This is a genomic window from Spirosoma luteolum (genome assembly GCF_054778875.1).
Genome location: NZ_BAAGZE010000005.1, coordinates 286,519 through 344,189 on the forward strand (window position 1 = coordinate 286,519; position 57,671 = coordinate 344,189).

General features: G+C 58.7%; 41 protein-coding genes (2 of these 41 only partly in view). 18 read left to right on the forward strand and 23 right to left on the reverse strand.

From position 1 onward, the window contains the following. The 3 genes from ACYVAC_RS08880 to ACYVAC_RS08890 form a co-directional block, all read right to left on the reverse strand. A protein-coding gene (locus ACYVAC_RS08880; RefSeq protein WP_461097268.1) for a carboxylesterase family protein crosses the window boundary here: on the reverse strand, positions 1-1,046 show its start. 1,468 nt of this gene lie to the left of the window's left edge; only the first 1,046 of its 2,514 coding nucleotides appear in the window; its start codon is at positions 1,044-1,046; the stop codon falls past the left edge of the window. Between the two features lie 100 nt (positions 1,047-1,146). Then, positions 1,147-2,697: a SusD/RagB family nutrient-binding outer membrane lipoprotein gene (locus tag ACYVAC_RS08885; protein WP_461097269.1), complete on the reverse strand. Its 1,551-nt coding sequence runs from the start codon at positions 2,695-2,697 to the stop codon at positions 1,147-1,149. A 31-nt stretch (positions 2,698-2,728) separates the two neighbouring features. Beyond that, positions 2,729-6,055 carry a SusC/RagA family TonB-linked outer membrane protein gene (locus tag ACYVAC_RS08890; RefSeq protein WP_461097271.1) on the reverse strand — a complete coding sequence of 1,109 codons (3,327 nt, stop codon included), beginning with the start codon at positions 6,053-6,055 and terminating at the stop codon, positions 2,729-2,731. Positions 6,056-6,415: 360 nt separating this feature from the next. Between ACYVAC_RS08890 and ACYVAC_RS08895 the strand changes: the two genes are divergently transcribed. From ACYVAC_RS08895 to ACYVAC_RS08905, 3 genes are all read left to right on the forward strand, one after another. Then, positions 6,416-6,946, forward strand: a complete 531-nt coding sequence (locus ACYVAC_RS08895; RefSeq protein ID WP_461097272.1) for an RNA methyltransferase — start codon at positions 6,416-6,418, stop codon at positions 6,944-6,946. Positions 6,947-7,023: 77 nt separating this feature from the next. Then, positions 7,024-7,533 (forward strand): hypothetical protein, encoded by a 510-nt coding sequence (locus tag ACYVAC_RS08900; protein ID WP_461097273.1) that lies wholly within the window; start codon positions 7,024-7,026, stop codon positions 7,531-7,533. Between the two features lie 232 nt (positions 7,534-7,765). Beyond that, on the forward strand, positions 7,766-8,722 hold the full coding sequence (locus tag ACYVAC_RS08905; protein ID WP_461097274.1) for a sensor histidine kinase: 957 nt from the start codon (positions 7,766-7,768) through the stop codon (positions 8,720-8,722). A gap of 140 nt (positions 8,723-8,862) precedes the next feature. Here the strand turns inward: ACYVAC_RS08905 and ACYVAC_RS08910 are convergent, their stop codons facing one another. The 4 genes from ACYVAC_RS08910 to ACYVAC_RS08925 form a co-directional block, all read right to left on the reverse strand. Continuing rightward, the gene (locus tag ACYVAC_RS08910) at positions 8,863-12,639 is read right to left on the reverse strand and encodes a PVC-type heme-binding CxxCH protein (RefSeq protein ID WP_461097275.1); all 3,777 of its coding nucleotides are present in this window, start codon (positions 12,637-12,639) and stop codon (positions 8,863-8,865) included. An 84-nt stretch (positions 12,640-12,723) separates the two neighbouring features. Beyond that, positions 12,724-13,161 carry a GNAT family N-acetyltransferase gene (locus ACYVAC_RS08915; protein ID WP_461097276.1) on the reverse strand — a complete coding sequence of 146 codons (438 nt, stop codon included), beginning with the start codon at positions 13,159-13,161 and terminating at the stop codon, positions 12,724-12,726. A gap of 35 nt (positions 13,162-13,196) precedes the next feature. Beyond that, complete coding sequence (locus ACYVAC_RS08920; RefSeq protein WP_461097277.1) at positions 13,197-14,315, reverse strand: Gfo/Idh/MocA family protein; 1,119 nt, start codon at positions 14,313-14,315, stop codon at positions 13,197-13,199. Positions 14,316-14,349: 34 nt separating this feature from the next. Beyond that, positions 14,350-15,246, reverse strand: coding sequence for a sugar phosphate isomerase/epimerase family protein (locus ACYVAC_RS08925; protein WP_461097278.1), 897 nt, complete (start codon positions 15,244-15,246; stop codon positions 14,350-14,352). A gap of 138 nt (positions 15,247-15,384) precedes the next feature. Here ACYVAC_RS08925 and ACYVAC_RS08930 point away from each other — a divergent pair, with 138 nt between their 5' ends. Next, a complete protein-coding gene (locus ACYVAC_RS08930) occupies positions 15,385-16,272 on the forward strand; it encodes an AraC family transcriptional regulator (RefSeq protein ID WP_461097279.1) in 888 nt (295 codons plus the stop codon). An 85-nt stretch (positions 16,273-16,357) separates the two neighbouring features. Here ACYVAC_RS08930 and ACYVAC_RS08935 read toward each other — a convergent pair whose 3' ends face one another. The 4 genes from ACYVAC_RS08935 to ACYVAC_RS08950 all read right to left on the reverse strand — a co-directional run bounded on the left by ACYVAC_RS08935 (position 16,358) and on the right by ACYVAC_RS08950 (position 22,716). Further along, positions 16,358-17,236, reverse strand: coding sequence for an alpha/beta fold hydrolase (locus ACYVAC_RS08935; protein ID WP_461097280.1), 879 nt, complete (start codon positions 17,234-17,236; stop codon positions 16,358-16,360). A gap of 163 nt (positions 17,237-17,399) precedes the next feature. Continuing rightward, complete coding sequence (locus ACYVAC_RS08940; RefSeq protein WP_461097281.1) at positions 17,400-20,858, reverse strand: putative Ig domain-containing protein; 3,459 nt, start codon at positions 20,856-20,858, stop codon at positions 17,400-17,402. A 164-nt stretch (positions 20,859-21,022) separates the two neighbouring features. Next, positions 21,023-21,751 carry an NRDE family protein gene (locus tag ACYVAC_RS08945; protein ID WP_461097282.1) on the reverse strand — a complete coding sequence of 243 codons (729 nt, stop codon included), beginning with the start codon at positions 21,749-21,751 and terminating at the stop codon, positions 21,023-21,025. Between the two features lie 5 nt (positions 21,752-21,756). Next, on the reverse strand, positions 21,757-22,716 hold the full coding sequence (locus ACYVAC_RS08950; RefSeq protein WP_461097283.1) for a 2-hydroxyacid dehydrogenase: 960 nt from the start codon (positions 22,714-22,716) through the stop codon (positions 21,757-21,759). Between the two features lie 157 nt (positions 22,717-22,873). On the opposite strand from ACYVAC_RS08950, the gene pdxA reads away from it, so the two are divergent. The 3 genes from pdxA to ACYVAC_RS08965 all read left to right on the forward strand — a co-directional run bounded on the left by pdxA (position 22,874) and on the right by ACYVAC_RS08965 (position 26,382). Further along, entirely contained in the window at positions 22,874-24,580 is a 1,707-nt protein-coding gene (gene pdxA / locus ACYVAC_RS08955; RefSeq protein WP_461097284.1) for a 4-hydroxythreonine-4-phosphate dehydrogenase PdxA, read from the forward strand. A 276-nt stretch (positions 24,581-24,856) separates the two neighbouring features. Continuing rightward, positions 24,857-25,744, forward strand: a complete 888-nt coding sequence (locus ACYVAC_RS08960; protein ID WP_461097285.1) for a YicC/YloC family endoribonuclease — start codon at positions 24,857-24,859, stop codon at positions 25,742-25,744. A gap of 2 nt (positions 25,745-25,746) precedes the next feature. Continuing rightward, positions 25,747-26,382, forward strand: coding sequence for a DNA-3-methyladenine glycosylase (locus ACYVAC_RS08965; protein WP_461097286.1), 636 nt, complete (start codon positions 25,747-25,749; stop codon positions 26,380-26,382). A gap of 55 nt (positions 26,383-26,437) precedes the next feature. Here ACYVAC_RS08965 and ACYVAC_RS08970 read toward each other — a convergent pair whose 3' ends face one another. The 4 genes from ACYVAC_RS08970 to ACYVAC_RS08985 form a co-directional block, all read right to left on the reverse strand. Further along, positions 26,438-27,364 carry a DUF2167 domain-containing protein gene (locus ACYVAC_RS08970; RefSeq protein WP_461097287.1) on the reverse strand — a complete coding sequence of 309 codons (927 nt, stop codon included), beginning with the start codon at positions 27,362-27,364 and terminating at the stop codon, positions 26,438-26,440. A 108-nt stretch (positions 27,365-27,472) separates the two neighbouring features. Continuing rightward, entirely contained in the window at positions 27,473-29,035 is a 1,563-nt protein-coding gene (locus ACYVAC_RS08975; protein ID WP_461097288.1) for an ABC transporter permease/substrate-binding protein, read from the reverse strand. Further along, positions 29,032-29,766 carry an ATP-binding cassette domain-containing protein gene (locus ACYVAC_RS08980; RefSeq protein WP_461097289.1) on the reverse strand — a complete coding sequence of 245 codons (735 nt, stop codon included), beginning with the start codon at positions 29,764-29,766 and terminating at the stop codon, positions 29,032-29,034. The genes ACYVAC_RS08975 and ACYVAC_RS08980 overlap by 4 nt, the downstream gene beginning before the upstream one ends. Further along, on the reverse strand, positions 29,763-30,047 hold the full coding sequence (locus ACYVAC_RS08985; RefSeq protein WP_461097290.1) for a DUF427 domain-containing protein: 285 nt from the start codon (positions 30,045-30,047) through the stop codon (positions 29,763-29,765). Before ACYVAC_RS08985 ends, ACYVAC_RS08980 begins: the two co-directional genes overlap by 4 nt. A gap of 623 nt (positions 30,048-30,670) precedes the next feature. On the opposite strand from ACYVAC_RS08985, the gene ACYVAC_RS08990 reads away from it, so the two are divergent. The 6 genes from ACYVAC_RS08990 (at position 30,671) to ACYVAC_RS09015 (ending at position 37,309) form a co-directional block, all read left to right on the forward strand. Continuing rightward, the gene (locus ACYVAC_RS08990) at positions 30,671-31,186 is read left to right on the forward strand and encodes a response regulator transcription factor (RefSeq protein ID WP_461097291.1); all 516 of its coding nucleotides are present in this window, start codon (positions 30,671-30,673) and stop codon (positions 31,184-31,186) included. A 124-nt stretch (positions 31,187-31,310) separates the two neighbouring features. Further along, entirely contained in the window at positions 31,311-32,495 is a 1,185-nt protein-coding gene (locus ACYVAC_RS08995) for a sugar transferase (protein WP_461097292.1), read from the forward strand. After that, positions 32,474-33,397 carry a glycosyltransferase family 2 protein gene (locus ACYVAC_RS09000; RefSeq protein WP_461097293.1) on the forward strand — a complete coding sequence of 308 codons (924 nt, stop codon included), beginning with the start codon at positions 32,474-32,476 and terminating at the stop codon, positions 33,395-33,397. Before ACYVAC_RS08995 ends, ACYVAC_RS09000 begins: the two co-directional genes overlap by 22 nt. Positions 33,398-33,417: 20 nt before the next feature. Continuing rightward, positions 33,418-34,611 (forward strand): glycosyltransferase family 2 protein, encoded by a 1,194-nt coding sequence (locus tag ACYVAC_RS09005; RefSeq protein ID WP_461097294.1) that lies wholly within the window; start codon positions 33,418-33,420, stop codon positions 34,609-34,611. 24 nt (positions 34,612-34,635) lie between these two features. After that, the gene (locus tag ACYVAC_RS09010) at positions 34,636-36,096 is read left to right on the forward strand and encodes an O-antigen ligase family protein (RefSeq protein ID WP_461097295.1); all 1,461 of its coding nucleotides are present in this window, start codon (positions 34,636-34,638) and stop codon (positions 36,094-36,096) included. Between the two features lie 34 nt (positions 36,097-36,130). Continuing rightward, positions 36,131-37,309: a glycosyltransferase gene (locus tag ACYVAC_RS09015; protein ID WP_461097296.1), complete on the forward strand. Its 1,179-nt coding sequence runs from the start codon at positions 36,131-36,133 to the stop codon at positions 37,307-37,309. Here ACYVAC_RS09015 and ACYVAC_RS09020 read toward each other — a convergent pair. From ACYVAC_RS09020 to ACYVAC_RS09035, 4 genes are all read right to left on the reverse strand, one after another. Further along, positions 37,296-37,946 carry an acyltransferase gene (locus ACYVAC_RS09020; RefSeq protein ID WP_461097297.1) on the reverse strand — a complete coding sequence of 217 codons (651 nt, stop codon included), beginning with the start codon at positions 37,944-37,946 and terminating at the stop codon, positions 37,296-37,298. The two genes, ACYVAC_RS09015 and ACYVAC_RS09020, sit on opposite strands and share 14 nt — an antisense overlap. Before the next feature lie 36 nt (positions 37,947-37,982). Further along, positions 37,983-38,855: an alpha-1,2-fucosyltransferase gene (locus ACYVAC_RS09025; protein ID WP_461097298.1), complete on the reverse strand. Its 873-nt coding sequence runs from the start codon at positions 38,853-38,855 to the stop codon at positions 37,983-37,985. Between the two features lie 75 nt (positions 38,856-38,930). Then, a complete protein-coding gene (locus ACYVAC_RS09030) occupies positions 38,931-39,887 on the reverse strand; it encodes a hypothetical protein (RefSeq protein ID WP_461097299.1) in 957 nt (318 codons plus the stop codon). Between the two features lie 88 nt (positions 39,888-39,975). Next, on the reverse strand, positions 39,976-40,749 hold the full coding sequence (locus ACYVAC_RS09035) for a 4'-phosphopantetheinyl transferase family protein (RefSeq protein WP_461097300.1): 774 nt from the start codon (positions 40,747-40,749) through the stop codon (positions 39,976-39,978). Positions 40,750-40,870: 121 nt separating this feature from the next. On the opposite strand from ACYVAC_RS09035, the gene ACYVAC_RS09040 reads away from it, so the two are divergent. The 4 genes from ACYVAC_RS09040 (at position 40,871) to ACYVAC_RS09055 (ending at position 46,414) form a co-directional block, all read left to right on the forward strand. Beyond that, positions 40,871-41,878, forward strand: a complete 1,008-nt coding sequence (locus ACYVAC_RS09040; protein WP_461097301.1) for a T9SS type B sorting domain-containing protein — start codon at positions 40,871-40,873, stop codon at positions 41,876-41,878. Between the two features lie 39 nt (positions 41,879-41,917). After that, entirely contained in the window at positions 41,918-44,290 is a 2,373-nt protein-coding gene (locus ACYVAC_RS09045; RefSeq protein WP_461097302.1) for a T9SS type A sorting domain-containing protein, read from the forward strand. 102 nt (positions 44,291-44,392) lie between these two features. After that, positions 44,393-45,835, forward strand: a complete 1,443-nt coding sequence (locus tag ACYVAC_RS09050) for an MOP flippase family protein (protein ID WP_461097303.1) — start codon at positions 44,393-44,395, stop codon at positions 45,833-45,835. 12 nt (positions 45,836-45,847) lie between these two features. Then, positions 45,848-46,414, forward strand: a complete 567-nt coding sequence (locus ACYVAC_RS09055) for a pentapeptide repeat-containing protein (protein ID WP_461097304.1) — start codon at positions 45,848-45,850, stop codon at positions 46,412-46,414. 17 nt (positions 46,415-46,431) lie between these two features. Here ACYVAC_RS09055 and ACYVAC_RS09060 read toward each other — a convergent pair whose 3' ends face one another. Then, positions 46,432-46,692: a hypothetical protein gene (locus ACYVAC_RS09060; protein WP_461097305.1), complete on the reverse strand. Its 261-nt coding sequence runs from the start codon at positions 46,690-46,692 to the stop codon at positions 46,432-46,434. A gap of 92 nt (positions 46,693-46,784) precedes the next feature. Then, a complete protein-coding gene (locus tag ACYVAC_RS09065; protein ID WP_461097306.1) occupies positions 46,785-48,101 on the reverse strand; it encodes a glycoside hydrolase family 2 TIM barrel-domain containing protein in 1,317 nt (438 codons plus the stop codon). A 215-nt stretch (positions 48,102-48,316) separates the two neighbouring features. Between ACYVAC_RS09065 and ACYVAC_RS09070 the strand changes: the two genes are divergently transcribed. Then, complete coding sequence (locus ACYVAC_RS09070) at positions 48,317-50,842, forward strand: glycosyltransferase family 2 protein (RefSeq protein WP_461097307.1); 2,526 nt, start codon at positions 48,317-48,319, stop codon at positions 50,840-50,842. A gap of 62 nt (positions 50,843-50,904) precedes the next feature. On the opposite strand, the gene ACYVAC_RS09075 is transcribed toward ACYVAC_RS09070, so the two are convergent. Continuing rightward, positions 50,905-54,945 (reverse strand): non-ribosomal peptide synthetase, encoded by a 4,041-nt coding sequence (locus ACYVAC_RS09075; RefSeq protein WP_461097308.1) that lies wholly within the window; start codon positions 54,943-54,945, stop codon positions 50,905-50,907. 3 nt (positions 54,946-54,948) lie between these two features. Next, positions 54,949-57,671 carry the end of an amino acid adenylation domain-containing protein gene (locus tag ACYVAC_RS09080; protein WP_461097309.1) on the reverse strand. Its footprint extends 3,955 nt past the window's final position, so 2,723 of the gene's 6,678 nt are visible here — the last part of the coding sequence; its start codon lies beyond the right edge, outside the window; it ends in the stop codon at positions 54,949-54,951.

The window sequence follows — 57,671 nt, forward strand, 5'->3', positions numbered from 1 at the left end:
CTGGCTTCGACCCCGGCCCCGTGTACCGACAGGAACAGCGCCGACGGATCGGCTCCGTTGCCCGACCGGGGCGTTACGGCGTAATACTGCAAACTCCCGTCGATCTGGCTTACAAACGTCTGGCTGTAGGAAGCCCCCGGCGCCACGGCATCGATCGTTACGCGCCCGGTATCGAGCGTCTTGCCGGCCTGCAACAGCGTCAGACTGCACAGCTGCGGCCCCGTTGCCGATACGGCACTGGCATCGAAGCCAAACGGTACTTTCCGGCTCGACAGCGCCGGAATCACCGGCAGGGGCGTCGTGCGTTCACGACCGGCCACGCGGCTCCGCAGCGACAGTCCCGCCAGGGGGCGGGTGGTCAGGTTATGCACCACCACAGCTCCCTGTAAATTCGTGTTGGCCTGGCCCGGCCGGATGCTGGGGAGCGTCGGATCGTCGGTGGTCAGCTGAGCCGCCTGCGTCGGAAACTGCAGGCGCGCCGATATCTGAATACCCCGCACGTAGAACTCGTTGAGCCCCCGGCGCAGGCGAACGGGCAGGTGCAGGTAGCCCATGTTGTAGGGGTCACCCATGTGCGGCTCGCCGTTTACGTAGACCGTGCTATTGCCCGTAATGGTCAGCAGGGCGGTTTGTTCGCGGGGGGCGGTATAGGTAAGGTAGGTATAGCCACCACTGGTACCGATGCCCCCGCGCAGGCTGCCAGCCACTACACCCGGCCCGGCGGGCGCGCCCCCATTGCCGCGGGGGCCGCGTGGCAACCGGAGCCGATCGAGGCTGTCGGCGGCCACGGCTACCCACCGGATGGGTTCGCCGGCATCGGCCGTGGTGAAAAGCCCCCCGTCGACGGGGCGGGTCAGCGTACCGGCATAAAGCGCATGGGCCAGCCGGTCGGCGTAGATGGCTTCGCGGCCGTAGCGGGTGCCGGTCAGCGCCACCAACCCCGACCGGAATACATGCTCAGGCGGAGCAGTCGGACGCTGGGCCTGTCCGGGCCCGACGGCCAGTAAGGCAACCAGCGTGACGATAAAGAAAAGATTATTTTTCATACCCGATGGGGAAAAACGAAGCGTAAATCAGCGGTTGAGGAGTAGGCAAAAAAGACGGCAGCCGCTCCGATGGAGCGGCTGCCGAATACGAAGCAAAGGCTTATTTTACGTCCCAGAAAATGCGGGCCGTCATGGTATCTTTCGGGCGCACGGTACTGTAATTCACCGTATTGAGCGAGCTTTCACTCGTCGGGTAGAGCAGCCGCGTGGGTGGCGTTTTGGCGGTTGCCGAGCCATTGTCGATCGGAAAGGTCGACGCCACCAGCTTGGTCCGGCGCGCTTCGGCCCACGCCTGCGTAGCCTGCATGATGGTGTAGTCGACCCACTTCTGGGTGGCAATCTTTTTCAGGTTGTCTGTTCCATAGACTACCGTTGGCTGGGCCAAGAACGAGGTGATCTGGGCCTCGGTCGGCGCGGTATCTTTACGACCCGACGCACTGCTGCCCGCATTGATGCCGTACCAGAATGCAATCGACTGCCGGATACCGCTTTCGTAGGCGGTTTTGGCGTTGCCCAGTCCCCAGCGCTCAAAGGCTTCGGCTTTGTTGAACCAGCTTTCGGCCGAGGTCATCAGGATACCCGGAAACAGATTGTTCTCGGTAAACGTCGTCGAGTCCCAGCGCGAGACGGCGCCTGCCGTCTGGGCATTCTGCAACTGGGTGGCAGTCCAGGTGTTGACGATACCCGTGTATTTGCCCGTGTTGCTGGTGGTGAAATAGACCGGCAGGCGGGGGTCGTTGGCGGGTGCCATCACGTTGTCGATCAGCGCAGCCGACGGAAACGGATTTACCCCGAACCCGTTCCGGATATCGTTGATGGCCACCAGGTTACTCGTTGTGGCAGCGGGCTGAATGGTGATACTTTCGCTGGCTGCGTCGGGCAGTGGGTACTGCGTCGGGTTATTCAGCAGCGTCGTTACCAGCGTTTTGGCCGTAGCCTCGTCGCTGTTCGAGATGCGCATGGCCAGGCGCAGCATCAGGGCGTTGCAGTACTTGCGCCATTTGGTGATATCACCCTTATTTACGTAGTCGTACGACGTGAACTGACCGGTGTAGAAGCTCGACGGTTTAGCCGTTGCCAGGTAATCCGAAATCCGCTTCAGGTCGGTAAGCATGGTCGTGTACGTCGTTTTCGAGTCGTCGTAGGTGGCAAGGCCAATGGTACCCTGCGCGTTGAGCTGCCCGGCCGTCGAGAACGGAATATCGCCCCAGAGATCGATCATCTGTGCCGTCTGGTCGTACAGAAAAACACGGCCCGTTTCCATAAACAGCTGCAGACCCGCCTTGTCGTCGGCGTTGAGTCCGGCATATACCTTTTCCATTTCGCGGTAGCGCGCCATGGTCTGCGTGTAATACACATCCCAGCGTTCGGCATTGTAGGCCGTTACCTGCTCATACACCCCGGTGCTGGTGGTGAAGCCGCCCAGCTGGCTGTAGGTCCCCATTTCGGGAATCAGGAACGTGTAGAGGTTGCGGTAGCGGGGCGACACCCGCTCGTTGAAAAGCAGGCCGGCCCACAGCCGCTGCACGTCGGCCGATACAGCCCCGCTCGGGTTCACGTAGGCCCCGTCGATTTCGGTTTGTTTGCAGCCCGTTGTCAGCAGCCCGACGGTCATCAGGCACAGCAGGCCAATACTTAAAATTCGTTGCATAACAGAAAGAAGATCAGTCGATAAGGATCAGTTAAAAGGAGAACCGGATGCTGCCGCCCATCGAACGGGTAGCGGCATTGCCCCCCCCTACCGAGGTGGCCCGCGATACCCAGTTGGTGCCGACACCCTCTTCGGGATCGAGACCAGGCAGGCTTTTGTAGAAGTAGAACAGGTTACGACCGTAGGCCGAGAAAGTCAGGTTCTGCATCTTCAGTTTCGACCGCAGCCGCACCGGCACCGTGTACGACAGGGTTATCTCACGCAGCTTGATAAAGTTGTTGTCGAACACAGCGTCTTTGTAAGTAATGTTCGAGCCCGAACCGGGGTAGCCACCCCAGTTGTAGTGGTAGCGGTAGTACTGACCCACTTCCACCACTTTCTTGTTGGGTTCGCCACTTTCGGTTACGCCCTGGGCAATCACCCCATCGTCGAACACTTTCTCGCCACCTGGCCCGGCCGTGGTGCCGGTGCTGACCTGCACCAGTGAGCCATCTTTGGCCGTGTAGTACGACACGCCACCGTGGGCCGCATCGCGGCCAAACAGCGAGTTTTTGAACATACCGGCCCCGGTACCGTAGAGACGCGACAGCGAAATGATCTGACCACCCCAGACAAAGTCGGTCAGGACGTTCAGCGACAGGTTTTTGTAGGTCAGCGTGTTCATCAGACCACCTGAGAATTTCGACTGGATGTTGCCAAAGTTTACCTTCTGGCTGTAGTCGATCACGTAGAAGCCGTCGGCACCGACGATGTAATTCCCCTTGGCGTCTTTCTTGTGGTCGTAGCCCCAGATGCTGCCGGCCGCTTCGCCCGGTTTGGCATATACGTAAAGCGACCCGTTGTCTTTGTTGTCGAGGGTCAGTTCTTCGAGGCCATTGGCCAGCGACTCGACCTTGCCGCGGTTGACGGCGAAATTGAGCCGGGCATTCCACGAGAAATCGGCGGTTTTAACAGGCGTACCGTAGAGCGACAGCTCCACGCCATAGTTGCGCATGTTCCCCACGTTGACCAGTACGCTGCTGGACCCGATGGTCGAGGGCGTGCCGAGGCTCGTAATCTGGTCGCGGATGATGTTGTTATAATACGTTACGTCGAAACCCAGCCGGTTCGAGAAAAACCGGTTTTCGAGACCAAACTCAAACTCGGTTTTCATCTCGTTTTTCAGGCCCTTGTTTCCGTAGCCCGACGAAGCCGGATTCAGGTAGGGAATCCCGTCGATGCTGCCCGACGAGTAGACGACGTTGGCAATGTACCGGTCGGGCGGGTTACCCACCACGCCCCACGCCCCGCGCAGTTTGCTGTATGAAACAAACTTGGGCAGATCGAAGGCACTGCTCAGCTCAAACGAGGTGCTCACACCCGGATACACGAAGGTATTGTTGCCCGGAGCCAGCGTCGACGAGCGCTCCCGGCGCAGCGTACCCTCCACAAACAGGAAGTTATTGTACTCCAGGTTCAGAATACCGAACAGCCCATCTTTGAGCAGGTAGCCTACCGACGACCGGCCGGCCGGCGGGTTGGTTTTGCTGGCGCTCAGGCTAAACCAGTTCTCCGACGTCAGGCCATCGCGGGTGTTGGCCGAATTGGTCGTGTATTTCTCCCGGCGGCCCTGGTACCCTACCGACAGCGTCGCGTTGAACTTGCTGGTCAGCTGCTTTTCGTAGCTTGCCAGGAAGTCGCCGTAGGTAAAGGTCGAGTTGTTGGCAATCGTCTCGTAGTAACCCGACGGACCCGCCGACAGTTGCTGCGTGCTGCGCTCCTTGGTTTCCTGCGAGAAGCTCGTGTAGTCGATACCCATCCGACCGCGTACGTTCAGGCCCGCAATGGGGTTATAGCTCAGCGTGGCCGATGGCATAAACCGGTTCGAGGTTTCGTCGTAGCTGTTGGCCAGCTGATTCCAGGCGAAATCGAGCAGGTCTTTGGCGCGGATGTTATACTTCAGCCGTTCGTCGAGGTCGAGCGTCGAGTTGAAATCGACCCACTTGTAGCCTTTCGACGTCTGGTATTTCTGGAAATATACGTCCATGTAGTCGGCCGGGCTGAAGAAACCGCCGAAGTTATTGGTCAGGTAATAGATCTGCCGGGGGCGGTTGTGCACCGTCTCGTTGACGTAGTTCATCACCAGGTCCAGGTTGACCTTGGGGGTGATGGCGTAGCGCGAATTCAGGTTGAACGTATTCTTCTGCTGGCTACCGCCGATCTGAATGCCTTTATAGTCGTTGCGCGTGTAGGAGATGCGGTAGTTACCCTTCTCGGTCGCGTTGCTCAGGGCTACGCTGGCAATGGTGCTGCTGCCGGTGCGGTAAAAATCTTTCCAGTTGTTGGGGTGCGACACGTAGGGCCGGGTCTGTCCGTCCCACCAGTACACATCGCTGCCGTCCATCTTCGGCCCGAACTGGGTGTACGACCGGAAGTTGGGGTACTTCACCGTCTGGCCGTTCACCGTCCGGCGGATAAAGCCGTCGTCGTCGGCGCCAAATGAGGCTTTGTTAACCGAACGCTCGTAGCCGGGGCCCCACTCGGTTTGCAGGTCAGGAGCAGTCGATACCTGTTCGACGTTGGCCGAGAGGCTCACGTCGACGCCGATGCCGCGGCTGGCCCGACCGGTACCGTTTTTGGTCGTGATAACGATAACGCCGAAGTTGGCATCCGAGCCATACAGAGCCGACGCAGCCGCGCCCTTCAGAATATTGACATCCTGAATGTTCTCGGGGTTGATGTCGAGCAGCCCGTTGCCGTTGATTTTCTGGTTACCACCCCAGTAGCCATCGTTGTTGGCATCGCCGTTGCGGATAATCACCCCATCGACCACGATCAGCGGCTGGCGCTGGTAGCCGATCGAGTTGACACCCCGAATCTGGATACCGACGGCGCTGGTGGCGCCCCCCGTGTTGGCGTTGATAACAACGCCCGGTGCTTTACCGTACAGCGCCGACGCAAAGTTGGTCGGCGACGTTTTCAGGATATTATCGCCCGAAATCTGCGTGGTGGCATACCCGATTTTGCGCTCTTCCTTTTTAATACCGAGCGCCGTTACGACCACCTCACCCAACACCTTCGAGTCTTCCTGAAGCGTAATGTTCAGGGTTCTGCGGCCGTTGAGGGGGATTGTCTGGGAGAGGTACCCGATAAATGAAGCCACTACCATGCTCTGGGCCGATGGTACGTTGAGGGTGTACTTACCGTCGACATCGGTAATGGTACCGGTGGTTGTGCCCTGCACCACAATCGATACGCCGGGCAGTGCCTGCCCGTTTTCGGCAGTAACCTGCCCGGTGAGGCTTACACGTTGCGCCAGAACGGGCATACTTGCCACAACCAGCCACAACAGCAAGAGCCTGGGTAAAAAGTTTCTCATGAAAGTTTGGGAGATGTGATAATTTATTAAAAATTTTAAGAATTCAATTTTAGTACATTTTTAACCTTGAGCCAACTTCCTCTCTGGAATTTGTAAGGTTTGTTTTTTAAGCGGTCGGTACATTACAGGAATGGCAGAACATAATTCCGCTTTTAGTAACAAAGCATATGGCTGCATAGGTATCGGCCCCAGCTGAGCCGATAACACTACGGTAACAAACCAGCCGGTGTCTGTTGCGGCATAGCCCGGCAACTGAGCAGGTCAGGTGCCGGGCCAGGGCAGCCCATATTGCATTGCCCCCGCGAAAGTCGGTATATTGGCACCCCGGCCGCACAGCGTGGCCCATTGCTCCCTGTTACCATGCCTCCGCGTAAGCTTTCCCTCGATGAACTGAACCGCCTGTCGGTCGACGCCTTCAAAGACGCCCCCAAATTCCCCTATTGCCTCATTCTCGACGATATCCGCAGCCTCAACAACGTCGGGTCGGTATTCCGGACCGCCGACGCTTTCCGGGCCGAGCGGTTATATCTGTGCGGTATCACGGGGCAGCCCCCCCATCGCGACATTACCAAGACCGCGCTGGGTGCTACCGAATCGGTCGACTGGGTGTATGCCCCCGATGTGGTTACCCTGGTGCAGCAGCTTCGTCAGGAAGGCTGGCTGGTCGTCGCCGTCGAGCAGGCCGAAGGAAGTGTATCGCTGGCCGATTTCCGGCCGGTCCCCGAAGCCCGCTACGCCTTTGTGCTGGGCAACGAAGTGATGGGCGTCAGCGAAGCCGTGGTAGCCCAGGCCGACCTGGTGCTCGAAGTGCCGCAATTCGGCACCAAGCATTCGCTCAATATATCGGTCACGGCAGGCATCATTTGCTGGGATTTTCTCCAGAAATCATAACAAAAACTTAACATTGAGCTTTAGATTATCCATTTTTTTTCGTATTTCTTTGTAGATTTTTTTCTCCATACAATCCCATGGCAACCAAACAGCCCAAACACAAATCGCTGGCATCCGACATCGTCAGCTCGATCGAGTCGAAACTCAGCGAAGCCGGCACGGCCAGTAAGAAAATCAAGAAGTCGATCGAGAAATCGGCCGATAAACTGGCCAAGAAACTGGCCAAACTGATGGACAAGGCCGAGAAGAAAGCCAGCAAGGCCCAGAAATCGGTGAAGTCGGACGCCAAGAAGGCGAAGAAAGACCTGGCTAAGGCGAAGAAAAACGAGGCCAAGGCCGAGAAGAATGCCAAACGCACGGTGAAGAAGAAAGCCGTTGACCTGGCCGCTGCTGCCACGCCCAAAGTAGAGGCTACCGAAGCCGCACCCGCCCGCCCCGCCAAAACCACGCCTGCCCGGACCACCGCCAAGCCCGCTACGGCCCCGGCCCCTAAAACCCGCACGACCCGGCCGGCAACTGCCAAGCCAGCTGCTGCCAGCGAGCCCGAAAAGGCCCCAGCGAGCGAATCAACGCCTGAAAACGCTTAACTTCCCTGCCAGTTGAACCCTACCGTTTAATCAATAAGCGGGCCAGACGGCAATTTCCTGTATGATACCCGAGAAAAAAAATCCTGCTTTCGGCAGGATTTTTTGTTTACACTCTTTTATATTTAGTAATTAATACTCAGTTTTACTCCACCAAAGTGACAACTTTTGGTTCCCTATACATCCCGACCTGTAATTTGTACGATATCGTTACATCTTTAAACACCCCGGCGATATGCAACATCGCTCTACGCTTCTCCTTCTAGTCGCCATTGCTCTGTTTCTGTCGGCCGCCACAGCGATTCTGCTGCTTGGCAACTGGCCCGGACTGGCTCAGTCCGGACCGGCAGCGCAGTCGTCAGTGCGGTGGCTGGTTGTGTTACCGCTGGCATTATCGGCTCAGCTACTATTCGGTTATGCCCTCTGGAAACTGATGGGCAGCCAGCAGGGTAAAACGATCAAGACCGATACGCTGAACTCAATCGTACATGAGTTTCAGACGCCGATCACGGCGATCCGCATGGCCATCGACATTCTCGATTCGCCCATTGCGCAGCAGCAGCCCGAACGCGCCAAGAAGTATTTCCGCATCATCCGCGAAGAAAACGAGCGGCTGCAGCACCAGGTCGAAATGATGCTGACCCTGGCCCGCGCCGACAACAATACGCTGGCGCTGAACCGCGAACCCGTTTCGCTCAATGACCTGCTCTCGTCGATTGCCGAGCGCCACGGCGACTACCTCCAGCTCAACCTCAACGGCTGCGACAAGCAACTCCTGGCCGATCGGCTGCACCTGACCAATATCCTGCACAACCTGCTCGACAATGCCGTGAAATACAGCGCCGACCAGCCTCAGGTAACCATTCAGACCCAATCGAGCATCGACGGCTTCGTGATCTCGGTGAAAGACCGGGGGGTTGGCATTGCACCGACCATGATTCCTCACATTTTCCAGCCTTTCTACCGCGTTCAGGATCAGAACAGCCCCAACGTTAAAGGCTTCGGGCTGGGCCTAAGCTACGTGCAGCGCATTGTGCAGGCGCACGACTGGGATATCTGGGTGAAGAGTGAAATAGGCAAAGGCAGCGAATTCTCGATTCAGATTCCCAACGAATCGCTGGTGCCGACCAAGACCATGATAAACACACGCCAGTATCTGAACAAGCCTACGGTTATCCTGCAAACCGCCTGAACCAGGCTGCCAGGCTGCCTTACAGCCTGGCCGTCCCTGACAGCCGGCATTGATTTGTAAGCATAATGGAAACGACCGCGGGGTCGGTTACTATCTGATAGAGACAGTAGCCGACCCCGCGGTCGTTTGGCCTGGTTTGCTTATCTGCTTACTGATGCAGCCTTGTTGCCAACCACTTTCATGACGCCGTTCATGATCCGCCAGTGCCCGGGGAACGTGCAGACAAACGGATAATCGCCCGGTGTGGCAGGAGCCGTAAACTTCAGCCGGTAGGTCTGGTCGGGATTCACGAGCGGGGTAGCCGCCAGCACCTGCGGAATAGCCGGTACGTAGCTGCGCTCGGCTCCGTCTTTGGCCGTAATGAGCTTGTCGGCCGCGTTACCGATAGCGTCCATACTTTTCGGTTTTCCGATTACGAGGTTATGCTGCATGGCGTCGGGGTTTTCAAGTACCAGTTCGATGGTACGACCCGCCGTAACGGTAAACTCCTTTTTGTCGAAACGCATTTCTTCGCGCACGGTTTTCAGCCGCACCACGTCGACATTCGGATCAGCGGGCGCTTCGGCGGTGAGTCCCCAGCTTTCGTAGAGCCGCTGCAGCCGCCCCTGGTTGTCGGTCGAGGCCTGCTGACTCAGACTGGCCAGAAACGAGCGGTCGGCCTCGCGTACGCTGGCTTTCTGCTTCAGGTTCCAGCCGTCGGCCGCTCCTTTCACCAGCGCCTGCGCCGATGCGGGGTCGAGCCGGCTGCTCTGCCGCAGCAGGGCAACAACCGAATCGACAGAAGCCAGGGAGGCATAACTGCGGCTGGCCCGCTCAAGCACCAGCGTGCTCAACCGCTGCGGAGCCCGGTAGGTCAGCGTTCGGCTGGCGTTGTTGTTGTTCTCGTTGCTCTCGGCAATCTTGTTATCGCGATCGAGCATCACCGACAGGGTGTAGTCGCCGGCCCGCTCGAACTGCACGTTGAAATCGGTACTCCAGGGGCCATTGTTACCCTTCGAGATGGTTACGGTCTCGCCCGCGCCGATACCGGTCGTGTGTGCCACGCTGGTGAAATCGATCTTCGATTTATCGGAAACACCACCCGGGCCCTCTACCCGCAGGGTAAGCGGAATGGGCGTTCCGGCCGGAATAGCCGTGCCGCCTGCGTTGGTCACGTCGATCACGATCCGGGTACCTTCGCGCACTTCGGGCGATTCGGGCGTGGTCCGAATCGCGGCAACCAGCAAATCGGGCTGGCTACCGGCACCGGCCGTAGCCACCGCACGCCCGGCGGGCTGGGCTGGTTTGGCCGCAGCGGCCATGTGCTGGCTATGGTCCATGGCTGGCGCCGTTGGACTGCGCTGAGATACCTGCTGCAGGTAGCGTTTGAGCAGCCGTCCGTTCTGGCGGTTCAGCACCGACGCGAAGGCATCGGGCAACCAGCGGTCGGTCCGCTCGGTAGCGTTATCGAGCCGGGTCAGCACGGCGCGGTCTGTCTCGGCCGAGGCTGGCATTTCAGACAGGGCCAGCAGGCCGTTGAGCACCACCAGCGGTTCAGCATCCTGCAACGTGTTGGCCTGCAGCAGCGCACCGACCGAAGCCGCCGTGCGGGGCAGCACCTGTACGGCCGTTTTGCGCACGCCGGCGCAGGGGTGTTTGAGGGCACCAACGGCCGCCTGCACGGCAGCACCGCCTTCCGTCAGGGCACCCAGGCCATGGAGCGTCCAGAGGGCATGTACAGCTGCGGGGTTGATACCGATCTCGTCGACCGACGGGTCGTTGACCAGCGCGATCAGTTGCGGCACCACGTCTTTGTTGTTGCGTTCGATAAGCAGCCGCTGGGCCGTTGTCCGCCAGAACATGTTCGTATTCCTGAGGGCGGCCACCAGTTCAGCGGGCTTGTCCTTGCTCAGTGCCATGGGCGTATAGGCCGGCGCCTTGCTGTACCCGACCCGGTAAATCCGGCCGTGGGTGAAATCGCGCAGGGGCGTTTCGTAGGCGTTGCCGGCCCCGTTGGTTGCCCCGCTGGGGGTGGGGTTGTGCTGAATGATGTAGCTGTACCAGTCGACGACCCACACGGCCCCGTCGGGACCTACTTCGGCGAACACCGGGGCGAACCACTCGTCGGCCCCGGCCATTAGGTTGAAGCCCTCGGCATCGACAAAATTGGTGCCTTCTTTCTGCATCACGTTCTGGTGCACGATGTGGCCCGTGGGCTCCGACACGAAGGCGACTTTGTTCCAGTACTTTTTGGGAAACGCCCGCGCCGTGTAGAGGTTATGCCCGGCCGCGGCCGTAAAGCCCCCGAAAACGTCGACCTGCCGCACCTTTTCGGTAATCGGCTTCATGTCTTTGTGCGTATCGGTGAGCGTACTGCCGTTCTGCCGCAGGTGATTTCCGCCCTGCAGATACCGGTTCGGAATAGCCATGTACCAGCCGTGGGCGTTGTTGGCGGTGCTACCAAAGACATCGCCCGTTTCGTTGAAACCAAGTCCCCAGGTATTGTTGGAGGTCGAGGTAACGTACTCTAGTGCGGAGCCGTCGGGCCGGAAGCGGAAGAAGCCCTGTCCAAATTTAAGGCTGTCGGCGCCCACCTTGCCTTTGAAGCCAGCATAGCCTACACTACCCCAGATCCAGTTGTCGAAGCCGTAGTGCAGGTTGCTCGGACCAGCGTGGGTGTCGAACGTGCCGAAACCCGTAAACACCACTTTTTTCACATCGGCCTTGTCGTCGCCGTTGGTGTCCTGCAGAAACAGCATGTCGGGGGCCTGCGATACGTAGAGCCCACCGTTGCCAAACGCCATCCCGGTCGGAATGCTGAGCCCTTCGGCGAAATTGGTAAACTTATCGGCCTTGCCGTCTTTATCGGTGTCTTCGCAGATCACGATATAGTCAGAACCGCCCGTGGGTTTGCGCTCGTTGGGATAATCTTTCGTGATGAGGGCGTAGAGTCTGCCCCGCTCATCCCAGGCCATGGCAATGGGGTGCATCACGTTAGGCTCGTGAGCAAAGAGGTCGAGTGTAAAATCGACCGGCACCTGAATATGCTTCATCGACTCCTCGGGCGACAGGGCTTCCTGTTGCAGCTGCGGGTCGGGCCGATGCTCGTAGTTGGGTAGTTTGGCCGGATGGTAGGCAAACGGCTGCGGGTTCAGCGCGTCGTGTGCTTTGCGGGCCTCATCGCCGATGGCCCACAGAATACCGCGTTCCAGCAGTTGCTGAAAGCCGGGCTGGCTCCAGGTACGCTCGTCGTGGCCATAGGCCGTATAAAACACCCGTCCCTTGCCGTACTGCCGGGTCCAGGTGTAAGGTTCTTCGGTTACACCGGGCCGGTCGGTGGCCTGATCGGCCTTGATGGGGCGCACGGCCAGCACGTTGTTGTCAGGTTGCAGATGGCTGTGCAGGTACGTTTCGTCGTAGGCTTTAAACGACGGCAGGCCCTGGGTAATAGGGCTGTTGGGTTGCGTAAAGCGGGTCTGGATGGTATCCATGCGGTGCCGCCAGAACTGCCCCCCCACTACCTTGTCGACGTATTCTGACGAGTTGCGGAAACAGAACGATGCGCAGTGAACCGGAATGAGGCCGTGGCCCGACGCTACGTAGTCGAGCAGGGCTTTTTCCTGCGGTTTGGGCAGGCTGTCCCAGTTGGCGTAGATCAGCAGACCGTCGTACTTGTTCAGGTTTTCGGCCGTCAGGTCTTCCAGCTTGTCGGTATACGTAAAGTTGATCCCTTTGCTGCCCAGAGCCGCCATGATTTCCGGCACGCGCTCGATGGGCTTGTGATGCCCGTTGTCGCCCAGAAACAGGATTTCGGTCCGGCGAGCCAGCCCGCGCCGGGTGGCCCCGCCCGAGTCGGCCCGCTGGGAGCTGGTCGGCCGCGCACACTGCGTCAGCAGGGCCACGGCGCCAATAAAAAATAGAAGGCTATAACGCTTCATGTGCATATCGATTAAGTAAATCCATTGTCAGGGCCGCGCCATTTGGCTGGCCGGCCTACGCCCATACAGTCTTTGGCAACCCTGTCAGTCGAGTTGCCACCGGTAGCGGCATTTCCGACGCTCGCCATCCCGGTACATATCGAGGTCTGCGGGCAGGTCGATCACCTCGATCAGCTCGGCCCCAATGTGTTCGCAGGTCCGGCGCGACGCCCAGTTATCGGGGTCACAGGTGATCCAGACCGTCCGAAAGCCCCGTGCCAGGGCCACCGGCTTCAGGGCCAGGCAGGCGTAAGCCGCGTAGCGATGGCCCCGAAACGGAGCATCGACCCTGTACCCAATATGACCCGCATACAACCGAATCCCATCGTCGTTGCTCAGGCGTAGCCGAATACTGCCCACCGCCCGGCCGGTCGGCCGCTCTACCATCACGTAGTGTTCGGTCAGGACCCGGTCTAAGGCCGGATCGGCGGGCACCACGTTCACCAGCCGGAGGGTAATTGGTGCTTCGTCGGGGCTATCCATACCGGGTCAGCGGATTATCGACAATTAACCGGTTGTTACAGCGCGTTGAAATCGGGCAATTTCAGGATCACCCCGCCCTGCAGCGCCGATTCGTGCGCTAAAATACCGACGCTTGTCCAGTTGGCCGACTGAGCCGCGTTTGGAAACGGATCGCGGTCTTCCAGTATGGCCGACACAAACTCGTGAACCATGTGGGGGTGCGACCCGCCATGCCCCCCGCCCTGCGTAAACGACAGGTGCTGGGTTTCATCGGCATCGTAGACGCCCTTGGTGGTAAAGCGCTGAATGGGCTCGGGCAGGTAGTGCGCATAATCGGGCACGGTTACCGTTTCCGGAATCTCCGGCTCCGGCTTTTTTGCCGTATGAATTACCGGCTTTTCATCTTCGATCAGCTGCCATTCGAACGATTTTTTATCGCCATATACTTCGAAGCTTTCGCGGTACTGCCGCGCCACGTCGAACAGAGACCGGTACACATACGCCGACAGATCACTGTCTTTGAACTTGATGTGGGCCGACTCTACGGCGAAGGGTGAGTTATGAATCTGAGCCAGTTCGGGCCGGATGGTGCCCGAGCCAAAGCACGATACATAATCGGCTTCAAGCCGCAGCAGGCCTGCCACCGGGCCTACGCAGTGGGTGGCGTAGTGCATGGGCGGCAAACCCGGCCAGTAGTCTGGCCAGCCATCCATATCCTGCTGGTGCGATGCCTTCAGGAACTGCACCTTGCCCAACTCACCTTTTTCATGTAATTCCTTCACAAACAGAAATTCGCGGCTGTACACCACGGTCTCCATCATCATGTACTTTTTGCCACTCTCGCGGCAGGCCTTCACAATGGCTTCGCAGTCGGCAACGGAGGTAGCCATGGGCACCGTACAGGCTACGTGCTTGCCCGCGCGCAGGGCTTTCAGGGTTTGCTCAGCGTGGTTCGGAATGGGCGAGTTGATGTGTACGGCATCGACGTTGGGATCGGCCAGCAACTCGTCGTAGCTGCTGTAGCGTTTTTCGATCCCGAAGGCATCGCCAATTTTGTGGAGGTTCTCGACGTTGCGCTGACAGATAGCGTACATCGTGGCATCGGGATGCCGCTGATAGATCGGGATAAACTCGGCCCCGAAGCCCAGGCCTACAATAGCAACGTTAATAGACATATAGATTCAGAAAAGGTTAATCGGGGTTTGCGTGTTAGCGGTACGTAAGGCCGGCAGCCGGTTCGGTGGCGGTTGCCGCATACTGTTCGCGAATAAAAGCCAGCCCATCGGCCGCCAGCTGTTCGGGCGACGCAAACATGGGTCTGAAAATATGCGTGGCCGCAGCCAGTTCGGGCGGGTTAGGGCCAAACGCTTCGATAGCGATCGGTCCTTCGTAGCCAATGCCGTGCAGCGCCGACAGGGCCTGCCCGAAATCGACCTGCCCCGAGCCCGGCGTCGACCGGTCGTTCTCAGATAGCTGAACGTGCACCAGGTAGGGCGCCAGTGTCTGTATGGCCTGGGCCATGCTTTTTTCTTCGATGTTGGCGTGGAAGGTATCGAAGGCAGCCCGGCAGGCCGGATGATCGACCGCTTCGATGTAGCGACGCAGTTCATCGGCACAGGTGAGCAGGTAGGTTTCAAACCGGTTCAGGTATTCGATAGCCAGCACCACGCCCTTTTCCTCGGCATAGGCTGCCACCTCGCGCATGGCCACCACCGACCAATCCCATTCCTGCTGCGTGGCGGGTTTACCCGTAAAAAGACAAAACCCGGCGTAGAGCGGCCCCATCAGGATGGCCGACCCGGCCGCGGCCGAGCAGTCGATGGCGCCTTTGAGATGGGCCACGCCCGCCTGCCGAACTGCCGGGTCGGCACTGAGCAGGTTGCAGTCGGGCGGCAGAATGGAACAGGTCTGTACGCCCAGCCCCAGCTCCCGCGCCTGCTGCCCCAGCCGATGCCATTTGGCCAGCACCTCGGGCGTCACCACCGGCTCACCAATGGGCATTTCCACAAAGTCGAAACCCGTCTCGCGCAGGTAAGCCAGCGTTGCCGATAAATCCTCATCCATCGTCGCCGTCCAGACGAACAGGTTCATTCCAAATTTTGTCATAGTTAGTCTCTAAATAGGTAAACAAAAGTAAATGTTGCCTACCTTTGTTATAGGGCCTTTTTTGGCTAATAATGACTGTGTATTCACACAAAAACCAATTCAAACCCGTAACTTACGTCAATAAAGAGTTAAATTAGTATGCGACAACCGCTTCGTAAAGAGCTCGAACCCGTTGCGGCTTCTTTTTTGGTAAAACAACTGGTAGAGCCCCACTTCGACCCGAACTGGCATTTCCACCCACATTACCAGTTATTTCTGGTACAGGAGGGTACGGGCACCCGCTTCATCGGCGATTCGATCAGTGCCTTTGGACCGGGCGATCTGGTGTTTCTGGGTCCCAATCTGCCCCACCTCTGGCGGAGCGACCAGCCTTACTTTAACCGCGACGAAGGGCTGTCGACAAGTGGCATCGTTGTTTATTTTCCCGAAGATTTTCTGGGCACCTGCTTTTTCGACAAGCAGGAGATGGGTTTGATCCGGCAGCTGATGACCAACGCCCGCCACGGACTGACCTGGCAGGGGGCCACCCACGAGCGGGCCACCACCCTGCTGTCTGAACTGGCGGCCCAGCCGGTTGGCTTTGGTCGAGTGCTTACGTTGCTCACGTTGCTCCACGATCTGTCGCTCAGTGCCGAATTTAAACTGCTGGCCAGTACGCCCTACGTCGACTCGATGAAAACCGACGAATCGGATCGAACCATCTACCACCGGATGCAGGTCGTGCACGATTATGTACTGAACCACTTCCCCGAAGAGCTCAGCCTGGAAACCGTGGCCGATCTGGCGGGTATGACCGCTCCGGCTTTCTGCCGGTATTTTAAAGCCCGGGCCAACAAAACCTTTTCCGAGTTTGTCTCCGAGGTGCGCATCGGCCACGCCTGTAAGTTGCTCACCAACACGCAGTTGAGCATCACCCAGATCAGTTACGAAAGCGGATTCCGAACGCTATCCAATTTTAACCGGCAGTTTAAAGACATCACCGGTCAGACCCCGTCGGGCTACGTCAAGACGTACCGGCGCCTGTAAAGTCCGGCAAACAACAAGGCCCCCTCGCTTCTGGAGCGAGGGGGCCTTGTCATGTATTCGGGTACGGCCGGAATCGGCCTGGTGCCTAGTACAGCGTGGTGCTGCCTTCAGACTGGTTGATCGTGACGCCTTCTTGTATAAAGGTCAGCAGGTCGTCGTTGATCCGGTCTTTCTCGGTGTAGAACAGGCCGTGCGGGGCACCATCATACACCAGATACTGCGCATTGGGGAGCGCAGCGGCCGTCCGTTCGCCCGAGGCTTCGATGGGGACAGTTTTATCGGCGTCGCCGTGAATAATCAGTGCCGGTACGTGGATTTGCGCCAGGTCGTTGCGGAAGTCGGTTTCCGAAAACGCCCGTACGCAGTCGAGGGTAGCCTTGTGCGAAGCCACATAGGCCCGGGCAAAGTCACCATCGAGGTGCGCCTGGCTTACGGGGTGGCTCAGCAGGTTGACGCCGTAAAACTGTTTGCCGAACGTTTGCAGGAAGTCAGCGCGATCTTTGGTGATGCTGTCGTACATATCGTCGAATACGTCCTGGTCAACTCCATCCGGATTGTCGTCCGTTTTGAGCAGGAAGGGCGTAACGGCGCTTACAAACACGACTTTCGATACGCGTGCACCACCATGGCGGCCCATGTAGCGGGCTATTTCACCCCCACCCATCGACATACCGACGAGCGTTACGTTGTGCAGATCGAGCGTGTCGAGCAGTACTTTGAGGTCGTCGGCAAACGTATCGTAGTTATAACCGTCCCACGGTTGCGACGATTTGCCGAAGCCGCGCCGGTCATAGGCAATTACCCGCAGGTTATGTTTGGGCAGTTCGGCAAGCTGGTAATCCCACATAACGCTGCTCAGCGGCCAGCCGTGAATCAGCACAACGGGACTTCCCGTACCCAGATCCTGATAAAACAGTTCGATGTCTTTGCCCGACGCGTCGGTGCCTACTTTGATGAAACTCATAATCGTTGAATCGTTTAATAGTAATTGTGTCAGAAATACAGGAGTAAAACCGGCCGCCCGGCGAAAGGTTAGGTAAATCCGGCCATTCTGAGAATACGGTATGGTCAGCAAAAGGGCGCGCCCGGCCGAAGCCAGGCGCGCCCTTTTAAAACGACCTCTGTTTCTAGTTTCTGAGTATCCGAACCGTTTTGTGCCGACCTTCTGTGCTGACGTTCAGCAGGTAAACCCCTGCCGAACGACCCAGCGGCAGTGTTTGCCGTTCAACCGCACGGGCTGCTTTCACCCATTGCTGACCCTGCGAACGACCCAGCGCGTCGGTCAGCTGCAATTCGAGCGAATGGCCTTCGGCTCCGCGAATTTCCACCTCGACCGCCTGGCCCGCCGTGGGGTTGGCCAGTACCGAAACGGTCAGCTCCGTTTCGGGCTCGGCAACGCCCAGCCGCGTTTGTGACTGACACTGCGCCAGCCAGTTATAGCTAAAGGTCGATACCGTACCCGCCTGATCGGCCCGCAGCGTCAGCGTTGGGTTATCCGTATAAACCCGAATCGTATAGGGGCCGGGGGCCGTTGTTGGCGCCGTTTCGTTGACCACCGCAAAGCTGATGGGCTGGCCGGTGGTACCGGCATATTGCGGATTGAAGGTCAATGACCGTTCGCCCCCCGATACGACAGAACAACCCACCGTGCTGACGCCCGTAATGGCGAAGGGCGTCGGTGCCGTCGCATTGATCGTGATAACGAGCGAGCCCGTTGCCGTCAGGTTACCGGCATCGCGGGCCGTCAGCGTAATGGTTTTGCTCTGTACGGTAGTGGGCGTACCCGAGAATACCCGCGTGCTGGCGTTGAACGTGATACCGGCCGGCAGATTCGTAGCCGTATAGATCAGGTTTACCTGCGCATCCGGGTCGGTAAAGGTATTGGCCGGCAGCGTGTAGCTGAACGGCACGCCCACAACCCCGGTCTGGGGCGTAGTGCCATTGAAAACGGGAGGCCGGTTGGGTACCGGCGTACTGCCACAGGCGGCCCTGAAGTTCCAGATAAAGTAGGTGCTGCGGGTGGCTGCGTCCTGAATGGGCAGTACGTACTGGTTGGCGTCGTACGAATAGGTATAGGGTACGCCCAGTTCGCCATTGCCCGTGACACCGTTGATAAACAGCGGTGGTACAGCCGGCGTAATAGCCCCACTGGTATAGGCCACCGTGAAGTTGACGCTAAATAAACCGGTACTGATGGTACTGCAGCTTACGTTGGTAACGGTCAGCGAGGGCGGGCCGGTTGGGGCTGGCGGGGTGTCGCTGATCACGAAGCTGATCATACCGGCCGTCGACAGGCTGGTTGGGTCGGTGGCGGTGATGGTGGCCATAGCCGTGCCAACCTCGGTTGGGGTACCGCTGATCACCAGCGTTGGTGCGTCGAACGTGAGACCCGCCGGTAGCCCACTCACCGCAAACGTCATCGGCTGTCCTTCGGGATCGGTGAAAGATGAGGCCGGTACCGCATAGCGAAAGGCTTGCCCCACTACGCCACTGAGCGACGTGATGCCGTTGAAAACCGGGGCCTGACTGGTGCTGGTGCAGGCCGCCAGCCAGTTATAGCTGAATGTGGCCGCGCCCGCCGTACCTGCCTGTTCGGCGCGCAGGGTGATAACCGGATTATCGGTATAAAGCCGAAGGGTATAGGGGCCCGGCGCCGTTGTCGGGGCGGTTTCGTTGACGACCTGAACCGTAATGGGCTGGCCATTGGTACCGGAGTACTGGGGGGTGAAGGTTACCTGCCGCTCGCCGGCCGAAACCGCTACGCAGTTGGTTGTCTGAACGCCCGTGATGGTAAGCGTACTGGTACTGCCAATGGTCTGCAGCGCCCGGTCGGCCTGAATGAAGCCGTAGCCCGTCCGGAAGTCGAAGCCCACGTCGAAGGCCGGCGTCAGCGGATCATCCATATCGAGGGCGGTCTGCTGCAGGGTATTGCGGATTTGCTCGGGCGACAGCTTGTTGCCGGCCCGCTCCTGCATCAGGGCTGCCACCGCGGCTGCGTGGGGCGCTGCGGCCGACGTGCCGAAGAAGTTTGGAAATCCATCAGGCTCATAGTCCGATGCAAAGAAGGTGTTATTTCCTCCATCGACGGCGGTAATCTCGGGCTTTTGCCGAACGATACCGTCAGGCCCACCGACCCGCTGGCCGGTACCATCGAAAAAGATAGGCGTGCCCCCGGCCGAGGAGAAGGTTTCGATCACGGCCGTGGTGAGGGCGGGGTTGAAGGCCGGCGTGTTGAAATACGGAGCGGCCCCCACGCTGATGGCCCGGGCGGCATTGTTATGACCAAACGAGGTCGAACTCTGCGTGTTATATTCGGTAACAATGGTACGGCTGCCCAGATTGGTCCATTTAACTACACCCGGATCCTGACCGGCATATTTCACAATGACCACCTGCACCTCGGCCGGATTCGGGCCATTATTGCGGATACTGCCTGTTACCTCCGTTGGGTCGCCACTGGCCAGGTTATCCGACGCACTGTAGGTTACCAGCGTGTTACCCGCGAATACAAAAATATCGAGATCACTTTGGGCGCCCGTCCCCCCGCTCACAGACCGGAATGGATCGTCCCACTGAAAAATCAGCTGCAGGGAGGCTCCCGGCGGAATCGTAATTTTCTGATACACATCGCCCCCGCCAAAATCATGCGCGAGGCCATACCCGGGCAGATTGATGCCCGAATTGCGAAAGGCACTCTGGTACGACTGGCGGGCCTGATTTCCGGCCGATGAAAAATAAGTGGCTTTGTTGTTCGATACCACCTGATCGACGGCCTGCGCAATGATACCATCCTGGAAGAACGGTTCAGCGAAATAATAAACGTCGTCGACGATGATGTTACAGCCGGCATTGGCCAGGTCGATGATGCCTTTGGCGAAGCCGGCCTGCCCCTTGAAGGCGGTGTTGAAGGCAATGGCCGCACCGGGCGCCACATCGTGCACAATTTCGGCCATGGCCCGGCCTTCATCGGTAGCTCCGCCAACCAGGTAATCGTCGATTACCTGCACACCGGCCGGCAGATCGCCGGAGGTAACACCAGCCGGAGCGCCACCCAGCGCGTTATACGAATCAGACAAAACGCCGACTTTAGTACCGGCCCCCGTCACGTTGTAGGTGGTTCGGGCGAGGTTGGCTTTCAAGGCTACATCGCCCTGCGAGGTTACCCGCCCGACGTTGTTCATCGGTTTCTGATAAGGCCAGGCGTAGTTGAGCGCCGTCAGGTCTTTCAGCGCACTTAGTTTGTCCATGGGCAGGTAGCCGAAGATATATCCCTTGTAGGCAACCCCGTCGCGCAGGCCCAGCGTCTGCAACTGCGTCAGCAGCACCTGCCCCTGCTGCTCGTTGGCAGCCGCTTCGATGGCAATAGCCCCGTCGACCACCACAAAATTGTCGCTTACTTCCAGACCACCGACCAGACTGCGGGGAGCCGCCACGGCTTTGTTGATCAGCACCGGCAACAGCGACGGTGTTACTTTGGCAGCCCGGGCCGCTCCCTTATCGGCAAGCTGTGCCCGGCTTACAACCGGCGCAACCAACAGGATAAGGCCTAGTAACACGTACCAACTCGATCGTAATGCGTGTTTCATATAGTTTGGGGACGATTAGGATGAAGGGCAGCGATATGGCTGCTGCCGCCTAATATCGACTAATAAACCGGACGCCAAACCTATTCTGGAAGCTAATAACTAGACTTTTTATCGAACAGTATTTTACTAACCAACTACCTAATTAACAGGCACTTGTCATATCTTCATACCACCCCTATAGAATGACTTTCGCCTGAGCGCACATCCAGGTAGCGCATGGTGGTTCCCTGCCGGGTGTGAATTACCTGGGTGATACTGGCGGTGGCCAGCCCCGCGTCCGGCCGGTGCATCACATAGCGATGGCGCGGGTCATCGTCGCCGGCCTGCTGATGGAAGGTAAACAGATCGTCGGGGGTATAATCGGGCTTCCGGTACAGAAATCCGGCCAGCCACGCTTTGCGCAGTTCGGCAGCCGCATCGGTATACAGATCGAGTGTCGACCAGATAAACGGTTGCCGGTCGGGTAGCCGGCGGCTGTAAACCTGAACGCCATTCCAGCGCAGTTCATACAGCGATGTGGCATCGGCCACCGGGTCGACGGCCACCATCATAAACGGATTGATTCCCGTCAGCGGATACGTATCGGCAAACTGCCGGGGTGTTTCATACTGCAGGTAATCGAGCAGCACCTGCCCCCGGCTGCGCAATGGCATGGCCACCTGCCGGGGTTTAGGATCGGCCGTAGCCACCCGAAAGGCCCCGTTCAGCAGAAAGGCCATCCGGCGGGGGGTAGCCACGATCCAGCTTCCACCGGCGGGCCGATCCTCCGGAAACACGGCTTTTTCGGTCCCGATGGCGTGCAGGATCGGGGGCAGGGCAGCCGGGCGACTCAGGGGCGCGTCGCGGTTTACCGTCAGGACGAAGCCGTCGGCCAGCGGCAGAAGCGTTGCCACCCCCATCAGACGGCAGCGCTGGCAGTACTGGCCTGGCTTAGCTGCTGCACCAGCACTTCGTTGATCCGAACGTAGCTCTCGTGGGTCCAGCCGGCAATGTGCGGGGTCAGCACCACCCGATCCGACGTACGCAGGTAATCAAAACTTACCTGCTGATCGGGGGTCAGCTTATCGAGTTTTTCATTTTCAAGCACGTCGAGGCAGGCCCCGCGTACCTTGCCGCTCGCCAGTCCGCGCACCAGCGCTGCCAGCGACGTGATTTCGCCCCGCGCCACGTTCATCAGGTAAAAGGGTTTGGCCATCCGGCCAATCAGGTCGTCGTTGATCAGGTAGCGGGTCTCGTCGGTCAGGGGAATATGCAGGCTCAGCACATCGGCCTCGGCCATCAGCGTATCCATCGACGCTTCCTGAGCGTACGCATCGCCGTAGGCTGTCCGGTATTTGTCGTAGCACAGCACCCGGCAGCCGAAGCCGCTGAGTCGGCGGGCCGTGGCCTGCCCGTTGTTGCCATACCCGACAAGGCCCACCGTGAGGCTGCCGAGTTCGTAGCCCCGGTTGCCTTCGCGATCCCAGACCCCCTGCCTCACCTCACGATCGGCCTTCAGTATATTGGTCAGCAGGGCCAGCAACATGCCCACCGCCTGCTCGCCCACGGCATCGCGGTTGCCCGTACCGGCGTGAAAGACCTGAATACCCCGCTGCGCCACGGCCTCGAGATCGATCAGGTCGAGCCCGGCCCCCGCCCGCCCGATAAGCGTCAGGTTGGGCGCGTGATCGAGCAGCTCCGCGTCGACGGTGGTTTTACTGCGGATAATGAGTCCCTGATAAGGCTCAATGGCGGCCAGAATGGCAGGGCGTTTGAGCGTGGGCTGGTAACTATAGGAAAAGCCCGCCTGATCGAGCATGGCGAACAGCGACGGGTGCATTTCGTCGACGATGAGAAGGGTGATGGGAATCTGGGACATCCGTGGGGTTTTCGTACCTTGCGGCTTTATCAATAAGAACAGTACTCTCGGAAACCAATACTGGCGGTTTTCCGGCGACAGGACGGTGGCAGCCGGTTTGCCCCTGCCCGGTACGCCGACCGGATCCGCTAACTCTTGGCGAAACTACTAAAAGTACATGGAACAACGCCAATCCAACGACCCAGCCGAAGCGGGCCTGACCCCAGCCGCTGGCCAGTCCTCCGATACGCCCCCGGCTCAGCCCGAACGGTCCGCCGAAGTGGCTACCAATGCGGCTCCACCCGCCCCCGAGCCGGATCAGCCCGCGCCGGTGGCCATGGGCCCTGCTGCTGAAACCCAGCCCGCTCCGCGCCCCAAGCAGCGCGACAACGGTAACCGCGACAACCAGAATCGGCAGCAGCCCCAGCGGGAGTTCAGCCAGCGCGACAACAGCGGCCGCGATAACCGGAATCAGAATAACCGTAACAATACCGCCCGCGACAAAGACAGTAACGTTCGCGTTAGTCAGCGCCCCGAGGGCAATCCCCGCGACAATCAATCGCGGGAATCCCAGAACCGCGACCAAACCCCGCGCGACCCGAACCAGCGCCAGAGCAACCCACGCAACGAACGGGCGGGCGGCAATCGCGATAACCAGAACCGCGAACGCGACAATCAGAGTCGCGACAACAGTGGCCGCGAACCCCAGAACCGGGAGAATCAGAATCGGGAACAACAGCCCCGGCCCGAACGCGACAACCAGAACCGCGAACCCCGCATGCGGGAACGCGAGGCACCGACAGAAGGCAACCAGGCCACCGACCTGCCGCCCCGTGTCGAACGCGATGCATCGGGTGATGGTCGGCTGGTGATCGGCATTTCGCTGGGCGACTACAACGGCATCGGGCCCGAGGTCATTCTGAAGGCCCTTCAGTATAACCGGATGCAGAAAATCTGTACCCCCGTTATCTACGGATCGATGCGGATTCTGAACCGCTACCGGAACCTGCTCGACATGAAAGACTGGAACCTGAACGGGGCTCCGTCGATCGGGCAGATCAGCCACAAGATGACGAACGTGATCACGTGCTGGCCCGATCAGAATCAGGATATCCAGCCGGGCCAGGTTACGCCCGAAGCCGGGCAGGCGGCTTTTGCCTGTCTGCAGCGCGCAGTCGACGATCTGAAAGAAGGGAAGATCGACGCCCTCGTTACGGCGCCGATCAACAAGCATAACATTCAGTCGGAAACGTTCTCGTTTCCGGGGCATACCGAGTACCTCGCCGAGCAGTTTGGCGTGGCCGACAACCTGATGTTTCTGGTGAGCGAACGCCTGCGGGTGGGCGTCGTAACGGGGCATGTGCCCCTGGGCCGGGTACGCCAGAACGTAACGAAAGAGCGGATTCTGCAGAAACTGTCGCTCATGATGCAGTCGCTGAAGCAGGATTTTGGCATCGACAAACCGAAGATTGCGGTGCTGGGGCTCAACCCCCATGCCGGCGAAGAGGGTCTGCTCGGCAACGAAGAACAGGAACTGATCAAGCCGTTGCTCAACGACCTGCGCAACAAAGGTCAGCTCGTGTTTGGCCCCTACCCGGCCGATGGCTTCTTCGGTACCCGCAGCTATACCAAGTTCGATGCGGTGCTGGCCATGTACCACGATCAGGGGCTGATTCCGTTTAAAACCATTGCCTTTGAGGAAGGAGTCAACTTCACGGCCGGCATGCCGGTTGTTCGTACCTCACCCGACCATGGCACGGCCTACGATATTGCCGGAAAAAACCTGGCCGACGAGACCTCGATGATTCAGGCCATCTACACCGCCATCGACGTAGCCCGTCAGCGTGCCGAGTACCTCGAAACCAAAGCCAACGCGCTCAAATAGTGCTACAACGGGGTATCGGCGAGTTATACGGTTATAGGTTACAAAATTGAATGGGAGCCTGGACTTGACCTGTTTTTGGGGGTTGGCATCGAACAGATGGCGCAGTTGCATCCTGATCAAGCGTTTATCAACCCACGTTGCCTAGCGTCAGAAGCCGGCGAACAACAGCTCCTATTAACTCACAACTTTATTCCTGTAAAACCCTACAACTCTACAACCTGACAACGCTGCAACCATCCAACGCCAAAAACTTTACATTTCCACAACTTCATCTGTATGCTCAAGTCAATGACCGGTTTCGGCAACGCAACCGTAGAAACCGACAACCTGTCTGTGACAGCCGAGGTTAAGACCCTCAACTCCAAGTTTCTGGATGTATTCTGCCGGCTGCCGCGCCAGTTCTCCGATAAGGAAATTGAACTACGGGCGCTGCTGACCCAGCAACTCGAGCGCGGTAAGGTCGAGTTGTCGATCAACCTTACCCGTTCCCAGACGGTGCGGCCCGGTGTCGTTATCAACCGGTCGCTGCTGGCGGCTTACGTGAGCGACCTCAACGAAACGGTGAGCGAGCTGATGATGGAGGTACCCGACAGCGACATTCTGAAACTGGCCCTACAGCAACCCAACGTGTATCAGTCCGACACCAGCGAAGCCACAACCGACTCGGGCGACTGGGAGGCTATTTACAGCGCCGTTGTCGAAGCCATTCGGCGTTGCAACGACTTCCGCCGGCAGGATGGTGCCGTACTGGAAACAAAGTTTTCGGAGTACATCGACACCATCTCACAATGCCTGACGGCGATTGAGGAGCAGGACGGTCTGCGCATTCCGGCCGTACGCGAACGGCTGATGGCCAACGTACGCGAACTGCTCGACAGCGAAACGTTCGACCAGAATCGCTTTGAGCAGGAGCTGATCTATTACGTCGAGAAGTTCGATATTTCGGAGGAGAAAGTACGGCTCAAAAATCACCTGGGCTATTTCATCGAGGTAATGGACAGCGATGAAGCCAATGGCAAAAAACTAAACTTTATTGCCCAGGAAATTGGCCGCGAAATCAACACCATCGGCTCCAAGGCCAACGATGCCGTCATTCAGCGCTTTGTGGTGCGGATGAAAGACGAACTGGAAAAGATCAAGGAGCAAACCATGAACATCATCTAGGCATGGAGCGGCTCGATGCAGCTTTCTACGCCGGCAGCGATACGCTGACGCTGGCCCGGCAGCTGCTGGGGTGCGAACTGGTACATGAAACCGCCGAGGGTACCACGGCCGGACTGATTGTTGAAACGGAAGGGTATCTGGTCGGCGATCCGGCCTGCCACGCCTACCGCCGGCAGACCACTCGTAATGCAGCCATGTTTGGCCCGCCCGGTACGCTTTACGTCTATCAGATCTATAATCATTACAACTGTATCAACGTAGTTACAAGCCCCGAAGGTGTGGGCGAAGCCATTCTGATTCGGGCGCTCGAACCTACGCAGGGCATCGACCTGATGGCCATGCGCCGGAACGAAGCCCTCAAAACAGGCTTCGAACGCTACCGCAACAACCGGGTCGACCCGACTACGCCGGCCGGGTTCCGGCAGCTTTGCAACGGCCCCGCCAAGCTAACGACAGCCTTGGGTATCAGCCGCCTGACCGACAACGGCACGTCGTTGCTTACGGGCAGTCTTTACATTACCCCGCCCCGGCTCACCGGTTTCGACCTGGTTACGACCACCCGGATCGGCCTTACGCAGGGAGCCGACCTGCCCTATCGGTACTACATTGCCGGCAACCGGTTCGTAAGCCGGAAGTAAGCTACCTAACCACAATCGCCCGGTCCGACACGACGTCGGACCGGGCCATTGTGTATCAGGCCTGTTCGTCGGCAGGGGCCGGCGGCTCCGACCCATCGCTGGCCGGCATAAGGGCCAGTTCTTTTTTCCGGCCGAAGAACCGTTTGATAAAGCCCCAGCCACCGGCAATAGCCATCAGCAGCACTTTCCAGAACTTAAGCACCAGCGCAAAAAGACCCACCTTGGCGAGCACCTTACCAGCCACCAGTCCGCCGATGGTCATAGCTGCCAGTTTATCGCCCGTCGAGAAATCGCCGTAGCGGTGCCCCGACTCGTAGGCCACGCTGTTGATAATACCCGGTATCGCCGATTTGATGGGTGCCAGATCGTTCATATCGCCCACGGCGTTGAGACTAATGACACCTTTGCGGCCCAGAATGCGCACATCGTAATTGACGGTATTGACACTGGTCGTATCGCCAAACTTCAGCTCCTTGGCCCAGTGCAGAATCTTGTGGTCTTTGTCGTAGAACGGGGTCGATGCCCAGCCGACCAGCGTTACCGGGTCGTAACCCTGTTCGACCCGGGCTTTGTTTTCTTCGTCGGTCTCCGCCTGCATCGTTGTCAACAGGTCGTCGTAATCGATTTCGTCGGCATCCTTGTCCGATACGTAGCCCATCTCATCGTACGTGACCACAAACGCCCAGGCATTTTTCCCCACGGCATCCCCGCCCGTCGGGAAAATCATACCCTGCGTCGGGCCGGCTTCGGGATTCCCCCAGATGTCGACCAGTAGCCGCTTACTCTGCGTGGGGTCGAGGTACTTGAACCCGGCAGGCACGGTGAGCCTTGCCATCCCATCATTCAGATCGACGGTACCAGTGCGGTACGTGAAGGTGTGGTTAATGGAGTCGATGATTGCCTGTCGTTTGTCGGCCTGCGCAAACAGCAAACCGGGCAGACACATGAACACCAGCATAAAGAACGGTAATGGTCGTTGCATAGAAGCAGATTGGTTTAGATCTGCCCGCAACTAACTCATTTTGCCATGAATGTCGATATGACCAGTCGTATTGTAACTAAACGGTAGTTAAGCCGCTACCTCAATCAGTTAGCGGGGCTGATCGAGATAGCGAACCAGATCGGGAATCGACTGGATACCCAGCCTCCGGGCCTGCTCCTGCCGCATCATCAGCGCATAGCTGTTGTTGAAACCCAGCGGCCTGAGCCACGTCAGCCGGTACTGGCGGGCATAGGCATCAGCCACGAACCGGTAGACGGAGTCGGGCTGCATCGGCAGTTTTTTCAGTACCGGTGCCGGCGGCTGCAGAATCACCAGCAGGCCCGTTCCGGTATACTCCGGGTAAAAGTCGATGGCGCCCGTTCGCAGGGCGTCGAAACAAATCTGCGTGCCACCCAGGCCCGTTCGGGCCACTACCCGCAGGTTGGTAAACCCCTCGATGAGCTGCCGGTACAGCTCGGCCAGAATGTATTGCTCGGTAAACACTTTGGCCCCCATAACCACTGTCTGGGTGCGTTCGCCAGGTGCCGGTTTCCGGTACAGTCCGGCTTTTTCCAGAAATTCTCTCGCCACCGCCTGGGGCGACTGTTTCAGGTAATCGGCCTGGTAGTTGAGTTGTGTCATAACCGAATCCGACAACCGACCCGCCAGCCGATTCAGCACCGACGCCAGTTCAGGGTAGCGGTCGAGCGTAGCCTGCCGCACAACGGGGGCAGCCGCGTAGGGTGGAAAGGCGTGGCTGGGGTCGGCCAGCACCCGCAGGTCGAACGCCTTGATACGACCATCCGTCGAGTAGCCACTAATCAGATCGACCTGTTCTCGGTGAATAGCTTCGTACATCAGATTCTGGTCGATCAGCCGTGGTGTCAGCTGGAGTCCGTACGTTTTCTGCAGCCCTGGATACCCATCGGCCCGGCCATAAAACTCATGGGCGAACCCAGCCACCAACCGATCGGAACCGCCCGGCCGCAGCATAAATCCCGACAGAACGGGCAGCAGCACGACCAGTGCAATCGCACTCACCCGCAGGCTACGTACCGACCGGCGCTGCAGCCAGGCCAGCCCCGCATCGAACAGAATGGCTAGCAGAGCCGCCGGAATGGCCCCGGCCAGCATCATGCTCACGTTGCTGAGGGCAATGCCGCCAAAAATAAACTCGCCCAATCCACCGGCGGCCACATAAGCAGCCAGCGTGGCTACGCCCACATTGATAACCGTAGCGGTGCGAATACCAGCAAACAAAACCGGTAATGCCAGCGGTAGCTGCACCCGGCGTAGAATCTGGGCGTTGGTCATGCCCACTCCCCGGGCCGCGTCGATCACCGCCGGACTTACTTCGGTGATACCAACGTAGGTGTTACGCACAATGGGCAGCAGGGCGTATAAAAACAGCGCGGTAAGGGCCGGCCCCGGCCCGATACCTAGCAGTGGAATCAGGAAACCGAGCAGGGCAATACTCGGTATGGTTTGCAACACCCCTGCCGTACTCAGCACCACGCTCGCCAGCCGGCGGTAGCGGGCTACCAGAATACCCAGCGGCACACCAATCAACAACGCCAGCAACAGCGATGCGATGGTCAGGCCAATATGCGTGATGGTCTGGCGCAGCAGCTGATCGGCGTGCAGACGAATGAATGTAACGAAGTCGATCATGCGGTGGGGCGCCGGGGCCTGTCGTCCAGAAAATCCCGAACAAAGTCATTGACCGGTTGCGCAAGCAGCTCGTCGGGCGTTCCGGTCTGCACCAGACGTCCTTTGTCCATAAGCGCAATTCGATCTGCCAGTTCGAGGGCCTCCCCCACATCATGCGTGACCAGCACCACGGTGGTTTCACTAAGCTCATTGAGGCCAAACAACTCGCGCCGAACGTGCCGGCGGGTAAATGGATCGAGTGCACCGAACGGCTCGTCCATCAGCACAACAGGTGGGCGAACGGCCAGCGCCCGGGCCAGCCCGACCCGCTGACGCTGCCCACCACTTAACTCGTGCGGGTACCGGCCCAGCACCGAGTCTGGCAGACGCAACGTCTCGACCAGTTCGCGGGTTCGGTCGCGAATGGCCTCCGGCGACCAGTCGAGCAGGGTTGGCACCGTTGCAATAGCCTCGGCTACGGTATAGTGAGGAAACAGACCACCGTCCTGAATTACGTAGCCAATACGCCGGCGCAGGGCTGGGGCCGGCTGCGCCCGAACATCGACCCCATCGACCAGGATCGTACCGCTCGTAGGTTCGACCAACCGATTAATTGTTCGTAATGTGGTTGTTTTTCCGCTGCCGCTCGTTCCCAGCAACACCAGTGTTTCGCCCGCTCCTACCGATAGCGACACATCGTTAACGGCTTGCAGCCTACCGAATGTGCACGAGAGATGTTCGATCTGGATCATTGGTCCGTAATGCGGACACCCTTCCAGAAAGCAACGTAATTCTTTATCTGGCTGGCAGCCTCTTTTGGCTCCGGATAAAACCAGGCCGCATCGGTATTTACGGCACCATCGACGTCTAGGTTATAATACGACGCCTTGCCTTTCCAGGGACAAGTCGTATGCGTATCGCTCGGCGCCAGAAACGCCGGATTGACCGAGTCGGCCGGAAAGTAATGGTTATTTTCAACAACGATTGTTTTGTCGCTTTCAGCGATTGTCTGGCCGTTCCAGGTAGCTTTCATACAACTGTAGGAATTGAGGATATAAACCGGTTATACAGCGCAGGCACCCATCGACGAGGCATGCCGGCGCAGGTTCTGATCAGATAGCCTACTGGTACAACCCACAGCGAACGCCCTTGTTTTAGCTATACCAGCCCTCCATGTAACCCAAATATCATTTATAACAATAAAATACAATCATAAATAATCAATTAGCCGAATTACATAAACAATATAATATAACTATTTTAAGATAAACACTCTAAATAAACCTAATTTTGACTATATACCTATAATTTAAAAGGGATGACAGTGCGTTGATATAACTCCGGGCTACCTACCGTTTAAGATATTTCGGGCTTTTTTAGAAAAAATAATTCGGCGCAGAGAATGAGTATAAATACTCATTAAAATTGACTATACACTTAGCATACCGTATAACACAAAAAACTGACTATTAGCCAGTTACAGCAAAAACAAGAAAGCTTTACTAGTAAATCTATAGAATTATGTACCGTCCTACGAATGGTTGTATACAAAAAAACGGCCACGGCTTTATCAGATCAAAGCCGTAACCTTATCATGCCCTTATAGTCTAAAAAGTAGCTAACCCATCAAATACGTTCAGATACAGCCGTACATCAATGAAAACTAAAGCCACTTTACTCATCGTCGACGGAAATCCGTTTATCGCCGGAATTCTTGTACAAAACCTGAAAGACGACTTCACAATAACTGTAGCAAATACCGGGCCAGAAGCAGCACGCATGCTTACTCAAGGCAATCGTTTCGATTGTGTGCTGACCGAACTCGACCTACCTTTCTTTAACGGACTGGACTTGACAAAACTTATACGAACTAGCCGAATTAACCGCCATATTCCTGTATTGATCCTGTCCAGCGCTACAGACAGCGATACCCGCATCAAATGCCTGCAGCATGGAGCCGATGATTTTGCCACCAAACCCTTCAATCCACTCGAGGTAAAAGCCAAAATCCAGGCCGTACTTCGGCGGGCTGCCAGTCCGGTATATCAGGCAGAAGAGCACGAACGCCCGGTTTCGGCGCGATTATTGCCCGAAATTAAGTCGTTTTGGCAACAACGGTCGCGCGTGCTGTCGGTTCTGTTCAGAGGCAATGCGCTGAAGCAAAGTGCTTAGTCGCTAGCGTCAATCCATACGCTTAAGCCAGGTTGTCTGTCGTTCCTCCCCGACAGAAAAAGCAAATCGCGTGCCAGGTAATTGCACAAAACGGTACCCTTATAGTTAATATAAGTTCGTTTGTGTGAATAATACCCGTGCTTTTTGCCTACTCCTCGTTGAGAAAGATAACCTAACGGCAAGTCGCCTGCACGCCCTCGCGGAATCGACCGGCGTCGTTGTCCGGCGTGACAACGCGGGCGAAGTGGGTAAATGGCTTGCCAGTCGCCCTTCGCTGGGCCTCGTCATTACCGATAGCGACAACGCATCGCCCATCATTACCTTGATCCGCAGGGACCCCTACCTCAACCATGTCCCCGTTTTGATAAGCTGTGGCGGAATGAATAAAAAACCGGTTAAAGTAGCGCTGGAAACCGGCGCTTCAGACCTGCTCGATCTGACCGATAACACGGAACAGCTGCAGTCAAAAATAAGTTATTACCTCGACCTGAATGCAACCGTGCTATCGCTCGAACACACGGAATCAGCTCATAATCAGTACAACTTCTCGCTTCCCTGGTGGAAGCGCGGCATCGACATTGCCGTCTCGCTGACCGCCCTGCTCCTGCTGCTGCCACTCCTGCTGCTGGTGGCTATCCTGATTAAACTTGATTCACGGGGACCTGTTCTTTATAAATCACCCCGGGCCGGCAGCAATTTTACCATCTTCAATATGTATAAATTTCGTACGATGAAGGTGATGGCCGATGCCTTACTGAAGGAGCTCAAGGACCACAATATATATGCCAAAAAATCGGACGACACTGAAAATGTAGCCAATGGCCTTGAATTCAGGTGCGATGAGTGCCGGATGCGGGGTATTGCCTGCCAGCAGCCTTTATTCGATCAGCATGAGGTGATCTGTGAGAAAAAATACCTACTCGAAACCGAAGGTGCGGCCAAGTTCATGAAGTTTCGCAACGACCCCCGCATCACCCGGCTGGGCACGTTTCTGCGTAACAGCAGCATCGACGAATTGCCGCAGCTCCTGAATATTCTGCTGGGCGATATGTCGCTGGTTGGCAACCGCCCGCTGCCGCTTTACGAAGCCGAGAAACTTACGTCCAATCAATCGGCCCAGCGCTTTGCCGGACCCGCCGGCCTGACGGGCCTGTGGCAGGTCAAGAAACGAGCACGGGGGGTTGGCCCGGTTACCGATAAGGAGCGCATCGAACTCGATATCGAGTACGCGCGGACGTTCTCCTTCAAAACAGATATGTACATTATCTGGAAGACGTTCTTCACCCTATGGCAGAAGGAAAACGTGTAATGGAAAACCAGCCGCTGGTGTCCATTATCACGATTAATTATAATCAGGCCGAACTGACCCGCCTGTTTCTGGCGTCGGCCGACCGGCTTACGCACACCAATTATGAGCTTATTGTCGTCGACAATGCCTCGGAGCCGGCGCTGGCCAGCTGCCTCGAGACCGATGCCTTCCCCCGGCTTCGCCTGATCCGAAGCGAGCAGAATCTGGGGTTCACGGGGGGCAACAATCTGGGCATTGCCGCGGCCCGGGGCGACTATCTGTTCATTGTCAACAACGACACGGAGTTGAATCCCGACTTGCTGACCGAGCTCCTGCGCCCTTTCGAGACCGACGAGCGCATCGGCGTTACCTGTCCCAAGATACGATTCTACAGTGATCCGGATCTGGTACAGTATGCCGGCTATAACCCGATGAACATGCTGACGGGCACTGCCGTGGCGGTTGGTTACAAGCAACCCGATTCGCCCGCGTATAATACACCCGGCCCGACTCATTTTGCCCATGGCTGCGCCATGCTGGTCAAACGCGCCGTGGTCGATCGGGTGGGGCGGTTTGCCGAACGATTTTTTCTCTACTACGAAGAGCTCGACTGGTCGGCCCGGATCCGGGAAGCGGGCTACCTCATCTATTACCAGCCTTCGGCCTACATTTTGCACAAGGAGTCGATGTCGGTCGGTGAACACAGCACGCTGAAAACGTATTACCTGACCCGCAACCGGATCCTGTACATGCGCCGGCACTGTTCGACGGTCGAAAAAATGGTGTTTTATCTGTTTTTTGCGGCCTGTGTTATTCCCAAGCATCTGTTTACCTACGCCATCCGGGGTAAGCTGGCCCACGCCCGGGCCTTTGTGCAGGGGGTGCTCTGGAATTTTCGCAGCACCAGCACATCACCCGTTTAGCTTAACCTACGGTTCGTTTAATGCAACTTGTCTATACGCTTGCCGGTCTGCTTTTCTGGATCCTGGCCTTCCTTGTGTTCTACACCTATGCCGGCTACGGCCTGCTGATCTGGCTACTGGTCAAACTCCGACCGCCCCGCCCCGAATCGCCCATGCCAACCCGGTTACCCACGGTAACCATGGTTGTTCCGGCGTATAACGAGCGCGACTACCTGCCCCAGAAGCTGCAGAACTGCCTCGATCAGGACTACCCGGCCGAGCTGATGACGCTCCTCTTCGTGGTGGAAGGGTCGACCGATGGATCGGCCGAATACCTGGCCACCCGTCAGGCAGCCCTACCCCAGTTACAGGTTCAGTCAGGTACCGAACGGCTCGGGAAAATTATGGCCATCAACCGGGCCATGCCCCTGGTCAACACCGACCTGACCATTTTCACCGACGCCAACACGCAACTCAATATCGAAGCCGTGAGCCGGATTGTCCGGCGATTCAGCCCTGCCGACGTGGGGGCCGTAACGGGCGAGAAACGCATCAGCGTGGCCGGCAAAGAATCGGCAGCGGGCAGTGGCGAAGGGCTCTACTGGCGCTACGAGTCGTTCCTGAAAAAAATGGACGCCCTGCTACATACCATCGTGGGGGCCGCTGGCGAACTGTTTGCCATCCGGACGGCCCTGTACGAGCCCGTTGAAGCCGATACACTGCTCGACGATTTCATTATTTCGCTCCGGATTGCCGAGCGGGGCTACCGGGTCGATTATGCGCCCGATGCCTACGCTCTCGAACGCCCGTCGCAGTCGGTAGGCGAAGAAACCAAGCGGAAAGTCCGGATTGCGGCCGGTGGCTTCCAGGCCATTCGGCGGCTGCGCCCCCTGTTCAACGTGTTCCGGTATGGGTGGCTGAGCTTTCAGTACGTTTCGCACCGGGTGCTGCGCTGGGCCGTGACGCCCTTTTGCCTACCCTTGCTGCTGTTGCTCAACCTGCTGCTCGTCATCCAGCCCAACGCGGGTTTGTGGTGGCTCATGCTGCTGGGTCAAGTACTTTTTTATGCAGTGGCTGCCGTAGGGTATCAACTCGAAAACCGACAAACCCGCTGGAAACTTACCTTTGTACCGTTTTATTTCGTTTTTATGAATGGATGCGTACTGGCCGGATTTCTGCGGTATAAACGCGGTAATCTATCGGGTGTCTGGGAGAAATCCCGGCGGGCCGTTTAAGCGCGCAACACCCTTCGTCTCGTTATGGCTGAACAACTGGCATACCTTACCGATCAATTGCGCGACAGCCGCTGGGCGTACGGGTTGCTGGGCACGCTGGTTGCCTTGCTGGCGGGCTGGCTCATCGGCACCTTCGGTATGCTGGGCGGAGTCGCCATTGTTGCCATCCCGGTCGCGCTCATTGTGGTGGGCAGTATTCTGGCCGAACCCAAGATCGGGCTGGCCATCTACATTACGCTCAGCTTCGCCATCAGCTTCATGCGCTTTATTCCGGCCGATCTGCCCCTGGGTCTTTCGCTGGATGGCATACTGGTGCTGACATTCGTGAGCGTGTGTATGCATGGCAAACGCATGGACTGGACACGGCTGCGCACCCCCATTTTTTACCTCCTGACAGCCTGGCTGTTCTACACCATTCTTGAGTTTTTCAATCCTGAAGTGCCGAACCACGTAGCCTGGTTTTTCAAGGTTCGCTCCTTTTCGCTCAACTGGTTTCTGTTGTCGATTATCGTGCTGGTCAACCCGATTTCGCGCCGGGAAATTTTATGGCTGCTGCGCATCTGGCTTTTCTGGTCGTTTTTCGGGGCGCTCTGGGCCTACAAACAGCAGTATATCGGACTGGCCGCGGCCGAGGCTAAATGGCTGGCCGAAGGAGCTGCCAAAACCCACATTCTGTGGGGTCAGCTGCGGTGTTTTTCGTTTTACTCCGATGCATCCCAGTTTGGGGGAGAGATGGCCGGCGTTACCCTGATCTGTCTGATTCTGGTGGCAGCCTCGCGCACCTGGCCCCGCAAACTATTCTTTATCGGCTTGGCCCTGATCCTCTTCTGGGCCTACGCACTGTCGGGCACCCGCAGTGCCCTGTTCGTACTGATTGGCGGCTTTCCGGCTTACCTGGTGCTTCGGCGCAAGCTGTCGAACATGATCTGGGGCGTAGCCATTATGGCGCCTATCATGGCCATCCTGATGTTTACCCATATCGGCGACTCGGTATACCAGATCTACCGCATCCGAACGGCGCTGCACCCCAAGGAGGATGCCTCGTTTATGGTGCGACTGGAAAACCAGAATAAACTAAAATCGTACATGGCCAATCTGCCCTTCGGGGCCGGGCTGGGCACATCGGGGGCCATGGGCGCTCGTTTCTCGCCCACACACGGCGCGGCCCAGATTCCGCCCGACAGCTGGTACGTCGAACTCTGGATTGAAACAGGCGTGGTAGGCATGGTGCTGTATCTGCTTATGATTGGCTCAATCATCGGTATCGGCACCTGGCGGGTCTGGCAGCTCCGCGACCCGTGGCTCACCACCATGATGATTGCTTTCCTGGCCGATTTCATCGGTATCGCGCTGATGAGTTACTCGAACCCTACGCTGGGCCAGTTCCCAACCAGTACGATGCTCGGCATTACCTCCGTACTGTTTACCACCTGCTACCGGTGGGATACGCCTGAGCCCGAGCCCAACCGGCCGTCTCCGGCTTAGGCCAGTCCGTTACCCCTGCCCCCCGTACCTACCCATGGAAAACTTTGATAGTATTATTTGCGTTGGCCAAACCCCCTGGGAAGGCGATTTCCAGAAAGCCATTGTCCAGCTTATGTCCGAACTGGCGGTTCGCCATCGGGTATTGTACGTCGATTATCAGTACACCCTGAAAGACCTGGCCATGGGGCTGTTGCAGCGTCAACCCGTGCCGGTGAAGCCGCTGACTACCCGCGCCCACGCCCTGACTACCAAACAGCTTTCCAACAATACATCGGTTTACGTGTGGCAGCCGCCGGTTATGTTGCCCATCAACTGGCTCTCGGCCGGGCCGCACGATCGTCTGATTCAGCGCAACGTGGGGCAGCTCGTTAAGGGGCTCCGGCGGGTCATGAAAAAGCTGGGTATGGAGCGACCACTGGTCGTCAATGGCCTGAATCCTGTTTTTGGCCTGCCCATGCTGGGCAAACTCAACGAGGCCGGCACCATCTACTACTGTTTCGACGAAATCACGGTAGGCGCTTGGATTGGGCGACACGGCAGCCGCTACGAGCCCGAATACATGCGCCAGGTCGACGCCGTAATAACCACGTCTGAAGCCCTGAGGCAAAGTAAATCGGCGATACAGCCCCGTACGTTCTGCGTTAAAAATGGGGTCAATTTCAACCTTTTCCACCAGGCCCGGGAGCTGGCCGAAGCCAACCCGCCCACCCGGCCCGTTATCGGGTATGTGGGTATTGCCGACGATCGGATCGACATCGATCTGGTCGAGCACTGCGTCCGTACATTGCCCGACGTGCTGTTCCGGTTTGTGGGCGATGTGCCCGAAGCCCGGGTAACGCAGCGGCTTTTGCCTTACCCTAACGTCGAGTTTATACCACCCCACCAGCCAGCGCAACTGCCGGCCCTCCTCGCCCAGATGACGGTGGCCATCATTCCGTACGTCCGGAATGCACACACCTATACCATTTACCCGCTTAAATTAAACGAGTATCTGGCCGGGGGACTCCCCGTAGTGTCGACCACTTTTTCGATTCTGACGGAGTTTGAAGGCGTTGTCGAACTGGCCGATACGCCCGCCCTGTTTGCCGAAGCGCTGCGCCGGGCGCTTGCCGATAGGAGCGCAACCCGGCGCGAAGCCCGGGTTGCCATAGCACGGAGCAATTCATGGGCTCACCGGGCCCTTGAGTTTGAAGCGGTGCTCAGACAGTTGTAACTACTTCCTCCACCTTGCCCGGCGAAGTCGAGACCCAGCGCTGTTGGCTCTGGTCGTAGTACCGCAACACTCGCGCCGGATTGCCGCCTACTACGGAGAAAGGCGGTACATCGCGGGTGACTACGCTGCCGCCCGCTACCACCGAGTGACGACCCACGGTTACCCCGGCCGTAATCACTACGTTGGCCCCAATCCAGCAGTCGTCCTCAACCACGATCGGTTTAGTCAGCACCGGTTGCTGCCGGATGGGCTGGTCAACATTTTCGTAGGCATGATTGAGCCCCGACAGTACGACGTGCTGTGCCACAATGATGTTATTGCCCATGTGTACCGGGCCGATCAGCACGGCGCTGAGGCCCAGGTGGCAGTTGACACCCAGATGCACCTCCCCCACGCCGTTGTTGACCACGCTGAAGTCTTCGATGGTGCTGCCTGCCCCCACCGTAAAGTTGTTGAACGGAACCACGTCGAGCCGCACCGTCGACCGGATTCGGGCCGAGGAGTGCTTTTTGTGGATCATCGGGTTGACCAGCCAGCTTACCCATTGCCGGGGGCGGGCCTGCTCGGGTCGAATCAACAACCGATGAACAAACCGCTTCAGGGCTGGCCGGTCATCAACATACTGTTTCAGATTCATATGGGTTGGGGTAAATCGAACGGCAGGAAATTAGCGTTAAACGCGAGCCCAGGTATCGGGTATCAAATCAACCGTATCCCAGTCGGGCTTGTTACGAAACCAGTACTGCGGAGCCAGCACAACTTTATCAGGTCGTGGATTGAGCCAGGCGCCCCACCAGCTGAACGAACTGTTGGCAATGATATGGTGGTGGCAAAGGCTCATCAGCTGCAGGTCGTCGACATCGGCATCCAGACCGGTGTTTTGGACGAACACATGCGGGCTATGTAACGGTAAATTAGCCGCAACCCAGGCTGGTTCGTCACTAAAAACGAAAAAAGTAGCTCCCGGGAAGCGCGTGAGCAGCTGCGCCAGTGCCCGTTCGTAGTATTCCAGTCCCAGAAACCCAAACGACTGGCTGAATTCGGGGTGGTTCACATAGTCGCCCCGACGGATATGGACCGAAACAGGCACCGCAGCACTGGCGATTTGCCGCCGGAAGTTCTCAAAAGCCGGACCGGGTGTTCGCCGGAACATCAGTTCGCGCCGGAGCACCCCGACACTGTTGGCAAAGTAGCGCTCCGACTGCCAGAACCCATCCAGAATAACCATCGCGGCCCGGGCCTGCTGCACACTTGGATCGACGTGAAAGTGGGGCTCTTTCACGTAAGCGGCCAGTGGCTTCAGCGTACGGTTGGGGAGTAATCGGGTCAGTTTGGATGCGTAGACCAGGGGCGATGTGTTGAGCAACCGGTAATCGGTCGCGAAACGATCGAGCTTGAACAGCCGCAGCGTATCGGTATCGTATGTTTGCCGATAATAACTCAGATCGAGATACAGCGACGTCTGGTTTGTATTGGCCAGATGGCGCCCCAATGCGTACTGGAACAACTGGTTGCCAAGGCCACTGGTGATTCGGGCAATTACCATACAGATACGGACAGAAAAAGAAAGTAATAGCCCCGACGATAAACGGCTCCCCGGGGTATAGATCGGTTAACCGGGTCAGGCATAGACATCGTCGACAAAACGAAGCACTTCGTCGGCAGTTCGGGCGTGCATAATCCGGGCGCCGGACAGCGCCGGAAAAATCGTGCGGTATTCATCGAAGTGATGCTCCATACCGCCACCGGGTTTTGAGAGAATGATGTTTGTGCCTTCGAAGTAACTCGCCAGAGCCGCCGTACCACCGTGCATCGAAATAAAACGGTCGGCGTTGGCGTACACCAGCAATTGCAGATGATTGAAGTTGGTAACCTGATCGCGATGCTCGGCAAACAGATCGTTCAGCTGCAGCACTTCAGGGTGGGTAGTCCGCAGCCATTCGTGCTCGCCCAGGTCCATGATCTCGCTGTTATCGAGCACGATCTGCGACGACAGAGGGCGGTTATAAACGATCTGGTACTTCGCCTTACAGCGGCTGATGATGGCGTCGAGGGTTGGAATATCCAGAAAGTTCCGCGGTGGACCATCCCATTCGATGTTGTATTTGTTGGCAATCACCAGCAGGGGTTTGTCGTAAACGAACCGATTGTTGGCGTAGTGCTTTTTAAGCGGCACCCGCGTCCACTTCGAATAGTCGAAGGTGGGGCTGTGGGTCATGTTCGGAACGTCGTAATAGTCGTAACCCGCCTGCCAGACCCGTTTGGGGTGGGCCTCTACATGGTCGGGGCTGAAAAAGTAGAATACACCCGTATCCGTACAGGAGATGGTTTGTTTCAGCGTTCCGTTCTGGAAATGCCAGTAGGCAAAGGGCAACACGTAGCGCAGTTCCTGGTCGAACTCGCCGTGGTAATCGATAACCTTATAGGGTTCCTTGGTTACATAATCGGCCGACAGGAACCAAAGCTGGTTGAGTCGGCTGAAGTAATTATCGCGGATAAAATACCGCAGATCCTTGCGAATACGGGGATACTTGACAGCGGCAATAACGTAAAGAAACTTAAGAAGCAGGCGTTGCATGGACAACGGATGTGTTGCGTGATCGACGGATTGATAACGAACCAGTCATCTATATGACCCGGTTAACGGAGCGAAGTCACCCCTTTTTTCAGGGCATTGCCCTACTCACGCTGTGCATCAGGTCGGTTGGCGAAATAGTCAGAAAAGCGGGAGTGGTCGTATCTGTGCTGGTAGCCAGCGCGGCCGGGTAGCCGGGCTCGACGGTAAAGCTACGCACCAGCCAGTTCTGGCCCAGTGTCAGCAGGGCGGCCGGGGCCAAATTGACGCCATCCAGCACCGATATTTCGTGAAAGGTATCCGGCAACCCCTGTCCGGTGGCTTTGACAAAAGCTTCCTTCCGGGTCCAGTAGGTGTAGAACTGCCCGGTGGGATCGCTGCTCCGGGCCACAACGGCCTGTTCGGTCGGCTGCAGGCTGCTGCTTACCATCAGATCGAGGGGCAGATCGGGGCGGCACCACTCCACATCGACCCCCAGCGGCTGCCGGTCCAGGGCCAGTACGACCCAGTTGCCGGCGTGCGACAGGTTGAGGTGCCACCCCAGCGCCGGATTCAGGTCGGGTTTACCCTGTGGGCCAGTTACCAGTTCGACGGTTGCCGCTGGCTGGCCGGTATAAGCTCCGGCCAGGCTTCGCGCCAGCAGCCGGCCAAGCAAAAAACGCCGACGATCGGCGGCTTGTCGGAAGCGGTCGGCCCGGTCCCGTTCGCCGGCCGTAAACAGTTCCTGTGCTTCCGCCAGCAGCTCATCGGTGGCCGGAACTGCCAGCCGCCACACGGCCGGGCCGGCCTGGATTGGTTCGCCAGCGGGTTGCCAGTCGACAACGGGCAGGGTCTGGCAGGTGATTATACAGACAGGAGCTGACATATATTGATGGCCATGACTCGACGCCGGCGCGCACACAACTGCTGGATTCACAGCGAATAAGTTCGGGCTTACCGTATTTTAGCCGTGACGGTCTGGTTGACCGATCGTCAAAATAGAATCCATGTGTGCCGCGCCCCGTCAAAGTAAGCAAAAAAAAAGCGTCAGCCGTGGCGTTCGCAGCCTGGTCGGCGTTGCGCTGCTCCTGCTGACGGGGGGATTTCGGCAGGTAACCCATTCCGCAGGCCCCAACTGTCCCGACGCTACGGCCCGGACGGTACTCTACGAATCGTTTGGCCAGCGGACGGCCCCTTCGGTGCTTAACGATCGAACCCGCTACGCACTGGTGTCGGCCACCTGCCCCAACGACGGGCAGTATGCCCTGGCTCCGACCATCGATGGCCGCTGTTTCGACGGCCTCTGGCACGCCATTCCCGACGATCATACGCCAGGCGATGAGGGGGGGCTGATGATGATTGCCAATGGCTCGTATGGCGCGGGCGACGTGTATGTGCAACCGGCGTCGGGGCTATGCAGCCAGACGACCTACGAGCTGTCGGTCTGGTGCGTCAACCTGTTGAAGCCCGGCTATTGCACCAACCCCCTGTTGCCCAACCTGACACTGCGCGTAGAAGCCGCCGACGGCACGGAAATTCAGACGATCGATGTCGGCGTTATTCCGCTGAGTAGCACACCCGTCTGGCAGCGCTTTTCTACCGTATTTACGTTACCAGCCTCGATTGACGGGGTGGTTATCAAGCTCATTAACAACCAGGGGTCGGCCGGTTGCGGCAACGACCTGGCGCTCGATGACCTGCAGCTGCGGCAGTGCGGAGCCTGTGCGCCCACACCAGCGGGCATACCCGATGCGTTCAGCCCCAACAACGACGGGGTAAACGATGTGTTCCGGCTGGCGCTACCCAATGCCGAATCGGGCACCCTGACGATTTTTGACCGCTGGGGTGCGGTGCTCTATCGGGGCGACGCACGGCATCAGGCCTGGGATGGTACGGCCAGTGGCCTTCCCTGCGCGCCCGGCTCCTATTCGTGGCAGCTCAGCTATCGGCTTTCCGGAGCCAATCCGGCCGAACCAGCCCGGCAACAATTCGGTCGGGTCGTACTGATCCGCTAATCCTGAATCCGCTAACCCAACGTCAAGTACATCATCGCTATGAAAAACAAGATCCGAACGGGTGCCCTGCTGTTACTGGTGCTGGCGTTTGCGACCCGATCCGATTACCGGATCGAAGCCCGCGCCCGTATGCAGGCAGCCACGCCGGGCCGGAACCCCGGGCAGCTGCCGATCGATCCGGCCCGCTGGTACCAGCTCAACAACGTCAGCAACGGGCTGACCGGCCTGTTCGACGGCAGGACCGACGCGCCCGTCCAGACGGGCAACGACTTGCTGCTGAAGCGATACGATGCGTACTACCCCCTGCTGGCCGGTGAGCAGCTCACCATCGACCGGGTCCGTTTTTTCGATGGCAGCGGCAGCCATATCGACGCCCCCCTGATTCTGTCGGTCATCACCGATACCTGGGAACGGATACCGATTGCGCGCTTTACGGGCGAAGCCGAGAATCAGTGGGTTGGCCCCGATCCGGCCCGGCCCGATGCGTTTACCCTGGCCACGCCCGCCACCAATGTTCGGTTTCTGGTCATCAGCACGGCCGGTGCCTTTCCGACCGAGCTGGAGCTGTATGGCACCTATACGGCGCCCCCTGCCCCCACCCCCGTGCCGGCACGGGCCACCCCATTCCGGCAGGCTATCGGGGTCAATGCCTTCGAATGGAACCTGGAAGACGCCAGCTCGCCCTGGCAGATCGACGAGTCGCGGCTGGAAGCGCTCAAAGGGTTTTCGGCTATCCGGCACTATATGGACTGGGAGAAACTCGAATCGACGCCGGGGCAGTATACATTCAACCCTACGTTTAGCGGCAGCTGGAACTACGACATCCTCTACGAGCGGCTGCAGGCCGAAGGCATCGATGTGCTGGCCTGTCTGAAAACCATTCCGAAATGGATGGAAAACACGTATCCCGAGGGGCAGCGCGATTACGAAAACGTGCCGGCCCCCTATGGGCGCGACCTGAGCCAGCCGGCTTCCTATATCGAACAGGCCCGCGTGGCGTTTCAATACGCAGCCCGCTATGGCCACACCAAAACCGTCGATCCGGCGCTTGTCAGCGTGAGTCCGGTCAAGACCTGGGCGGGGCTCAACACCGTAAAGATCGGGCTGGGGCTCATCCGCTACCTCGAATGCGACAACGAACGCGACAAAACCTGGAAGGGCCGCAAAGCCTACCAGACGGCCCGCGAATATGCCGCCAACCTGTCGGCTTTTTACGACGGCCACAAAAACACCCTGGGGCCCGGCGTGGGCGTTAAAAACGCCGACCCCACCATGCAGGTAGTGGTGGGTGGCCTGGCCGCATCGACCACCGACTACATCCGGGGTATGATCGACTGGTGCCGTGAGTTTCGGGGCTACCGGCCCGATGGCAGCATCGATCTCTGCTGGGATGTCATGAACCAGCACCTGTATGCCAATAACGCCCGGTCGTCGCAGGGGGGCGGCTCCGAACGCGGGGCAGCCCCCGAAGTGTCGGGCGTGGGTGAGCAGGCAGCCGCCTTTGTCAGGGTAGCCCACGATCTGGCCGGCGACCGACCCGTCTGGATTACCGAAGCCGGCTACGACACCAATCCCGGCAGCCCGCTGCGGGCCATTGGGGTTGGGGGTAAATCGGTCGAGCAAACCCAGGCCGACTGGATACTGCGTACAGCCCTGCTCTACACCCGCGTCGGTATCGACCGGCTATTTTTCTACCAGCTCTACGACGAAGACCCGGCCAACCCGATCCAGTTCAGCTCGATGGGGCTGCTCAACGGCGATAAAACCCGCAAGCCCGCGGCCGACTTTCTGCGGCAGGCCAACCAGCTGCTCAGTGGCTACCAGTTCAGCGATACCGTAGCCACCACGGGCGGTCCGGCGGGGCTTATCGTCGATCGCTATGTGCCGATCACGGCGGGTGGCCGGCGCATGCGCAATGAAGCGAAGGCGGCCTACGTGCTGCTCATTGGCGACGAACGGGGCCGCACCGGTACGGTGAACCTGCCCGTGGCGGCCGGTGATACCGTGCAGCTCTGCATCCCGACGGCGGGGCGCAGCGCCATGATGCGCAGCTGGCTGGTCAGCAAAACCGGCACCATTCCGATCACGGTGAGCGAAACCCCCGTCTTCGTGATGCCCGGCGCCGGCCCGCCCCTTACCGAAACGACAACCAGCGACCTCTCGACCCTGCAGCTCTTCCCGAACCCAACCACCGACTACGTGGATCTGCTGCTGACCAACGCCAGCGAACAGGCCGTCGACATTCGGGTGTTCGATAATACGGGCCGGGTGCATGTGGTGCAGCATCTGCAAAAGCCCGAAACGGCGCTGCGGGCAAAACTTACGCTTACCGCCTTACCCTACGGCATTTATTTTGTGGAGGTACGGCAGGGAACCAGCCGCACCGTTCGAAAAATTATCCGCAGCCATTGATTACGGAACGATGCGAATCCCGTCAATAGCTTGTAGTATCGCTGTCGCAAACGCCAGACCGGGTTTACCCTTCACGTTGACTGCTACGTTTAATTCGCCCCAATGAGTAATAAAGCCAAGGCCATGAACGGTGGCAAATGGATCACGATCGCCACCGTGATATCGACCGTGTTCCAGTTCGGACAGGTTGCTGTACTGGCCCGTCTGCTGGCTCCTACCGACTTCGGTATTGTCAGCATCAGTAACCTGATCATCGGTTTCTTCACCATTTTTTCGAGCCTCGGCTTCTCCAACTCCATTATCTACAAGCAGGAAAGCGACCGCAAGGTATTGTCGACGCTCTACTATTTGAACCTGATTGTGGGCGCCATTATTTTCGTGATCGTGTATCTGAGTACCCCACTCATCGTATCGTTCTATCACGAGCCGAAGCTGGAGCGGGTTATCAAACTCTCGTCGTACTACTTCCTGATCGTTTATTTCGGGCAGCTCTACCTCTTTCTGCTCCAGAAAGAACTCAAATTCCGCTCGGTGGCCATTATCGACATTGCCGGTACAGTGCTGGGCTCGGTCGTGACGGTAACGCTGGCCTACAACGGGTTTCAGGAGTTATCGCTCATCATCGGCTCCCTCGTCAACCAGACCGTCAAGACCATTTTTCAGGTCATTTTCGGGCTGCCATTTTTTCTGCCCATGCTCGGCTTCGACGCCCGCAACATCAGCGAGCACCTGCGTTTCGGGCTGTTCAACCTGGGCGAGGGGCTGCTGGGCTTTATCCAGTCGAACTCCGACAACATTTTTATCGGCGGGATGCTGGGCGTGAAACTGCTGGGCTACTACACCATTGCCTACCAGCTGTCGATTTTTCCGATCACCAAACTCAACCCGATTATTCTGCAGGTAGCCTACCCCATTCTGGCCAAGATGAAGGAAAGCGCGGCCGACCTGAAAAACTCGTACCTCAAAATTCTGGACTTTGTCAGCTACTGCAACATGCCGCTGCTGGCGGGCCTGTTCATCACCGCCGAAAGTGTGGTGCCCCTGTTCTACGGCCCCGGCTGGGACAAAACCGTTGAGCTGATCCGGATTTTTGTGTTTGTCGGCATTTTCACCTGCCTCAGTCACCCGCTCTTTACCCTGGCCTTCACCAAGGGCAAACCCAACCTGCTGTTCTACCTCAACCTCGTTACGCTGGTGGTGAAACTGCCGCTGGTGTACGTTTTCGGGCACTACTGGGGCGTTACGGGCATTGCCATGGCGTTTCTGCTGGCTACGTTCCTGAATCTAGCCGCCAACTTCGCCGTTGTGCACTACCTGATCGGCGATTTCATGGGCGAATTCCTGCGCAACATTGCCTGGCCCACCGTGTTCTGCCTCGTGATGGTGGGAGTCGTGTACCTCTACAAGCAGTTCGTCGGTTACGAGGGGCCCATTCATACGGCGGCTGAAGTGATTCTGGGCGGGCTGACCTACGGGCTGCTCACGCTGCGTTTCAAACTATCGTTCAGCGAATTGAAAGCGTACCGACAGTCATTACTTTCCTGATTGCCGTCCCACATGGATCACCTCTCCACCGTTTTCGACACGCCCGATCTGCTGCCGGCCAGTTGGGCCGGGCACACCTTCGAGGCCTGTACCTTTCGTTCACTCGAACCCGGGAAACGGGCACTGGCCGGTGCCACCCTGATCGATTGCCGGTTCGAACGCTGTACCCTGACAGGTGCTGAGCTGGCCGGCACCCAGCTCAACGATGTGGTATTTGACCACTGTAGCCTGCAAAGTGTCGATTTCGGACGCTGCAACCCCTTCGCATTTCACGTCGACTTTGCGCACTGCCTGCTCGATTACGCGCTGTTTACCGACCGAAAACTTCGCAAGGCCCAATTCGACCACTGCTCCATTCAGGGTACGCTCTTCGTTGGCTGCGACCTGACGGGCGCTGTGTTTGCTCACTGTAATCTGGCCCAGGCCAAATTTGACGACTCGAACCTGACGCAGGCCGATTTCTACACGTCGGTCAACATCGCCATCGACCCTACCAGCAACAAACTCAGGAAAGCCCGGTTTGCGCTGCACAGCCTGCCCGGCCTGCTGACCAGGTACGATTTGGTTATTCGGGAGTAAGGACCGGTTCCGGAGCCTCACGACCGCAAGAATCCATATACCGCCAGCCCTACCAACAGCCCCTCGACAAGCCAGATCTGCCCGGTGTCGAAGCGGGTAAATCGGCGGATACACCCATGCAGCCCCAGTGGCCCCAGCCATAGCGGAATGCCGAACAGGAACTGCAGCACGTTATTCTCCTGCCCCCAGGTAATAAAGCCGTAGCCGATCATCAGGAGCCCGATGCCCGAAAACAGGACGAGGGGCGTCAGCAGCGAAGCAAGTCTGGCAAGCGTCATAACAGGGTCCGGTCAGCCACCCGCACGGCGGGTTTATTCTACCAACCCGCCGGATAACCGAAGGTTTTTCGGTAGCAGACAGAGGATTGCCGTCAGGGCCGTCCGGCCACTGGCGCGGGCGTAACCCGAAACGCTACATTGGCCGTACCAACGTGATTGTGCTGATCGTAGACCGCCACAAACAGCCGGTAGAATCCCGGCCGGGCCGGCATCCGAAAGCGCACCGCAGCCGAGCCGGGCGCGTCGATCAGGCCACCCAGGGGTTGCAGGGCCGTATCGATGTAATCGGCCGTGCGTTGCGCCGTTGGCTTGATTTCCCAGCGGTACGTCAGCGTATCGCCATCCGGATCGCGGGCCAGCACCCGTGCCTGGTGCAGCCGGTCGGTAACGGCAAACGACGCCTGACTCCGGGGTTGCCCATCGACCGCGATAGCCGTAACGATGGGGGCCTGATTGGCGGGCCCTTTACCCGTCCAGAGCGTCTGCGCCAGCCCAACGAGGGGCGTCTCGCGGCCTTCTTCATCGAACAGGCTGTACCAGGTGTGGGTTTCTTCCTGTTTTACACCCCAGAAGAACAGATACCCACCCAGGCAGTTGGGCAGCCGGGCGCCAATGAATTGCCCATAAAGTCGACGCACAAATTCGACTTTGCCCTGGCTGGTGGGCTCAATGGGTGTTTTCCAGGGAGTGAGCGGGCGCTCCCAGTACCCTTCGGCGCCATATTCCGACATCAGGTAAGGCTTGCGCCAGCCACCCTCGTGCAGAAACTGGTTTAGTTTGGGCATGATGCCGTAGGCGTTGACCGACAGAATGTCCAGATCGGGGCAGCGCTCCTGCACCAGCCAGATCGATCGGCCACTATCGGGGGAGATCGCCGTGGTAACGGGGTGGCCGGGGTCGAGTTCGTGTACTACCTGCACAATGCGGTTAACCTCGTCGAACACGGCAAAATTGGTGGCATCCTGGGCCCATTCGTTACCCACGCACCACATCAGCAGCGCCGGGTGATTCCGGTACCGGAGCACCGTTCGGCGGATGCGGGCCATCTGCCGGTCAACGGCGGCCTGATCGTTGTAGTCGAACCCGTCGGTTTCGCGTTCGACCCATAGGCCCAGCATCACCGTCAGTCCCAGCCGGTCGGCCTGATCCAGTATAGGACCCGCGTCGAGATCATCCCAGATGCGGATCGAGTTGCTGCCGCACTGGGCCGCCCGCTCCATGTTTCGGCGACCACCCGCGCCCCGGATGAAGTACGGTTTGCCGTGCCGCAGCAGTACGGCACCGGCTGGCCCCTGTTCAATCGTTACGGGAGCATTGGCGGGTACGCGTCGGCTCGTTTTTGCATCCTGACAACCCGTAGTTTGCAACAGCAGGAGCAAGAACAGCCAGGTGAAGTAGCGATGCATCATGGCGTAAGGAGTTATAGCCGCCAGCCGGGGCGGGCCACCCAGCGGGGCCTATACAACCAGAAATGTACGAGCCAGGTCGTTTCGGGCCACTACCGTTTAGGGCATAATCGGGAATTATGTAACAGCCGGGCGGTTCCTCCCCTTTATATTCGCCTGACCACACTGGCCAGGAGCCAGTGGCCACGCTGCCTTATCCGCCCAGTAACCCGTTCCGCATGAAATGGCCTCGTTTTACCGACCCGTCGCCCAATGCCGCCTATAATTTCAGCTACCAGCCCCGTGATGTTGTCCGGGTTCGCCTGATTATTCTGGTAGGCCTGTTGTTTATGGGTGGTTTCGTCTGGATCTACGCGCAGCCCACCACCTGGGGACTGGGCTGGCTCTACGCGCTGCTGAGCCTGTCGATTGGGCTTAAACTGCTCCGCCTGCTGCACGAGTGGTATCACGTCTGGCAGGTAGCCCCGCCTACGCCCCCACCGCTGACCCGGACCTGGACGGTCGATGTGATGACGACGTTCTGCCCGGGCGAGCCCTACGACATGGTGCTCAACTCGCTGCGGGCCATCCAGGCCATCCGTTACCCACACACGACTTACCTCTGCGACGAAGCCAACGACCCTTACCTGCGCGAGCAATGCCAGGTGCTGGGCGTAATCCACGTTACCCGCACCGACAAAACCGACGCCAAGGCGGGCAACATCAACAACGCCCTGCGGCAGGCCACGGGCGAAATCGTACTCATTCTCGACCCCGACCATGTGCCGGTGCCCGATTTCCTGGATCAGGTGCTGCCTTACTTCGAGAACCCCGACATCGGCTTTGTGCAGTGTGTGCAGGGGTACTACAATCGAAAGGAAAGCCTGGTAGCCTTCGCGGCTGCCGAGCAGACCTACACCTTTTACGGACCCATGATGGCCACGATGAGCAACTACGGAACTGCGCAGGCCATCGGCGCCAACTGCACGTTCCGGCGCGACGCCCTCGACGCCATCGGGGGGCACGCGCCCGGTCTGTCGGAAGATATGCACACCGCCATGCGGCTCCACGCAGCCGGCTGGCAGTCGACCTATGTACCGCTCCCGCTCTCCTACGGGCTGGTGCCGGCTACCCTTTCGGCCTATTACAAACAACAGCTGAAATGGTCGCGCGGTACGTTTGAACTGCTTCTTACCACCTATCCGCGTTTGTTCAGCCGGTTTTCGTGGCGGCAGCGGCTGCATTATTTTATGCTGCCGCTTCATTACCTGCTGGGCCTGACCCAGCTCATCGACCTGCTGATCCCGATTTTGTCGCTGGTGCTGATGCGGCTGCCGCTCCGGCTCGATCTCCTGGTGTTTGCTGCAGCTTATTTTCCGCTGCTGGCCACGTCGTTTCTTATCCGACAATATGCCCAGCGGTGGCTTATCGAAAAACACGAAGCGGGCTTCCATGTGCTGGGTGGTGTGCTCAGCAGCGGCACCTGGTGGGTTTATCTGCTGGGGATTGTGTACACCCTGTTTCGGGTCGAGGTGCCCTACCTGCCCACCCCCAAAGACGATCGGCCGCAAAACAATTTCTGGCTGTGTCTGCCCAATCTGACTATGGCGCTGCTGACACTGGGCGCCATCGGGTTCAGCGCGTACCACTACGGCCGCTATGCCGTAGGCAACCCATTCTCGCAGCTCATCATCGCATTTGGCCTGCTGAACGTACTCATTATGAGCCTAAACGTGCTGATTGGACAGGAATTACTGCTGGCCGGTGCCCGTAGCTTTTTGCGCCGGCTGCTGTCGGCCCGACCAGCCGCCCGCACGCTGCGCATTCTGATCTGGAAAATCCGCTACGGCCTTTACCGTCAGCTGCGGCTGTTGAGTATTCCGCTTCTGGGTGGTATCCTGCTGCTCACCACGGGCCTGGTCACCTATACCCACGTCAAAAGCAAAGGATTACTGCCTCCCCGGCTGTCGCTGGCCTCGACCCAGCCCTTCTACTATGGCCTGACTGATCCGCAAACGCCCGCCGACACCCAGCTCCTGCCCCAGGCCCGGTTGCCTTACCGGGTCATTCGTCCGCAGCACCTCCGCTGGCTCCCCGGTCAGCCCATCGAACAGCCGCACTGGTCAGACCAGCCCAATCAGCTTCCCCTCCTGTATCTGGAACCCGCCCCCGGCGCAGCGCTGACGACTTTTCTGCGGGCCGTCGGACGGGGGCAGTACGATGCGCAGCTGGGCCGCTTTTTTGGGGCTATTGCCACCCGGCAGCAGCCTGTACTGCTTTCCTTTGCGCCCGAATATGACGACACCACCCGGCACTGGGGTACCCACCGCGAAGCCGACCTGATTTTGTACGCGCAGGCGTGGCGTCATGTGGTCGAACAAAGCCGGGCCTGCGGACTCGCCGGTAGCTGCTGGCTGTGGTGCCCCGCCCGCTCCTCCACCATTGTCACCTACTACCCCGGCGATGCCTGGGTCGACTGGCTGGGGCTGACCCTGATCGACCAGCCAGGGCACTCCCTAACGGCACCGGGCCACTCATTTGGCGCCCTTTATCAGCCCGTACACAACACCATCCGGATGCATCAGAGCTACGAAATCCGGCAGAAACCCATTCTGATGACCCGCATCCAGTCGGGCTTACCACCCGATCTGATCAAAGCGTGGTTCGATGAGGGCATCGAGCTGATTCATGAACGCTACCCCGAGGTGCGCGGCCTGGTGCTGTCGCCCAAACAGGCGGGGCTGGTCAGACCCGGCGGCTGGTAGGTTGAACAGCAAGAGGGGGAAGCCATGGCTTCCCCCTGTCGGAATAGTGAACTGACTGACCGTCAGTCCTGATCGCAGTTGTCGAGGGCCTGCTGGAGCACCTGCGCAAACACTTTATCGTTGGGTGGCAGCATCATCATCTTGTGGTCGCCAGGCACCTCATGCACCCGAACGCCCTTCAGCGCGAATTTTTTCCAGCCCAGATACTTGTTATCGTCCACGAAATAAACCCGGATGCGCGCCTTGAACAGATCAATTACCCCATCATAAGGTCGCAGGCGGTAGTTGTCGAACGCGATTTCGTGCTTTTCCATGATCCGGTGCAGGTGATCGAGTTCGGGCGGGGCGGGCGGTTCCTGATACAAGCCGATCGACCGCTGCAGGTTGCGCCAGTGCCCTTCCACAAAATTCCACTGGTAACGGAGTGTCATAGCCGGCTGCCGCACCAGCGACTGACTGATCCACCAAAGCTTGGGCAACTGTTTGCCCAGCTTGCGCCACAGCCGCTGCCCCCGCGACCAATACTTCATCGACTCCTCGGCGTTGGTGTCGAACATGGCCAGCAGCTTGACGCGCTTGCCCATGGCCTGCAGTTGCCGGGCCATTTCGAGCGCTACGTAGCCACCAAACGAGTAGCCAGCAATGGCGTAAGGCCCCTCCGGATTCTGCTGAAGCACCTCGCTAATGTAAAATTTGGCAATGGCTTCGATACTGTCGAATGGTTCGTCGGTACCGTCGAGTCCCCGCGCCTGTAGTCCGTAAATGGGCTGCTCGGGACTCATATACGCCACCAGACTACTGAAATTCAATAGATTGAGTCCGATGCCGTGGATGATGTATATTGGATCTTTGGTGCCCTCGGGCCGGATCGGCACCAGCGATTTCCAGCGACTGACCGGCTCCTCGGACGTGAAGAGCGACGCCAGTTTCTGGATGGTCGGGAACGTCAGCAGGGTCGACAGCGGGAGCCGACGGCCGGTTTCTTTTTCCAGCTGCGTCATCACCTGCACGGCAATCATCGAGTGCCCACCCAGGTCGAAGAAATCGTCGTTCAGCCCGATATCAGTATGGCCGAGAGCTTCGGCCCAGATCGAAGCAATCCGCTTCTCGATGTCGGTACGGGGCTTGTCGGCCACCAGCGCATCGGCCGACCGGCGGGCGTCGGGCCGGGGCAGCGCCTTCCGGTCGATTTTTCCGTTGGGGGTTATGGGCCATTCGGTCAGCCGCACAAAGTCGGCTGGTACCATGTAGGCCGGCAGTATATCGCGCAGCCGCGCCCGCCACGCCCCCTGCCGGGTCGTAAACAACGCCGGGGTCAGTTCAGGCTCCACGCGCACGTAGGCAACCAGCCGCTGATCGCCGGGGCGATCTTCGCGGGCCATCACCAGCACCTCCCCTACGCCGGGTTCGGGCAGCAGGGCCTGTTCGATTTCGCCGGGCTCGACCCGGTAGCCCCGGATTTTAATCTGCTGATCGATACGTCCCAGGCAGTTGATTTCGCCATCGGCCGTAAACATGCCCAAATCGCCCGTGCGGTACATGCGGGCGTCTGGCTGGCCGCTGAATGGGTCAGCCACAAACTTTTCGGTATTCAGTTCGGGGCGGTTAAGGTAGCCACGCGCCACACCGTCGCCGGCCAGATACAGCTCACCGGCAATGCCTTCGGGCAGGCGGTTGCCGTGCTCGTCGAGAATATAGACCTGGGTGTTGTGAATGGGCCGCCCGATGGTAATTACGTCGTCGGTAGGCAGAATTTGCTTACCGGTCGAATAAATAGTGGTTTCGGTGGGCCCATACATGTTCCAGAGTGTAGCGCAGCGGGCCAGCAGCAGTTGAGCCAGATCTTTGGGCAGCGGTTCGCCACAGCACAGTATCTTGAGGGGCAGTTTCTGCTGCCAGCCAGCCGCCAGCAGCATGCGGTACGTAACGGGGGTGGCCTGAATGATGCTGATTGACCCATCAGTCAGCAGCGTAAGCAGCGCCCGCCCATCGCGCGTGGTTTCGGCATCGGCCAGCACGAGGGTGGCCCCCACCAGCAACGGCAGGTACAGCTCCAGTCCGGCAATATCGAACGATACGGTGGTAACGCCCAGCAGCACATCCTGCGCGGTGATGCCCGGCCAGTCGAGCATGCTGTAAAGCAGATTGACCAGGCTGCGGTGTTCAATCTGCACCCCCTTGGGGCGCCCGGTCGAGCCCGACGTGTACAGAATATAAGCCAGATCGCGGCTGCCCACACCCGTTTCGGGCGAATCGATGGGCTGCCCGGCCGACTGGCTCAGCACTGTTTCGATGGTCTGGACGGGTGTTGCCATCCCCAGGTCGCCCCGGGCATACTTGGCCGAAGTAAGCAGCAGGGCTGCCCCCGAATCGGCCAGCATAAAGGCAATCCGATCCTGCGGGTAGTCGGGATCGAGCGGCACGTAGAGGGCGCCCGCCTTCAGCACCGCCAGCAGGGCAATGAGCAGTTCGGGGGTGCGGTCGAGCATGACGCCAACCACCTGCCCCGTTGTCAGGCCGCCCGCCCGCAGCGTATGTGCCACCCGGCTCGACGCGTGATCGAGTTCACTGTATGTCAGCTGCCGATCGTTGACAATGAGGGCAATTTTTTCCGGCGTACGTCGGGCCGTCTGGGTGAGCAGCGCATGCAGCGGCTGGGTACGCGGGTAATCGGCGTCAGTGCGGTTCCAGGCATCGAGCCGGTTCTGGAGGGCCAGCGCGTTGGTCAGCGGAATGTCGCCAAGCGGAATGGTCGGATCGGCGACCACCGCCCGCAGAATCTGCTCCAGCTCGGCCATCATGCGATCGATGGTATCGGGCCGAAAGAGCTGCGTGTTGTAAGACCACTCCAGGGTCATGTCGGTCATCGACCCGCCCACGTTCAGAAACAGTTCGACCGTTTCGAACTGGCGGGGATTGCTGATAAACCGATACGTCAGTCCCTCAAAATGAACATCATTATCGAGCCCCAGGTCGACGTTGAAAATCACCGGCACCATCGGCACGCGCGACGGGTCGCGGGGTGGGTTGAGGGTACGGAGTAAACTCCCGAACGTGAGCTGCTGGTGTTCGAACGCGTCCAGCAGGGCTTCTTTGCGCTGGTGAAGGAAATCGATAAACGGCCGTTCGGACCGGGGGAAACTGCGCAGCGGCAGCAGATGCACACAATGGCCCACCAGCCGGGGCAGATCGGCGGCCGACTGTCCGGCGGCCGGCAGCCCAACCACAATATCATCCTGCCCCGTAAGCCGGTGCAGCAGCACATCGAAAGCCGCCAACAGCGTGGCCACAAAGCTGGCACCGGCTTTGGCGCCCATGCGCCGAACCGATTCGGCCAGTTCGGCCGGCAACGCGTAATCGCGCCGGCTGCTGGTAAACGTGCGGAGAGGTGGCCGCGGGAAATCGGTCGGCAGGTTCAGTATTGGTACCGTGTCGTGGTACTGATCGATCCAGTACTGCTCCGTTTCGCGATACACCGGACTGGCCACAAAATCGGTTTGCTGCCGACCGTACGCACTGATCTGGGGCGTTTCGGGCAGCCGGGGCACCTCGTGCCGAACGTAAGCCGAATAGAGAGTACCCAGATCCTGCAGCAGAATGCCCAGCGACCAGCCATCGCAGACGATGTGGTGCGCCGTCAGCACCAGCTGATGGTCGGTGGCCGACAGTCGGAAGAGTCCGAACCGTACCAGTGGTCCCTTTATCAAATCAAACGTATGGCGCGCGTCGGCGTTCACATAGTCGGCCAGCACCTGACCCTGTTCGGCCTCGGGGCGACCCACCAGATCGGTAAACGATACGGGGATGGTCAGGTCGGCGAATACCAGCATCTGTCGACCGTCGCCACTGAACGCTGACCGGAGCGCTTCATGGCGCCGGACGAGCTGATCGACAGCGCGCTCGAGGGCACTGCGATCGAGCGCGCCCGCAAAACGCAGCGAAACCGACTCATTATAGGCCCGGCTGGCATCGGCCCCACCCAGCTGGCACGATGTCCAGATTTCGATCTGCGGCTCCGTGGTAGGAGCCACCAGCGCAATCTCGGGACCGGCAAAGGGGTTGAAGTCAACAGCCGTAACCTGTATAGTAGCGGAATCCAGCATTCGTCAGGGGATTAAATCGACCTGAAGGTACGTACCGGGCCGGTCGGGGTTCGGCACAAACCACGCCGGATTACCGGCGGGATCCCGACCCAGGCGGGCACCCGTCACGGGCGGTTCTGTTCCGTCAGCCGGCAACGCTTTAGCCTGATCCTGAACAGGTAGCGTGGGCGAATCGAGCAGAAAACCGGCTTCGGTCAATTCATTAATACTATCTATAAAAGCCGAAACTATCGAATTTATTTCGTCATCGGTATGTGCCTCGGTCGTAAAACAGGGAAACCCATCCCAGATGTGAATGCCTTTTTCCCGCATGAGCGTAAAAATCAACTCACCGTAAGGCACCTCTTCGGTAAACTTCAACTTCCAGAGAGACGCGAAGTGAGCCACGAACATCGGTAGCTGCCGCTCTTCCAGAAACCGGTTGACCGCCCGGGCCAGTTTCTCGGTTTTACGGGTCAGCTCCTGTTGCAGGGTAGGCCCCTGTTCGCGCATGTACAGCAGCGACGCCCGGGCCGCAGCCAGCGCCAGCGGATGCCGCACGAATGTACCGGCAAAGTACGTGACCCCTACCTCCGGTACAGAGTCGTCGCCGTACTGCCAGTGTCCACCGTCGAGGGCATCCATAAACGACCGCTTGCCGGCAATAACACCAATGGGCAGACCGGCGCCCACCACCTTGCCGTAGGTAGCCATATCGGCCCGTATCCCAAACAGGGCCTGTGTGCCGCCGGGGTGCGACCGGAAACCGGTGATCACCTCGTCGAAAATCAGGGCCGTGCCCGAGGTTTCCGTAATGGCCCGTACGGCTTTCAGAAACTCGATCGGTACAAACTCGGGTCGGCGACTCTGCACCGGCTCGACCAGTACGGCCGCCAGTTCGTGCGCCCGTTCGCGAATGATCCGCAGCGTTTCGTCGGTTCCGTAGTCCAGAATCAGCATGTTCTGGACGGATTCGGGCATAATACCCGGAGCCGCCGGAAACGACTTCAGCTTTTTGGAGCCGCGGACCAGTACTTCGTCGACGATGCCGTGGTACGAACCCGAGAAGGCCACGATCAGCGACCGCCCCGTAACGGTACGGGCCACGCGCATGGCGCCCAGCACCGCTTCGGAACCCGTATTGCACAGCGCAGCCCGGTCACTGCCGGTCAGTTCGCACACCAGCCGGCTCACTTCGCCGGCCAGGTAATGCTGCGGCCCCACTTCGTAGCCGGCGTCGATCTGCTCGTGCAGTGTTTCGCGGATCCAGTCGGGCTGGTAGCCAAACATGTTGGAGCCGAAGCCGTTGAGGGCATCGATGTATTCATTCCCGTCGATATCCCACAGGTGGCTGCCCCGGGACCGATTCACCACCAGCGGATACACGATTTCTTTAGTCAGGGGCCGGAAGCCCGACACCACGCGGGGATCGGCCATCTGGGCCCGGTGCTGCTGGGCATAAGCTTTGCTGCGGCTGGTCTTACGGGTGTAGCGGTCGGTCAGTTCGCGCAGAAACAAAGCCTGCGCGGCCGATAATCCGGTGGCCTGCCGCTCGATGCGGGCCGTAGCGCCGAAGGGTTTCTTGTGTTCGGCCACTTCTTCGGGCGTCAGGTCGGCCGCCGGGCTAACCGTCCGAACAGGCTGCGGAGCCGCCACGGGTGTGGGTACGGGCGCGACAGGGGCCGGCGCGGCTACAGCGGCAGTCACAGGAGCCGCTACGGGCACTCCGCCACCCTGCAGCAGGGCGATCTGACGCCCCAGCAACTGCAGCTGCTGGGCAATCAGTCCCAGCGCGGTGTCGCTGCCCGCCACGAGCGGCTGACTGTCGGCCATTGGCATAGAAGCGGGTACCGCTACGGGAGCGGCCACCGGCGCGGGGGCGGGTTGGGCCGGCCGGAAGGCCTCGGCCGGTAGCACCTGGTCGAGGTAATCGGCCAGTTTGGCTGCCGTATCGTATTGGCCTGTCAGCTGCCGGAAGGTGAGCGGCACCCCAAACTCATTCTTCAGGGTAATCGCTACCTGGGTCAGCAGCAGCGAGTCGAAGCCGAGTTCGAGAAAATTCTGGTTTGGTTCCAGATCGGTCATGTCGATACCCGAGGCATCGTCCAGTAAGTCCCGAATCCGCTGGATCAGTACAGTGGTTCGATTCATAACGTGTATGGGTTGTGGATGATCAGAAGAGGCTACTTCCGAGGCCCCGTTCGTGGGCATCGCAGGCACTTCGGTAGTCGCTACTGGATCGACCCAGCAGCGCTGCCGGTCGAAGGCATAGCCGGGCAGCCGGAGCCGTCGGCGCGACTGGTCTGCGTAGAGGGCGATCCAGGCGGGCGTCAGCCCGGCCAGATAGAGGTTACCCAGCGTGGTCAGCAGAGCGCGGTTGGTGCTGGGCCAGTCGCCGTTGCCTGGCCAGGCCGCTATGACCGGCATGGATTTGCCGGTTAGCTGCTGACGGGCGAGGGTCGCGCTCGTCTGCCCCGGTCCAATGTCGAACAGCAGCGGATTGTCGAGCGCAGCCAGCGTATCGAGCGCATCGGCAAACCGAACCGTTTGCCGGAGGTGGTCGCCCCAGTACTGCGCATCGGTCGCCTGCTCATCGGTCAGCCACGTTCCCGTCAGCGTCGATACGATCGGCGTAGTAGGTCGTTGCCGGGTCACCCCCGCCACCACTTCGGCAAACGTCTCAACAATCGGGTCCATCATGGCCGAGTGAAAGGCGTGGCTCGTCAACAGCAGCCGATTGGGTACGT

What these genes read in the sequence shown, in the direction of transcription:
- ACYVAC_RS08935 (WP_461097280.1), bottom strand. Translation starts at nt 17,236, where the DNA reads ATGAGTTTCATCAAAGTAGGCACCGACGCGTCGGGCAAAGACATCGAA.
- ACYVAC_RS09070 (WP_461097307.1), top strand. Translation starts at nt 48,317, where the DNA reads ATGAAATGGCCTCGTTTTACCGACCCGTCGCCCAATGCCGCCTATAAT.
- ACYVAC_RS08990 (WP_461097291.1), top strand. Translation starts at nt 30,671, where the DNA reads ATGAAAACTAAAGCCACTTTACTCATCGTCGACGGAAATCCGTTTATC.
- ACYVAC_RS09005 (WP_461097294.1), top strand. Translation starts at nt 33,418, where the DNA reads ATGCAACTTGTCTATACGCTTGCCGGTCTGCTTTTCTGGATCCTGGCC.
- ACYVAC_RS09065 (WP_461097306.1), bottom strand. Translation starts at nt 48,101, where the DNA reads ATGATGCATCGCTACTTCACCTGGCTGTTCTTGCTCCTGCTGTTGCAA.
- ACYVAC_RS09045 (WP_461097302.1), top strand. Translation starts at nt 41,918, where the DNA reads ATGAAAAACAAGATCCGAACGGGTGCCCTGCTGTTACTGGTGCTGGCG.
- ACYVAC_RS09040 (WP_461097301.1), top strand. Translation starts at nt 40,871, where the DNA reads ATGTGTGCCGCGCCCCGTCAAAGTAAGCAAAAAAAAAGCGTCAGCCGT.
- ACYVAC_RS08960 (WP_461097285.1), top strand. Translation starts at nt 24,857, where the DNA reads ATGCTCAAGTCAATGACCGGTTTCGGCAACGCAACCGTAGAAACCGAC.
- ACYVAC_RS09050 (WP_461097303.1), top strand. Translation starts at nt 44,393, where the DNA reads ATGAGTAATAAAGCCAAGGCCATGAACGGTGGCAAATGGATCACGATC.
- ACYVAC_RS08985 (WP_461097290.1), bottom strand. Translation starts at nt 30,047, where the DNA reads ATGAAAGCTACCTGGAACGGCCAGACAATCGCTGAAAGCGACAAAACA.
- ACYVAC_RS09020 (WP_461097297.1), bottom strand. Translation starts at nt 37,946, where the DNA reads ATGAATCTGAAACAGTATGTTGATGACCGGCCAGCCCTGAAGCGGTTT.
- ACYVAC_RS08895 (WP_461097272.1), top strand. Translation starts at nt 6,416, where the DNA reads ATGCCTCCGCGTAAGCTTTCCCTCGATGAACTGAACCGCCTGTCGGTC.
- ACYVAC_RS08980 (WP_461097289.1), bottom strand. Translation starts at nt 29,766, where the DNA reads ATGATCCAGATCGAACATCTCTCGTGCACATTCGGTAGGCTGCAAGCC.
- ACYVAC_RS08940 (WP_461097281.1), bottom strand. Translation starts at nt 20,858, where the DNA reads ATGAAACACGCATTACGATCGAGTTGGTACGTGTTACTAGGCCTTATC.
- ACYVAC_RS09055 (WP_461097304.1), top strand. Translation starts at nt 45,848, where the DNA reads ATGGATCACCTCTCCACCGTTTTCGACACGCCCGATCTGCTGCCGGCC.
- ACYVAC_RS08925 (WP_461097278.1), bottom strand. Translation starts at nt 15,246, where the DNA reads ATGACAAAATTTGGAATGAACCTGTTCGTCTGGACGGCGACGATGGAT.
- ACYVAC_RS08910 (WP_461097275.1), bottom strand. Translation starts at nt 12,639, where the DNA reads ATGAAGCGTTATAGCCTTCTATTTTTTATTGGCGCCGTGGCCCTGCTG.
- ACYVAC_RS08905 (WP_461097274.1), top strand. Translation starts at nt 7,766, where the DNA reads ATGCAACATCGCTCTACGCTTCTCCTTCTAGTCGCCATTGCTCTGTTT.
- pdxA (WP_461097284.1), top strand. Translation starts at nt 22,874, where the DNA reads ATGGAACAACGCCAATCCAACGACCCAGCCGAAGCGGGCCTGACCCCA.
- ACYVAC_RS08920 (WP_461097277.1), bottom strand. Translation starts at nt 14,315, where the DNA reads ATGTCTATTAACGTTGCTATTGTAGGCCTGGGCTTCGGGGCCGAGTTT.
- ACYVAC_RS09030 (WP_461097299.1), bottom strand. Translation starts at nt 39,887, where the DNA reads ATGCAACGCCTGCTTCTTAAGTTTCTTTACGTTATTGCCGCTGTCAAG.
- ACYVAC_RS09060 (WP_461097305.1), bottom strand. Translation starts at nt 46,692, where the DNA reads ATGACGCTTGCCAGACTTGCTTCGCTGCTGACGCCCCTCGTCCTGTTT.
- ACYVAC_RS08975 (WP_461097288.1), bottom strand. Translation starts at nt 29,035, where the DNA reads ATGATCGACTTCGTTACATTCATTCGTCTGCACGCCGATCAGCTGCTG.
- ACYVAC_RS08885 (WP_461097269.1), bottom strand. Translation starts at nt 2,697, where the DNA reads ATGCAACGAATTTTAAGTATTGGCCTGCTGTGCCTGATGACCGTCGGG.
- ACYVAC_RS08915 (WP_461097276.1), bottom strand. Translation starts at nt 13,161, where the DNA reads ATGGATAGCCCCGACGAAGCACCAATTACCCTCCGGCTGGTGAACGTG.
- ACYVAC_RS08965 (WP_461097286.1), top strand. Translation starts at nt 25,747, where the DNA reads ATGGAGCGGCTCGATGCAGCTTTCTACGCCGGCAGCGATACGCTGACG.
- ACYVAC_RS08890 (WP_461097271.1), bottom strand. Translation starts at nt 6,055, where the DNA reads ATGAGAAACTTTTTACCCAGGCTCTTGCTGTTGTGGCTGGTTGTGGCA.
- ACYVAC_RS08950 (WP_461097283.1), bottom strand. Translation starts at nt 22,716, where the DNA reads ATGTCCCAGATTCCCATCACCCTTCTCATCGTCGACGAAATGCACCCG.
- ACYVAC_RS09025 (WP_461097298.1), bottom strand. Translation starts at nt 38,855, where the DNA reads ATGGTAATTGCCCGAATCACCAGTGGCCTTGGCAACCAGTTGTTCCAG.
- ACYVAC_RS09075 (WP_461097308.1), bottom strand. Translation starts at nt 54,945, where the DNA reads ATGCTGGATTCCGCTACTATACAGGTTACGGCTGTTGACTTCAACCCC.
- ACYVAC_RS09035 (WP_461097300.1), bottom strand. Translation starts at nt 40,749, where the DNA reads ATGTCAGCTCCTGTCTGTATAATCACCTGCCAGACCCTGCCCGTTGTC.
- ACYVAC_RS09010 (WP_461097295.1), top strand. Translation starts at nt 34,636, where the DNA reads ATGGCTGAACAACTGGCATACCTTACCGATCAATTGCGCGACAGCCGC.
- ACYVAC_RS08970 (WP_461097287.1), bottom strand. Translation starts at nt 27,364, where the DNA reads ATGCAACGACCATTACCGTTCTTTATGCTGGTGTTCATGTGTCTGCCC.
- ACYVAC_RS09015 (WP_461097296.1), top strand. Translation starts at nt 36,131, where the DNA reads ATGGAAAACTTTGATAGTATTATTTGCGTTGGCCAAACCCCCTGGGAA.
- ACYVAC_RS09000 (WP_461097293.1), top strand. Translation starts at nt 32,474, where the DNA reads ATGGCAGAAGGAAAACGTGTAATGGAAAACCAGCCGCTGGTGTCCATT.
- ACYVAC_RS08900 (WP_461097273.1), top strand. Translation starts at nt 7,024, where the DNA reads ATGGCAACCAAACAGCCCAAACACAAATCGCTGGCATCCGACATCGTC.
- ACYVAC_RS08930 (WP_461097279.1), top strand. Translation starts at nt 15,385, where the DNA reads ATGCGACAACCGCTTCGTAAAGAGCTCGAACCCGTTGCGGCTTCTTTT.